At 63.5% G+C, this 57,671-nt stretch carries 39 protein-coding genes, 1 tRNA gene, 2 pseudogenes and 2 riboswitches; of the genes and pseudogenes, 24 read left to right on the top strand and 18 right to left on the bottom strand.

All coding sequences use genetic code 11. The features are described 5' to 3' along the window. Positions 1–209 precede the first annotated feature (209 nt). From ABZ720_RS09135 to ABZ720_RS09115, 5 genes are all read left to right on the top strand, one after another. The gene (locus ABZ720_RS09135) at positions 210–1,145 is read left to right on the top strand and encodes a pirin family protein (RefSeq protein ID WP_366555212.1); all 936 of its coding nucleotides are present in this window, start codon (positions 210–212) and stop codon (positions 1,143–1,145) included. A gap of 98 nt (positions 1,146–1,243) precedes the next feature. Then, the gene (locus tag ABZ720_RS09130) at positions 1,244–2,518 is read left to right on the top strand and encodes a DUF5996 family protein (RefSeq protein ID WP_366555211.1); all 1,275 of its coding nucleotides are present in this window, start codon (positions 1,244–1,246) and stop codon (positions 2,516–2,518) included. A 174-nt stretch (positions 2,519–2,692) separates the two neighbouring features. Beyond that, the gene (locus ABZ720_RS09125) at positions 2,693–4,459 is read left to right on the top strand and encodes a monovalent cation:proton antiporter-2 (CPA2) family protein (RefSeq protein WP_366555210.1); all 1,767 of its coding nucleotides are present in this window, start codon (positions 2,693–2,695) and stop codon (positions 4,457–4,459) included. A 645-nt stretch (positions 4,460–5,104) separates the two neighbouring features. Continuing rightward, positions 5,105–6,364, top strand: a complete 1,260-nt coding sequence (locus tag ABZ720_RS09120) for a tyrosine-type recombinase/integrase (RefSeq protein ID WP_366555209.1) — start codon at positions 5,105–5,107, stop codon at positions 6,362–6,364. Positions 6,365–6,728: 364 nt separating this feature from the next. After that, a complete protein-coding gene (locus ABZ720_RS09115; protein ID WP_366555208.1) occupies positions 6,729–10,739 on the top strand; it encodes an AAA family ATPase in 4,011 nt (1,336 codons plus the stop codon). Between the two features lie 89 nt (positions 10,740–10,828). Here ABZ720_RS09115 and ABZ720_RS09110 read toward each other — a convergent pair. From ABZ720_RS09110 to ABZ720_RS09080, 7 genes and pseudogenes are all read right to left on the bottom strand, one after another. Beyond that, positions 10,829–11,455 (bottom strand): annotated as a pseudogene (locus tag ABZ720_RS09110) (transposase); the annotation flags it as partial. Between the two features lie 1,167 nt (positions 11,456–12,622). Beyond that, positions 12,623–13,341, bottom strand: a pseudogene (locus ABZ720_RS09105) (IS630 family transposase); the annotation flags it as partial. An 86-nt stretch (positions 13,342–13,427) separates the two neighbouring features. Further along, entirely contained in the window at positions 13,428–14,156 is a 729-nt protein-coding gene (locus ABZ720_RS09100; RefSeq protein ID WP_366555207.1) for an HsdR family type I site-specific deoxyribonuclease, read from the bottom strand. Positions 14,157–14,174: 18 nt separating this feature from the next. Then, positions 14,175–16,451: a type I restriction endonuclease subunit R gene (locus ABZ720_RS09095; RefSeq protein ID WP_366555206.1), complete on the bottom strand. Its 2,277-nt coding sequence runs from the start codon at positions 16,449–16,451 to the stop codon at positions 14,175–14,177. Continuing rightward, entirely contained in the window at positions 16,438–18,591 is a 2,154-nt protein-coding gene (locus tag ABZ720_RS09090) for an NADAR family anti-phage protein (RefSeq protein ID WP_366555205.1), read from the bottom strand. The genes ABZ720_RS09095 and ABZ720_RS09090 overlap by 14 nt, the downstream gene beginning before the upstream one ends. Then, positions 18,591–19,622, bottom strand: a complete 1,032-nt coding sequence (locus ABZ720_RS09085) for a phosphoribosyltransferase-like anti-phage protein (protein WP_366555204.1) — start codon at positions 19,620–19,622, stop codon at positions 18,591–18,593. Before ABZ720_RS09085 ends, ABZ720_RS09090 begins: the two co-directional genes overlap by 1 nt. A gap of 84 nt (positions 19,623–19,706) precedes the next feature. Further along, positions 19,707–21,839 carry a type I restriction-modification system subunit M gene (locus ABZ720_RS09080; protein WP_366555203.1) on the bottom strand — a complete coding sequence of 711 codons (2,133 nt, stop codon included), beginning with the start codon at positions 21,837–21,839 and terminating at the stop codon, positions 19,707–19,709. 799 nt (positions 21,840–22,638) lie between these two features. Here ABZ720_RS09080 and ABZ720_RS09075 point away from each other — a divergent pair. Then, positions 22,639–22,983: a plasmid mobilization protein gene (locus tag ABZ720_RS09075; protein WP_366555202.1), complete on the top strand. Its 345-nt coding sequence runs from the start codon at positions 22,639–22,641 to the stop codon at positions 22,981–22,983. Continuing rightward, on the top strand, positions 22,980–24,587 hold the full coding sequence (locus ABZ720_RS09070; RefSeq protein ID WP_366555201.1) for a hypothetical protein: 1,608 nt from the start codon (positions 22,980–22,982) through the stop codon (positions 24,585–24,587). Before ABZ720_RS09075 ends, ABZ720_RS09070 begins: the two co-directional genes overlap by 4 nt. Before the next feature lie 292 nt (positions 24,588–24,879). On the opposite strand, the gene ABZ720_RS09065 is transcribed toward ABZ720_RS09070, so the two are convergent. The 3 genes from ABZ720_RS09065 to ABZ720_RS09055 form a co-directional block, all read right to left on the bottom strand. Next, positions 24,880–24,954: transfer RNA gene (locus tag ABZ720_RS09065), tRNA-Thr, on the bottom strand. Positions 24,955–25,129: 175 nt separating this feature from the next. Next, positions 25,130–25,612, bottom strand: coding sequence for a peroxiredoxin (locus tag ABZ720_RS09060; RefSeq protein WP_366555200.1), 483 nt, complete (start codon positions 25,610–25,612; stop codon positions 25,130–25,132). Positions 25,613–25,697: 85 nt separating this feature from the next. Further along, positions 25,698–27,689, bottom strand: coding sequence for a protein-disulfide reductase DsbD family protein (locus ABZ720_RS09055; RefSeq protein ID WP_366555198.1), 1,992 nt, complete (start codon positions 27,687–27,689; stop codon positions 25,698–25,700). Positions 27,690–27,966: 277 nt separating this feature from the next. Here ABZ720_RS09055 and ABZ720_RS09050 point away from each other — a divergent pair, with 277 nt between their 5' ends. The 12 genes from ABZ720_RS09050 (at position 27,967) to ABZ720_RS08995 (ending at position 40,650) form a co-directional block, all read left to right on the top strand. Further along, positions 27,967–28,545, top strand: coding sequence for a YqgE/AlgH family protein (locus ABZ720_RS09050; protein ID WP_366555196.1), 579 nt, complete (start codon positions 27,967–27,969; stop codon positions 28,543–28,545). A 320-nt stretch (positions 28,546–28,865) separates the two neighbouring features. After that, a complete protein-coding gene (locus ABZ720_RS09045) occupies positions 28,866–29,891 on the top strand; it encodes a linear amide C-N hydrolase (RefSeq protein WP_366555195.1) in 1,026 nt (341 codons plus the stop codon). 117 nt (positions 29,892–30,008) lie between these two features. After that, a riboswitch (glycine riboswitch) is annotated at positions 30,009–30,107 on the top strand. Continuing rightward, a riboswitch (glycine riboswitch) is annotated at positions 30,108–30,223 on the top strand. A 46-nt stretch (positions 30,224–30,269) separates the two neighbouring features. Then, positions 30,270–31,382, top strand: a complete 1,113-nt coding sequence (gene gcvT / locus ABZ720_RS09040) for a glycine cleavage system aminomethyltransferase GcvT (RefSeq protein ID WP_366555194.1) — start codon at positions 30,270–30,272, stop codon at positions 31,380–31,382. Positions 31,383–31,400: 18 nt separating this feature from the next. Then, a complete protein-coding gene (gcvH, locus tag ABZ720_RS09035) occupies positions 31,401–31,781 on the top strand; it encodes a glycine cleavage system protein GcvH (RefSeq protein ID WP_366555193.1) in 381 nt (126 codons plus the stop codon). Between the two features lie 14 nt (positions 31,782–31,795). After that, entirely contained in the window at positions 31,796–34,684 is a 2,889-nt protein-coding gene (gene gcvP, locus ABZ720_RS09030) for an aminomethyl-transferring glycine dehydrogenase (RefSeq protein ID WP_366555192.1), read from the top strand. A gap of 27 nt (positions 34,685–34,711) precedes the next feature. Next, a complete protein-coding gene (locus ABZ720_RS09025; protein ID WP_366555191.1) occupies positions 34,712–35,473 on the top strand; it encodes a sulfite exporter TauE/SafE family protein in 762 nt (253 codons plus the stop codon). Between the two features lie 314 nt (positions 35,474–35,787). Then, positions 35,788–36,801: a TRAP transporter substrate-binding protein gene (locus ABZ720_RS09020; RefSeq protein ID WP_366555190.1), complete on the top strand. Its 1,014-nt coding sequence runs from the start codon at positions 35,788–35,790 to the stop codon at positions 36,799–36,801. 170 nt (positions 36,802–36,971) lie between these two features. Next, the gene (locus ABZ720_RS09015) at positions 36,972–37,493 is read left to right on the top strand and encodes a TRAP transporter small permease (RefSeq protein ID WP_366555189.1); all 522 of its coding nucleotides are present in this window, start codon (positions 36,972–36,974) and stop codon (positions 37,491–37,493) included. Positions 37,494–37,495: 2 nt separating this feature from the next. Continuing rightward, complete coding sequence (locus tag ABZ720_RS09010) at positions 37,496–38,779, top strand: TRAP transporter large permease (RefSeq protein ID WP_366555188.1); 1,284 nt, start codon at positions 37,496–37,498, stop codon at positions 38,777–38,779. A gap of 26 nt (positions 38,780–38,805) precedes the next feature. Continuing rightward, a complete protein-coding gene (locus tag ABZ720_RS09005; RefSeq protein WP_366555187.1) occupies positions 38,806–39,243 on the top strand; it encodes a universal stress protein in 438 nt (145 codons plus the stop codon). Between the two features lie 151 nt (positions 39,244–39,394). Beyond that, positions 39,395–40,225, top strand: a complete 831-nt coding sequence (locus tag ABZ720_RS09000) for an isocitrate lyase/PEP mutase family protein (RefSeq protein WP_366555186.1) — start codon at positions 39,395–39,397, stop codon at positions 40,223–40,225. Continuing rightward, positions 40,222–40,650 (top strand): VOC family protein, encoded by a 429-nt coding sequence (locus ABZ720_RS08995; protein ID WP_366555185.1) that lies wholly within the window; start codon positions 40,222–40,224, stop codon positions 40,648–40,650. The genes ABZ720_RS09000 and ABZ720_RS08995 overlap by 4 nt, the downstream gene beginning before the upstream one ends. A gap of 100 nt (positions 40,651–40,750) precedes the next feature. Here the strand turns inward: ABZ720_RS08995 and proX (ABZ720_RS08990) are convergent, their stop codons facing one another. The 7 genes from proX (ABZ720_RS08990) to aptA form a co-directional block, all read right to left on the bottom strand. Next, positions 40,751–41,791, bottom strand: a complete 1,041-nt coding sequence (proX, locus tag ABZ720_RS08990; RefSeq protein WP_366555184.1) for a glycine betaine/L-proline ABC transporter substrate-binding protein ProX — start codon at positions 41,789–41,791, stop codon at positions 40,751–40,753. 165 nt (positions 41,792–41,956) lie between these two features. Then, positions 41,957–42,997: a glycine betaine/L-proline ABC transporter substrate-binding protein ProX gene (gene proX, locus ABZ720_RS08985; protein ID WP_366555183.1), complete on the bottom strand. Its 1,041-nt coding sequence runs from the start codon at positions 42,995–42,997 to the stop codon at positions 41,957–41,959. A gap of 90 nt (positions 42,998–43,087) precedes the next feature. Beyond that, positions 43,088–44,035, bottom strand: coding sequence for an ABC transporter permease (locus ABZ720_RS08980; RefSeq protein ID WP_366555182.1), 948 nt, complete (start codon positions 44,033–44,035; stop codon positions 43,088–43,090). Next, positions 44,028–45,260: a quaternary amine ABC transporter ATP-binding protein gene (locus ABZ720_RS08975; protein WP_366555181.1), complete on the bottom strand. Its 1,233-nt coding sequence runs from the start codon at positions 45,258–45,260 to the stop codon at positions 44,028–44,030. The genes ABZ720_RS08980 and ABZ720_RS08975 overlap by 8 nt, the downstream gene beginning before the upstream one ends. Positions 45,261–45,512: 252 nt before the next feature. Continuing rightward, on the bottom strand, positions 45,513–46,571 hold the full coding sequence (locus ABZ720_RS08970; protein ID WP_366555180.1) for a phytanoyl-CoA dioxygenase family protein: 1,059 nt from the start codon (positions 46,569–46,571) through the stop codon (positions 45,513–45,515). Between the two features lie 83 nt (positions 46,572–46,654). Further along, positions 46,655–47,773: an alanine dehydrogenase gene (ald, locus tag ABZ720_RS08965; RefSeq protein ID WP_366555179.1), complete on the bottom strand. Its 1,119-nt coding sequence runs from the start codon at positions 47,771–47,773 to the stop codon at positions 46,655–46,657. Positions 47,774–47,813: 40 nt separating this feature from the next. Next, positions 47,814–49,166: an omega-aminotransferase AptA gene (gene aptA / locus ABZ720_RS08960; protein ID WP_366555178.1), complete on the bottom strand. Its 1,353-nt coding sequence runs from the start codon at positions 49,164–49,166 to the stop codon at positions 47,814–47,816. A gap of 143 nt (positions 49,167–49,309) precedes the next feature. On the opposite strand from aptA, the gene ABZ720_RS08955 reads away from it, so the two are divergent. Continuing rightward, the gene (locus tag ABZ720_RS08955; RefSeq protein WP_366555177.1) at positions 49,310–49,879 is read left to right on the top strand and encodes a cupin domain-containing protein; all 570 of its coding nucleotides are present in this window, start codon (positions 49,310–49,312) and stop codon (positions 49,877–49,879) included. Positions 49,880–49,894: 15 nt separating this feature from the next. Here ABZ720_RS08955 and ABZ720_RS08950 read toward each other — a convergent pair whose 3' ends face one another. Continuing rightward, the gene (locus ABZ720_RS08950; protein WP_366555176.1) at positions 49,895–50,749 is read right to left on the bottom strand and encodes a universal stress protein; all 855 of its coding nucleotides are present in this window, start codon (positions 50,747–50,749) and stop codon (positions 49,895–49,897) included. Between the two features lie 194 nt (positions 50,750–50,943). Here ABZ720_RS08950 and ABZ720_RS08945 point away from each other — a divergent pair, with 194 nt between their 5' ends. From ABZ720_RS08945 to ABZ720_RS08930, 4 genes are all read left to right on the top strand, one after another. Further along, positions 50,944–52,803: a potassium/proton antiporter gene (locus ABZ720_RS08945; RefSeq protein WP_366555175.1), complete on the top strand. Its 1,860-nt coding sequence runs from the start codon at positions 50,944–50,946 to the stop codon at positions 52,801–52,803. A 220-nt stretch (positions 52,804–53,023) separates the two neighbouring features. Next, positions 53,024–54,850, top strand: a complete 1,827-nt coding sequence (locus ABZ720_RS08940; RefSeq protein WP_366555174.1) for a potassium/proton antiporter — start codon at positions 53,024–53,026, stop codon at positions 54,848–54,850. A gap of 116 nt (positions 54,851–54,966) precedes the next feature. After that, positions 54,967–56,997 (top strand): acetyl/propionyl/methylcrotonyl-CoA carboxylase subunit alpha, encoded by a 2,031-nt coding sequence (locus ABZ720_RS08935; RefSeq protein WP_366555173.1) that lies wholly within the window; start codon positions 54,967–54,969, stop codon positions 56,995–56,997. 4 nt (positions 56,998–57,001) lie between these two features. Beyond that, complete coding sequence (locus ABZ720_RS08930) at positions 57,002–57,433, top strand: DUF1489 family protein (RefSeq protein WP_366555172.1); 432 nt, start codon at positions 57,002–57,004, stop codon at positions 57,431–57,433. Positions 57,434–57,671 lie beyond the last annotated feature (238 nt).

Here is a 57,671-nt window from a genome sequence, read left to right as displayed (position 1 = left end):
ATGGCCGGCGTTCGAAACGGCTCAGGCGTTCCGCTGCCCGCGACACAGCTTGACGCGCGCCAAGACTAGCCCCCGGGACGACAAGTCTCCAAAGTTGATGTCAGTTCCACCGGCATTGCCCGACTGCTCGGGCCTCAAGATGCGTCGGGATCAAGCGCTCACATCGCCAAGTACACGCCCGACCGCCAGCATTAGACAGGACAACGCACATGAGTTGGAACCCAACACTCGATCCCGGCTGCCCCGATGAGGCGGGCGCCAGCGTGATCGAGACGCTCATCGTACCGAGGTCTCGCGATCTTGGCGGGTTTGAGGTCCGGCGCGCCCTACCGGCGCCAAAGCGGCAAATGGTGGGCCCGTTCATTTTCTTCGACCAGGCCGGGCCGGCCGAACTGCTGACCGGTCAGGGCATCGATGTCCGGCCGCATCCGCATATCGGACTTGCCACCGTGACCTATCTTTTTCGCGGCGACTTCCACCACCGCGACAGCACTGGCGCCGATCAAATAATCAGCCCCGGCGCGCTGAACTGGATGGTCGCCGGACGTGGCGTTACCCATTCCGAGCGCACCTCTGCGGCGGCCCGCAGGGGACCGAACGGCCTGTTCGGCATTCAGACATGGCTGGCGCTGCCCGACATCCATGAAGATGTGGCGCCCAGCTTCGAGCATCACAAGAAGGAGGCCTTGCCGATGATCGAGGATAACGGCGTTTCCGTCCGGTTGATCCTTGGCAGCGCCTATGGCGCGACCGCGCCCGCGACGATGCTGTCGGAAGCGTTCTATGCCGATGTGAAACTCGAGCCGGGAAGTCGCTTGCCGATGCCGGACAATCACGAAGACCGGGGCATCTATATCGTGGAAGGGGCCATCTCGGTCGTGGGGCAGGATTTTGCTGCGAGTCGGATGATGGTCTTCCGCCCGGGCGACAGGATCACCGCCGTCGCTGGAGACCGGGGCGCTCGGCTCATGATCCTTGGCGGTGCGACCTTTCCCGGCCCCCGCTACATCTGGTGGAACTTCGTCGCCTCGTCGCAGGAACGCATCGAAGCGGCCAAGGCCGAATGGCGGGCCGCAAACTGGGGCAAGGGGCGCTTCGATTTACCGCCCGATGACCGCGACGAACACATTCCCTTGCCGGATTGACCGGTGCCGATGGAATGATCGCAGGGACATGCCGCGGCGAGCCACGACCAAATGACCCACACCCGCAAGCAACAGATGCCGGATGGAGAAGACGAGCAATGACCAACCAATGGCCCGCCCTAGACTATCTTGCATGGCGCGAAACCTGTTCCGCCCTGCACCTGTATCTGCAGATCGTCGGAAAGTACCGGCTGGCGCACACGCCATGGCTCAACCATTCCTGGAACGCCACATTCTATGTCACGCCGACCGGCCTGACATCATCACCGATACCGGACGGTCCGGGCATCGAGATCCGGTTCGATTTCCGGGAGCATATGGTCATCGGCACCTGCGGCAACGGCCGCGAGGCGAGGTTCGCGCTGGAGCCGTCCACGGTTGCAGTGTTCCGCGCGAACGTCGTGCAGTTGATTGCCGATCTCGGCGGCACGCCAACATTCAACGACACGCCGAACGAGGTGCCCAACCCCATCCCGTTCAGCGAGGATCATCGCGACCGGCCCTATGACCGGGATGCGGTGCAGCGCTATCACCAAGCACTGGTGACAATTGACAGGGTATTCGGCAGGTTCCGGACATCCTTTACAGGAAAGTCCAGTCCCGTTCACCTGTTCTGGGGGGCTATGGACCTCGCGGTTACCCGCTTCTCGGGGCGGCGCGCGCCACTCCATCCCGCTGGGATCCCTTCGCTGCCGGACGACGTGGCGCAGGAAGCCTACGACCGGGAAGTGTCCTCGGCAGGTTTCTGGCCGGGCGGCAATGGCATCGACTACCCCGCCTTCTATGCCTACGCCTATCCGACACCCGGCGGGTATCGGGGGGCGCCGGTCCGGCCCGATGCGGCATTCTGGCATGAGGGCCTGTCGGAGTTCGTGCTGCCGTACGATGCCGTGCAGACTGCCTCTGATCCCGACGAGGCGCTGATGGCTTTTCTGGTTTCGACCTACGACGCCGCCGCCGACTTCGGGCAGTGGGACCGCGATCTTCTGGAATGTGAGCAGGGGCGACCGCGCCAAGTTCGCCGGCCCAGTGCGGGGCTGGCGAATGCGGAACCGGCAAAGGACGCCCCCAGCCCGACCGACGTCCCGGTGGAACGGGAAGATGGTGCATCGAAGGGGCGCTACCGCATGGTCCTCGATGGCAACGAGGCCGAGATGTCCTACAGCCGCGCCGGAGATGGGCTGATCATCATTGACCACACTGAAGTGCCTGCGGCCTTGCGTGGCCGCAAGGTCGGAGAGCGGCTGGTGCGACAGGCGGTCGAGGATGCGCGTCGTGACAAGGTTGCTATCATGCCGCTTTGCCCGTTTGCCAAGGCACAGTTCGACCGTCATCCGGAATGGCAGGACGTAGTGAGCCAGTCGAGGACCTGACTTCCAATGGACTGGATTTCGCGCTGGGCGGGCCATTCGGGGCCCATGGGCGGCGCGCTGACTGGGGCTGCCGGTCATTGAGCCGGCAGTTGGCAACACAGTGGAAACGACGTCTGGCGCGGCCGCGCACCGACGTTGTGGTTCTTAAGGAGCGAACCGATGGCCGCAGAGGGGTTGGGGCCGACCATCGGCCCGGTGGTCGTGCTGTTGGGAGCGGCGGTGATTGCCGTGCCGCTGTTCCGGCGTCTTGGGTTGGGGTCGGTGCTGGGGTATTTCGCAGCCGGGATGCTGGTCGGGCCATCGGTGCTGGGGTTGTTCACCGACCCTGACACGATCCTGCATTTCGCCGAGCTGGGCGTGGTGATGTTCCTGTTCATCATCGGACTGGAATTGCGCCCACAGAAGCTCTGGGCGCTGCGTGGGCAGATTTTCGGGCTGGGTCTGGCGCAGGTGAGCCTCGCGATTGCCTTGCTGTCGCTGGCGGGCGTAGTGGTTTTCGCGCTTCCGCCGGTCACGGCGTTCATCGCCGGTGCCGGGTTCGTGCTGTCCTCGACCGCCGTCATCATGTCAACCTTGCAGGAACGCGGGCAGATCGCCAGCCATGAGGGGCAGAAATCCGTCTCGATCCTGCTGTTCGAAGATCTGCTGATCGTCCCCTTGCTGGCGGTCGTGGCCTTTCTGTCACCTGTCGGTCAGGGCGATGGCGGGTTGGCCGATGTGGCGCTGGCACTGGCCGGGCTGGTGGCGCTGCTTGTGGCCGGCCGTTGGCTGCTTGATCCGTTCTTCGCCCTTCTGGCGCGGGCCCGTGCCCGCGAGGTGCTGAGCGCCGGGGCGCTCCTGGTCGTGCTGGGGGCCGCTCTCCTGATGGAGGCTGTGGGCCTTTCGATGGCGATGGGCGCGTTTCTGGCGGGGGTTCTGCTCTCTGGCTCCAGCTATCGCCATCAGATTGAAAGCGACATCGAGCCGTTCAAGGGCCTTCTGATGGGGCTGTTCTTTTTGGCGGTCGGCATGTCGCTGGACCTGACCGTCGTGGCCGCGGAATGGCCGCTGCTGCTAGCCATGCTGGTGGTTTATGTGCTGATCAAGGCGGTGGCCATCTATGCCACGGCGCGGGCCTTTGGCGGGGCCAGTTTGTCCGCCTTGCGCCGAACCTTCATGTTCGCCCAGGGCGGCGAGTTTGCTTTTGTGCTCTACACGGCCGCGCTGGCGGGAGAGGTCATTGATGCGCGCGAGAATGCGATCTTCTCGACTGTCGTGATCCTGTCCATGGCGATCACGCCGCTGATCCTGATCGCCGCCGACCGGCTGTTGCGCGCGCCGGGTGCCGCGCTGGACGGAGTAGAGCAAGCGGATGGTCTGCGCGGGCAGGTGCTGGTCATCGGCTTCGGGCGCTTTGGTCAGATCGCTCTGCAGATACTGCTGGCGCGCCGCGCGCAGGTCTCAGTGATCGAGAACAATCCCGACCGCATCCGGGAGGCAGCGCGCTTCGGGTTCAAGGTCCATTACGGCGATGGCACGCGGCTGGACATCCTGCACGCTTCGGGCGCGGCGCAGGCGCAGGTGGTCCTGATCTGTGTCGATGATCGCCGAGCAGTCAGCGCGATTGTCGAACTGATCCAGCACGAATTTCCGAATGCGGCAGTACTGGCGCGCAGCTATGATCGGGGCCATTCGATGGAACTGATCCGCGCGGGCGTGGACTTTGAAGTCCGTGAGACAGTGGAATCGGCCCTACTGATGGGGGCCGAAGGGCTGCGCCGCCTCGGATGGGATGAGGCCGCCGTAACCGAAGCGCTGGACGATATCCGCCGCCGCGATGTGCAGCGCCTGACCGAACAGGTGCAGGGCGATAGTATGTCCGGACGCGACAAGATGCTGACAGCGCCGGTTCCCGAGCCTCTGGCTCCCACCCAAATTCCTACAAAAGCAGGTTCGCGATAAAAGAATGCTTCTTGGCTGTAGATGGACGCTCGGCTGCCTCCTTAGGCTTCGACCTGGTACCCTTGTCTTCGGATTGCAAGGTCATGCTGGAGCTCAGGATTCACGGTTCGGCCTGGGTCTCACTTCGGAGCCCTATCCGAGGTCCCAAGTCGTGCCGACCCCACGCTGTATAATTTGCAGGAAGGAGGCGCTGCGCCAAATCCAACAAGCCGACACCGCCTGACGGCGGCGGGCGGTGCAGGCGCTTGCGCTCACTCGAAGGTGCCACGCCCGCCTCGCTAGACCAACGGCGGCCATGAGCCCTATTTACTGAAGATATTGACCGCTGCTTCTTTTCCTTGGCGCCGGAAGGCAGGAAAGGGCGCTAAGTATTTGAAAAATAATGGTGCCGACGGCAGGATTTGAACCTGCGACCTACTGATTACGAATCAGCGAGTTAATTCATAATTTCCATAATTTTGTTGACAGGGATGGGCGTGCGGAGAGCCATTTTGTCAATATTTTCAAGAAGGTTAAAGACAGTTTAAAGCGATTCCGACCTGTTTCTGCGAATTTCATGCGCGCGAGAATCGCAAGAAAGTGGAGCCTGTTTGGAGCCTGTGCTAGGGTATGCTCCATCAAAAGGAATCAATATGCAGGCTCCACATGCCGGACTATGACTTCAACAGGAAACAGGCGGTGCGCACGTTGTTGCGCAGCGGGCAGAAGGGGGAGTTCAACGACCCCACCACCCCCGGTCTCCACCTGCGCATCGGTGCCGCTGCGCGCTGGAGCCTGAAGGGCAGGCTCCACGGCAGGAAAAGCACCTGGCGCATCGGCGATGCCTCGGTGCCCGTCAAGGAGGCGCGGCTGCGCGCCGAGATGGCGAACAAGCTGCTCAAGCGCGGGGAGGATCCGCGCGGCTGGCTGCAGGAGCAGGAACTTGGCGGCGCGGTGCAGGCGCCGCCGCGCGATGTCGACTGGCCCTGGGAGCGGGTGCGGGACGCCTATATTGAGGCGAAGAGCCAAGCGCTGCGCCCGGCCTCCATCACCAGCCTCAAGCAGTCCCTATACTATCGCACGGTCACCCAGGTGCTCGTAGGCAAGGACATTTCCGAGGTCAGCCGCGAGGAGCTTATCCGCATCCGCGACAGCATTCTGGCTGATGGCAAAGAGGCCCAGGCGCGCAAGTGCGTGCGCGACCTCAACGCGCTCTTCCGCTACATGCACGCCGAGCGCCCGGATATCCCGATTGAGAACATCCGCATCAACCAGTCACCCGGAAATCGCCCGCGGCGGCCTCGGACCGGCGCGGCTTTGCCGACACTCGCACAACTGGGGCAGGCCGAAGCACGGCTGCGCAACGGCGCGATTAACGCACACCAGCGCCTGGCCTCTCTGCTCGTGCTCTTCACTGCCCAGCGCATCAGCTCGGTGGCCAGCGCGAAGCCCGACGACTTCTCCGAGTGGGAGGAGCAGCCCGGCTGGATGATCTGGCGCGTGGGCCATACCAAGCGGCAGCTCCAGCAGGGCCAGCCAGGTCACGTCCTGCCCCTGCCACTCCAGGCGGCCGCTGTGGTGAGGGCCGCGCGCAGCAGCATCGCCAACAGCCAGTGGCTCTTTCCCCAGATCCGAGACGGACGACGGCACAAGGCAGGAGACCACCACTTCACCATCCACCAGATCGACCGCGCTTTTTCCACCGGCCAACTCGGCTTCCCGCCCCATCGCCTCCGCCGCGCTCTCACCTCCTACCTCCGCGATAAAGGCGTGCCACTCAGCAGCTCCGCCAAGATTTTGCACCACTCTGAGGGCAAGACCGGGGTCACCGCCGAGTTCTACGACTTTGCCATGGACCTGGAGGAGAAGAAGGGCGTGCTGGAGAAGTGGGTGGCGTTTCTGGAGGAGGTGAGGAAAACCGACTAGGGGAGACTGGAATGAAGCCACAGCTTGTGGTTCTCCCCTTCCCGAAAACCCTTAGAAACCTTTAACCGCTTCTCGCTTGCGATGGCGAAGATTGCAAAGCCAGCTTCAAACCTTCAGAGGGCAATAGCCCACTCTCACGGGACCCAAACTCGGGCACTCGGTTGACAAACCCTTCTCTTCTTGAGGTAGAATTTAGGCAGCGTAACAATTTACATGAGTTGAGCAAAAGCAGCATGATCTTCCCGATCGGATGAATTGCATGTCACAAGCTAAGTTGCTGCTTTGTTCAACCCGCGAATCTGGTTAGCCGACACGTCCTGCAGCATTGGTATGAATAAAGATACTCTGATGACCGAGTAGAACTATGGATGAAGAGCGCGAACCGATACGCCTTGAAAATTACGGCCTGGATGAAGTGATCCGGCTTATGGCTGCGGGCGTGCCGGTTTGCCGTGCCAAGGAAGGCAACTTCCAGCTCGATACCGACGACAAGCGCAAAGCCTTCGCCTATTACGGCCGCAACCGTGATCTATGGCCACGCAACCGGACCATACAGGCCAGGGAAATCGATGGGCTGCTCTCGGCGCTCCAGGGTGAATTGCCCGCCGCGGCACCCGTCGTGTTGTTAACCGCCGACGATAAGCCCGTATGGCATCTCGCGCGCATTGAGGCGCACAGATTTGGCGGGCTGCATCGCCATCTTGGACCGAACGGCGAAGACCCCGATGATTTTGTCCTGGAACTGGACAAGGAGATCACGCTTGTCAGCGGGTTCAATGGGGCGGGAAAGACTGCGCTCCTGAGTGCCGTCGTCTGGTGTCTGACCGGTAAGGCGCTGCGTTCGCAGCATATGCCGCATGGCATTCATGAACCGATGGCTCTCCAACGCGCGGCCGATGGCGACGAGACGGAGGATGAGGAGGATGAGCGCGCGGAAATCGCGGTGCCGCCGATTGTTCCGATTCCCTCGGCCAACAACCTTGAGAAGCTTGATGACAAGCCAAAGCTCGACAGCTGGGTACGGCTCACGTTCAGGCGCGAAGGCACGCAAGAGATTCAGACGGTCACACGTCGGCTGGAGGTTTCGGGGAAAAAGCTCACGGCGCCTGTAGCCGGGCTGGATGGGCTCGGCCTGTCAGCGCTCGCGCTTGAGGCGGGTACGCTGATGCCCGGCGTCGCTGCACATATGCGCTTTGATGAGAAGACAGACTTCACGCAAGCCGTCTCCCAGTTAACCGGCCTCAAGCCCCTGGAAGAACTTGGTCAGCGCGCCAGCCGCCTGGTCAAGCGCCTGCAGACGACCGAGAAGAAGACAACCGAAGAGGCGCGTGACAAGAAGGCGGACGAGTTTGAAAACCACTTGCGAACCTTCGCGGAACGCTGGGAAGAGCGGCCCGACCTTGGCGAAACGCCTACGATATTGAAGCCCGGCGAAGAAGCAGGCGAAGACGACGACAAAATCGATTGCGCTGCGTCGATCACGGCGGCACGCGCGGGGCTGCAGGAACAGCAGCGCGATATGACCTCGGCCATGGATTCGATCCTGGGCCGGCGCGTCGAACTGAGTGCAAAGCAGGATGTGGAGGCGATTACCAGTGCCCTCGATGCCGCTGCTGATCGCCTCAAGGGTGGCGCTCTGCGGGAATTGGCCCAAGTCGGCCTCATCCTTTCGCTGTCGGAGATTACGCCCGAGGAGGCGAAAGCGGCCCTGCGGGCAATCTCCGAAATCCGTGCGCGGGCGCAGGCACTTGCGAAGCAGCTCGAAGATGAGCGGCAGGCGGCACGCTGGCGTCTCTATGCCCGCGTCGCTGCGTGGCACAAGGATAATCATCCCGACAGCGACGTGGCGAACTGCCCGGTCTGCGGCACCGATCTGGATAAAGTCCCTGCCGATGCGCTGCTGGACATGTCCGTCAAGGATGCGCTTGTGCAATGCCGCAAGACGCATAGTGATATCGCGAAGACGGCAGCGGAGTGGGAGAAAGACGAGGCATCTTCCTTCCTGAGCGGTTTGCCGGAAAGCATACGCGCCCTTGCTGACAAGGTGCTGCCCGACACCCTGCTTGGCCTGTATCGCAGGGCCTACGTCGATGAACTTCTCGCTCAACGGGCCTTTTCGGGTCGTCTGCAGCCATTGCAGAAAAACGCGCAGACGGTCTGGGATGCGGCGGTTGCCGCGCATCCCCTGCCTGATGCACCGGCTCCGGCCGAAAGCGCGCTTCCTCCAATGCTGGCAGAGGGCAAACTACAGGAACGTCTGTCAGCTGTCGCGAAGGCCCTGGCACTGCACGCCCACCGCGAGGAATCGGCAGAACCACTAAAGCAGTTGATGGAGCGCTATATTGGCGCCACGAAGCCTGCCGACGACGCGCCTTCCGGTCAGGCAGAGAGCCGGACTGACGATACCGAACCGCAGATGCGGTCGATCCGTGCGCAGATCGACGCCATAAGGCGCGCGGTCGAGAATGCGATGCCGAACGTCGCGCTTGTGCGCCACCTCGATGACCTTGAGCAGGTGCGCAAAGCGTGGGCCGCGGAAGAACGGCGTCTTGCCTTGCTGAAACGTGCGGCCGATGCTGTGATGCCCTATCTCGAGTTGCCGGCTCTTGTCTATGAGCGGGTTTCGGGGCTGATCAAAACGCTGGACCGGGACACCGGTAGTTGGCTCGAGAAGATATACAGACCGCACTATCCCGGCGGCCCGTCGTATGGCGGATTTGAGCCGGGCGAGGATAGCGGTTTTGGTCTGCGCGCCGGGTTCGATGATATGCGGGTGCCGGCACACCAGGTGATGAACGCCTCCCTGCTGCGCGCCTGCGTATGGGCCTTTCTTTTCAGTCTTTGGGAGCACGTCCGGGCGCGCACCGGCGGCCTTAGCTGCATATTGCTGGACGATCCGCAGACGCATTTCGATCCGATCAACAGCGAGAACTTTGCTGCCGCGGTTCCGCTAATGCCCGCGCACGGCATGCGCCCTCTGATAGCGTCGAACGACGTGCGTTTCGTCGCTTCGGTGCAGGACAAGCTTCCCTCCCGCGCCGCCGATTCGCCGACATGGACAGCATTACGGCTTGATCCTGTCTCCCGGTCGAGGCTGACGGCGCTTGTGAGTCCTGCCATTGAGGAGATCAGGGAAAAGCGTGATCGCTGGCGGGAGGATGAGACCGACACGCCCAAGGCTCAGGCCTTCGTGACAGCGGTGCGGATCGACATAGAGAACCGGCTTTGGAATCTCCTGGCGGGCGATCCGCTCGTGATGCACGAACCCACCCTTGGCGATCTGCTCGGGCAATTGCGGCGAGCGCGCAATACCGGCGAGCGCCCTTTTGAGGAGCCGCCTTTCGAAAAATTGCTGACCCATGAAGGATTGCGGCCCGAAGCACGGTTCTACAAGACCATCAATAAGGCCCATCACCAGCCCTCGATGATCACCCCGCAGGACGCGCACGATACTGATGGGATTTATGAGAGCATCAACAATCTGCTGCGCGGCTGTTCGGCTGCTTACGCCCGTTTCCTTGGCCGTCTGACGGGTGATGAGCGTGATCTGATCCTGCCCGATGCGCCGAGTTTCCCGGCGGCGACAGCACTACCGGCCGTCCCTCTTCCGGTCCTTGGTACGCTGGCGGCACGGAGCGACGCCGATATTCTCGATGCGCGCGCAGAAATCGAGCAGTTCTCGCTGGAGGCGCTCGGGGCAGTTGCGCTTTATGTCGTGCGCGCGCCAACGCTGGGCTCGCTGGCGCTGGCAGGACAGGTTGTCATTGTCTCGCTGGAACGAGAGGCGGCCGAAGGCGAACCGGTGATCGCGCTGCATGGCAGCAAGGTCTATGCGCGGCGTTTTCACCGCGACAGGCAGCATCTCTCCCGCACGGTCCTCGCCTCCGATCGTTCGGGTACGGAGCGCGTGCCGCCTGCGCTCATTGTACCAACGGCGTCAACCAGGGTGATGCCGATCGTCGGCGTGCTTTATGAGGCGCAAAAACCCGCCGGGCGCGACGAGGCCGTCCCGGTTTCATCGAGCGATTTGCTGTCCCGCAGGCTGACAATTGCAAACGTGGCAGAGGACAGCGCCTATCCTGTCATCCGCAACGGCGATGCAGTGCTGATGGAGCAGATCGAGGATCTATCGGAGGCGAAACTGGCGGCGCTGGAAGGACGGATTGTTGCGTTCTCGGCGGGCAGCGGCGGTGAGTCCTTTGGCTATCTCAAACGGCTCGGTCAGCAATTCATGCCGGGCATGCGCGTCTTCGAGAATATCGGTCTGAACGGCCAGGCACTTTGTGTCACCTACGGTGAATGCGCCGCCGCCGGCGATCACGTCCTTGAGCGGCTCTGGCGGGTCCACGGCGTGCTTAGAATCGAGAACAAATGACAGGTCCGCAGCGGTGCCGTTGTCTGAGGAAGCGACAAAGCTGAGTCCAAAGGCCAAGATCTGCCGCATACGCACCTTTGAAATCACGGCAGCGAGCGCGGTTGGTTCGGCAAGGCCAGAACCGGTGCCGGCGCCCGCGCGCCGATTGCACGTCTAGGGTTGCGACGCCGCCTGACGGCAAGACCTTCCTCCCGATAGATCGGCTGGGTCTTCTTCCGGTTGATCATCACGCCCTCCCGGCGCAGCAGGATATGCAGGCGGCGATAGCCGAACCGTCGACGTTGGTTCGCCAACTCGCGCAGCTTCTCTCTCAGTTCGGCATCGTCGGCCCGCGTCGAGCGGTAGCGGACGCTCTTGCGATCGGCACCAACGAAACGGCACGCCCGCCGCTCGCTCATCCCGTGGCAAGCCCGGAGATGAGTCACAGCTTCCCGCTTGGCGGCGGGCGTCACCACTTTTTTTGACAGAAGATCCTTCAGCGCCGCCTGGTCCAGCATCGCATCCGCCAGCAGGCGCTTGAGCTTCGCGTTCTCGTCCTCGAGCGCCTTCAGCCGCCGAGCATCGGACACCTCGAGCTCGCCATACGTCGACTTACAGTTGTAGATCGTTGCTTCGGAAACCCCGTGCCGGCGAGCCAGGTCGACAGGCTTCGCTCCCGCCTCCGCCTCCTTCAGCACGCCTATGATCTGCTCCTCCGAAAACCTCTTACGCTTCATCTCGTCCGTCCTTTCATCAGGGCCGGACTCTAATCAAACGTGGAGGAAAATTAGGGGGTCACGTCAGATCCACAACAGCGAACCTAATCGGCTGGTCAGCGATGCTGAGACCTGGGTCGCGAACGCGCAGCCCATTCACCGTCACTGGAAGAATCCACCCCGAGCTGGTACGTGCGATCAAGAAGCGCGGCAGTCGCTTCAAACGCGTGGGCGTATCGACAAAATCGATGCTCGTGGAGAAGATGATCGTGTTTAGCTATCCAGCGCGGGTGGCGAGCGATTTTAAGGGCTGGTGATCACACTGCATCGCGACGCGGAGGCAAGTTCACGGATGGTAAGCCGCGGCCCAGGCGCAAGGCGGCTTAGGTTGCTTGATCTAGGAATGAAGCTTGGTGTGCAGACCGATGAACGACCCCAGTTTGGCGCCGACTGTGTCCAGAATTTTCTGCTTTGGGTAGTATGGAAGCAGAGTAGATGTTATGTCCGAGGGCGTAAAGCGGAGAGGTTGCTACGCGCCATGTAATCGCTGCGTTCTGCAGAGCGTAGTGCTCTGGCAAGCAAATATGCCGAATGCCATCGGAGAAAGCGGCACGCTAAACAGGAGTGCGCGCAACATTGGTGATTTTGGCAACCCCAGACTCTCTTGAATGGGCTTCAGCCACGGGACTGGCGGACAAGCAGCCCAGCCGCCCAGTCTGGCTGAGCGGCCAGGCTAAATGCTTTACATTGCAAAGAAAGAGAAACTAACCCGATATTTATCAACAGCTGCTCACCAACAAGCTTGCTAGTTATGACTAAGCAGTCGTTGGATAGGTAATGACTGCGCCTTTCCCATACTGAGCTTCCAGCATCAACTTAGCATTATTTGGGTTGTCAGCCTCTACTCTAACTTCCTGCTGACTTCCGTTTGAGAGCCTGACTTTAGCCTTGTAGGTCCGAGTTGGCATTTCCTAGCCTCCATTGTGCAATCGCTCAACCACCCTCATGACGATTGATCGTCACTCCCTATTATAGAGGTTGATAATATACCAGTCAACTCCCGCTGTAGATAGCAACTCCCACTCAGATTACCTTTCCGCGAACTGGAGAATGAGCCGCGTGGAGATCGGCAACACCGCCGACTCCTCAATCATCCAGGATGAACGTAATGCCAACGGCAACTGATCTCTACTGATGTGCCCATCGGCGCAAACCGAACGACATGATGCACCAAGGCTGGTCGATGATCTTGTTCCAAGCATCGCAGCAATGTTCGAGTATCTCGTCGTAGGAGTGGAAGGCGCGGTTGGATAAGCAGTTCTCGCGCAGGAACTGCCAAATATTTTCCACGGGGTTGAGCTCGGGCGCCTTGGGCGGGAGCGGTAGCAGGATGATGTTATCGGGCAGGATGAGCTTGTCGGTCATGTGCCATCCGGCCTGATCGAGCAGAACGAGGGCATGGGCGCCCGGCTCGACCACCAGCGATCTCGTCCAGATGCTGCTGCATCGCCCAGGTGTTGCACTTGGGCAGGACAAGACCTGCTCCATTACCTTTGGCGGGGCAGATGGCGCCGTGGCCACTAGCGGACGGCGAAGGCGGCCAGATGTAGGCGGACTTGGTGCGCTGGTCCTGAGGAGCGCTCAGCCTAGTGCCGTGCTGCGCCCAGCGCCGGGTAATCTTGTTCGTCTGGCCAACGCGTGCCTCGTCCTGCCACCAGATTTCTATTTCGGTGCCCTTTGGCAGGCGCGCCTGGAGCGCCGCCACCTTCTCGGGGAAGTTTTTCTAAAAGCCTCGAGCGCATACTCGTTCGGGTTGTGGTGCCGGGCCGCGGTGTCAGGCGGCGATACCCCATCGCTCTCAGTTCACGCCCCACCGTGGTTTCTCCCACCTCGACACCGAACTCCTCTTAGAGCCAACCCATGAGATCCTTGCGCCGCAAGCTCCGCAGTTGAGCCCCGCTCCCCAGAGAGTCCCGCTCAAATGCCCTTGGTATTACGCGTCCCCGGCTACATGCGCTGCCTTATCAGCATACGTCGCAGAAAATATCGTCTCGGAAAGCCATTTCTTGAAGGACGGATTATCGCTGAACTGCTTGAACAGTTCCGTGTGGTCAGACAGAAGTTCGATCACAGCACGTTCAAGCGCCTTGTCGTGCTCAATGCGGGCGTTCTGCTTGTCCGAATTCTGCATTGCGTTTTGGTAGGCCTTGTCGGCCGCGACCTTCGTGGGCAGCTCCTCAGCGATTACCTTCCCGATCTTGTCGGCGTCCTTCCAGTCGATGTTGCCGAACATCTCGTTGAACGTCTTGAGGATGTTGCTGAGCAGGTCCAGTTCCGGGTCAGGTTTGCGACCGCCTCCGCCCAACGGCACAGGTCCGATCTCCGCGTCGGCATCGGGAAGCGCAATCGCCATCGTCGCCTGCGCCTCGACCCGGTAGCTATCCATGTCGATGGCCTCCAGAATGCCCTTCGACAGGTCCAGCTCCTCCGGAGCAGGCAATTTCGGCGTGAGGAAGTTCAGAAAGATCGAGAGCTTCTCCCACTCCGCATTCGTGTAGGGCAGAATGGTCGCGAGGAATCCATAGGTGCGCGTGAAAGCCTTCGCCTTCCCCTTAAAGTCGACCTGCCCATCTTCATCGAGGTCCGCCTTGTAGACCGCGACGCAGGAATCAAGGATCGGGTCGAGCTTGTCCCGGTCGGCGCCGCCAAGATACAGCGCCACGAGGTCTTCGACCTGCTCTCAGGAATAGACCTGATAGCCGTCGAGAGCCGCCTTCAGGTCGTGCAATTTGTTCGGGTCGGTCTCCTCGCTCAGGATCGTCGTCCGGTAGTAGTCCTCGAACGATGCCTTGATGCCGTCCACATCGTTCATAAAGTCGAGCACGAAGGTGTCGTGTTTCTGCGGATGCGCCCGGTTCAGACGCGATAACGTCTGCACGGCCTTGATGCCGGAAAGTGTCTTGTCCACGTACATCGTGTGCAGCAGCGGCTCGTCGTAGCCGGTCTGGAACTTGTCGGCGACGATGAGGAACCGGTACGGATCCTTCTGGATCAACTCCTCGATCTTGTTGCTGGGAAAGTCATTGAGCGACGCCTCGGTCACCTTATGGCCGCCATATTCATGCTCGCCCGAGAAGGCGACGATGGCCTGGTAGGGGCTCTTGCGCTCCTTCAAATACTCCCCGAAGGCGTGAAAATACTGGATGGCGCGGTGAATCCCGCTGGTCACCACTATGGCGCGCGCAGCGCCTCCGACCTTGCGGTGAGCCATCACCTGGTCGTGGAAATGATCGACCATGATTTCTGCCTTCTTGCGGATGGCATGGTCATGGGATTCCACATATCGCCGGAGTTTCTTCTGCGCCCGCTTGGTATCGAACTGCGGGTCGTCCTCCACCGTCTTCATGAGCCGGTAGTAGCTCTCGACCGGGGTGTAGTGCTTCAGCACGTCGAGGATGAAACCCTCCTCGATCGCCTGCTTCATCGAGTAATTGTGGAAGGGAACGTGCCTGACCTTCCCGCCCTCGGGAACCGCCGTGCCGAAAATCTCCAACGTCTTGTTCTTCGGGGTGGCCGTGAACGCGAAATAGCTCGCGTTCGGCAGCACCTTCCGCGCCTCCATCAGGCGGTTGATGGTGTCCTCAACCGTTTCCTCTTCTTCCTCGCCGCCGTTGGCCGCGAGTGCGATGTTCATCTTTGCAGACGTTCGCCCGCCCTGGCTGGAATGCGCCTCGTCGATGATAATGGCGAAGGTTCGCCCGCGATGGCCGTCTCCGATTTCGTCCAGAATGAACGGGAACTTCTGCACGGTGGTAATGATAATCTTCTTGCCCTGCTGCAGAAACGTCCGCAGCTGCTGCGACCCCTCGGTGACCGCGCCAACAATGGAGGACACCTGCGCGAACTGCTTGATCGTATCGCGGATCTGTTTATCGAGATTGCGCCTGTCAGTGACAACGATGACAGTATCGAAGGTCGGTTTGCCGCCAGTCTCCAGCCCGATCAGCTGATGGCCGAGCCAGGCAACCGAGTTGCTCTTACCGGAACCCGCCGAGTGCTGGATGAGGTAGCGCCGCCCCGCGCCCGATGCCTCAGCATCCGCCAGCAGCTTGCGCACCACATCGAGCTGGTGAAAACGCGGGAAAATTTGCTTTGGCGGCTTCTGCTTTCCGCGCTCGTCCGTTTCCTCGACCACCTGCGCATAGTTTTCCAGGATGTCGGTGAGGTTTCGCTTCGTAAGAACCTGCTTCCAAAGGTAATCGGTCTTCAGGCCATGGGGGTTCGGCGGATTGCCCGCGCCGTCATTCCAGCCCTTGTTGAAGGGCAGGAACCAGGACGCCTTGCCCTTCAGATGCGTGCACATCCGCACTTCGTGATCGTCCACGGCGAAGTGGACGACACAGCGGCCAAACTGAAACAGCAGCTCCTTCGGGTCACGATCCCGCTTGTACTGCTCGATCGCATCCTCGACCGTCTGCTTGGTTAGGCTGTTCTTCAACTCGAAGGTGGCGATGGGCAAGCCGTTGATGAACAGCGCCAAGTCGAGCGACAGCTTGGTCGCGTTCTTGGAATAGTGCAGCTGGCGCGTGACGCTGAAGATATTGGCGGCGAACAGCTCCTCGGCCTTCAGATTGCCGAGGGTCGGCGTGCCAAAGAACATTTCTACCGCCGCGGGGCCGTGCTTCACACCGTTGCGCAGCACGTCGATGACGCCGCGCTTGGCGATCTCACCTTGCAGCCGGTGCAAGAACTGAAGTCGCTTCGTTCCGTCCTCACCGATACCCAGCGCTTCAACGGCCTCCGGCTGCGTGGAGGCCAAGAAGCCGAACAGCTTCGCTTGGTCGACAGCGTGGTCCCGGTCGAAATCCTTTGGATCGCCGAGAACATAGTTGTGCAGGCCCACGAAAGGTACTGGGCCCTCGCCGAGGCTACCGGTTTTCTTCCCGACCGGTAGGCCTGTCAGATGCGAGACGATCAGGGCTTCGAGGCCTTTTTCACTGGTGTCAGTCGTCGGCATCGTCGCCTTCCAGCTCCTCCTCCATCGCGTCGACCTCGTCGGCGACCGGCTCGTCCGCTGGCGCGGCGATCTCGACATGGCGCACGTCCAGCTTGCCGGTGATCACATCGGCAATCAGCCGATCACGGTATTCCCTAACGAGGCTGATTTCTTGGTTTACACGGCCAATGGAAGCGCTGAGCGGTTCGATGGCGGCTGCCATAGCGGCTACCAGTTCACTTTGCTCGCGAAGGGGTGGGACAGGTAGAAGCAGGTTTTTGATCGCCAGCTTGGACAGGCCATATCGCGTGACGCCCGTAGCTTCGACGTAGAGCTGCTGTGCGATTGATGGCGCCGTCAAAGCCCTAAAGAGAAACATCGGGAGCAATGCGTCACGCTCAGCTCGGAGGAGGGCAAGATGATAGCCGCAAAGGACGCCCTCAAGCGCTTCAGTGACGATTGCCGGAACGCCAATATCGTTCCATGATTCGGAGTCCTTGGTGATCATGACGTCACCAATTCCCAGGTGGAAACGCTGTATCTCGGCGGGCGTCGCTGTAGCCGCCATAAAGCCCATGTCTGACGTGATGAAATCATTCTTGTAGACATCGGTGTAGTTGCACAGAAGCACTCGGCCCTCGCCGTCATTCGAGTGCTTATCCACGTTGCTGAACAGGACTTCACAAATCTGCTTGAGCGGCTTGACCTCCCAATGCGCCGGAACCTCGGGCATCCAGTCGATGCCAGTGGGCTTAATCGGGGCATTAGCGTCCAGGCCGTGTGTGACGGCCCGGTTGATGATCGCCTGCTTCTGCTCGTTCAACAGCCCGATCAGCCGCCGCTTGTTGCGGATCAGGCGGCGCACGCGCAGATCATAGGCCCGTATGAACTGCACGATTTTGCGCTGCTCATCCTCCGCTGGTTGCGGGACATGGATAGCCCCGAAACGATCCGAGTAGAGGCGCAGAAAGCCAGACGTACCGGTTCCAAGCCCTTTCGATTCCTGCCGGAATTTTGCGCGGTAGATGGTCGTCTTGAAGAGGTCGACGAAGTAGTCGGGCTCCATGGGACGGAGTGGCTGGAACACCGCATAATCCGGGCTGACCAGACCGTCCTCGCGCGCAACCGCGAACATGCCGTTCGACGCCTGCATGCGGTTCAGCACCATCTGGCCGGTACGGACGCACTTGTATCCCTTGAGCTCTTCCGGCGTGACCGGCTTGGTCGATACCTTCGCATGAGGGATCAGACCATGCGCCTGGCGCATGGACAGTAAGGTTTCCGTGCCAGTGTCGGTCCGGTCGTCGATCTCGCGAAACAGATACTTGCTCCTCAGCACGTCCCACCGGCTTGGCAGATCGCCAAGCCAGTCGTGCACTGAGGGACGGTCATCCGACAGATGCTTCGGTGACTCATCGTCTCTGGGGAGAGTGGGACGCGACGGGACAGACGCAGGCTCGGCGTTTGAAATCATTGGCTGCTCAAATAGGGAGGGCTGGGGGTCGCTGGGCTGCGGCGGGGTGGTTTCGGCCTGGGATAGTCGCCGTGGGGTCCAGCCGGGTATCTCAGCGTTGGGCGCGGCCTGGACCGCCTCGATGGGCTGGCCGAACAGCAGGAATTCGGAGATCGCCAGCGGCTCGATGAACCGCAAGCTCCCCGCCTCGTCGCCCTTCAGCTGCTCGCGCAGTTCCATCAGCAGCCGCCCGAGCACGTTCCTGCCGACGAGCGTGCCGTCCGGCTGTTCGGTGGCGCCCCAGAAATCCTTGCGACGCACCTTCTTCTCGACGATGGGCCGATCCCCGGTGGACAGGAGGAGTCGTCCGAAGGTGGCCCAGTTCTGAGCCAGCTTCACGCGCAGGCACCAGCGCATGATCTTGACCCGTACGCCATCCCAATCCGGTCGAGACGCCCGATGGTAGGGTTTGCTGCGCATCTTGGCTGTCATCGGGCTCCGCTCCCCGATGATCATGCGCTGCACCTCTGGCATGTGGGGGAACCGGCAGGACTGGTAGAGCGCTTCCGACGTCCGGATCTGGACACCGTTCACGACAAGCGGAAAGCCAGGCGCCATGTTCGAAAGCCCGCCAAAGCGCTCGTTCGTCTTCAGGAAGACGGCGCTTTCGGTGGGGACATATGTGCGAACTTGGCTGGGCTGGGACATTAGAAGTCTTCCCGCGCCAGCATGGCCATGAACCTGCGCATCGAGGTGTCGCTGTTCGTGGTGCGAGGGAACAAGGGGACCCAAGGATCGCCTGCCCAAAGCGCGAGGGGCGCATTGTTCGGGCAGTTTCTGAAGGTCACGATCAGCGAGCCAAAGCCGAGCGTTTCGAGGATCATGTTGCCCAGCGGCCGTTGGTACTGATTTAGATGCGGGCACATCTGCCGGATGCGCACGCCCGCCTTCAGGAACTCCGATTCCAGCAGCTGGCGTCCGGCATCACTGGAAAAGATGCCCTTTCCGCCGACGTGTCCCGCGGTCCGCAAATGGGGCGGGTAGCGCATAGCCGCGACATAGGCATTCACGGCCTCATCGTCGGGGATTGCGACCGGTCTAAGGACATCGGACGTGGTGGTATGGGCCTTGCGGTCCTCAAGCTCGACCGCCCGCCACCAGTAAACATCAATTGATTTGCCAGAAGCCTTTATGGCCTGTCCCACTCTGTTGCGGTTGAAATAGGAGCTTTGGTGGGTGGCGATGACGATAACGTGGATCGTCGCCGTTTTCGGAGCGTGTGTCTCGATCCAGCCGGCGAGATCGCTGCTTACGCGTCCTCCAGAGAATATCGCATCGTCGAGATAAATGAACGTGTCCGGATCAGCGCCGCAGTCCTCAATCTTGAAACCACACTTCTTTTCCAGGAGGACTCTGAAAAGCGCCAACATCTCTTTCTGGCTTGCACCGCCGCCTTGAATGTCGAGGAACTTGACGCTCCTCCAGAACGCGCATGGATCTTCGCCCACCAGCTTTTCGGTCTTGAACAGCCCTGCAAGAAACTTTCTTGTGTTCGCGCGGGAAAAGTACGTCTGCTTCAGGACGTGATCCATCTCGCGCAGAATTGGCAGTTGAGCTGCGACCTCAAACTGGTTGACCCAACGCTCGACACGTTCCGGGGTCGGTGCTTCCCCGTCAGCTTCACGATAATCAGCCGTTGTAGTAGCGACGGACGCAAAAAGCTTGTCTCGTTCGGTCATTGTCATCCCCCTTGTTTCTTACCCCCAGTTTCTTACCCCCAGCGAGCCTCAAAGCCGCCTAAAAGTAATATTTAGGTGCCATGCTCAGCGCCCTCCCGCGAGCACGTCCTCAAGCAAGCCCTCGGTCTCTTTCTCCAGCGCGCGGATATCCGCTTCGATTTCATCAAGAGTGCGCAAGGGCTGCGGCTTGTAGAAGTGCCGCGTGAAAGAGATTTCGTAGCCGATGATGGTTTTCGACGGGTCGATCCAGGCATCGACCGCATGAGGCAGAACCTCTCGCCGGAAAAATGCTTCGATACCCCCGTCTTCCAGGAAGGGCACCTGCTCGGTATCCCTCAACTCCGTGTCCGGCTCGTATTCGACGATCACCGGTTGGCCGCCGACGGTCCGATGGTAGTTGCCGTGCAGCGCATCGGTTTCGGCATCGGCGCCCGGCTTGATCTTCGACACCCTCTTGATGACCGGATCCGCTCCAGCATCCTTGATACCCAGTCCCGCTATCAAGAGCTTCTGGCGTTTGGCCGTCATACGAACGCCGCGCTTGCCCGCGACAGCTTTGGATTCTTCAAGGAAGCGGTTGAAATCGAGATGGGGGCCTTCGCCAAGCCGCTCGGTCACCGCTGCCACAACGCCAATAAGTGACTCTTCCCCGGCCTCTGCGCACGCCTTTGCGAAGTGACGCTGTGCGCTCGCCGACAGCTCGACCTTCAAGCGCAAGGGCCGCTCGACCGTCACCTTCCAGTAACCGAACGCCGCGTTGGGGAAGATCTTCGACTGCTCGCTTTCCTCGCTGTTGATGAAGCTGTCGCAGATGCGCTTGATGTCGTCCGGCCCTAGAACGCAGTTCTTCTTGCCGAGGTTTTTCCGCAGCGGTTTGAACCATGCCGTCGCGTCGATCAGCTGGACTTTGCCCTTGCGGGTATCTGCCTTGCGATTGCTCAGCACCCAAATGTAGGTCGCGATGCCGGTGTTGTAGAAGATGTTCAGCGGCAGCGCGATGATGGCCTCAAGCCAATCGTTCTCGATGACCCAGCGCCGCACGTTGCTTTCGCCTGAGCCTGCATCGCCGGTGAACAGCGACGAGCCGTTGTGGACCTCAGCAATCCGGCTGCCGACCTTGGTGGACTTCTTCATCTTGCTCAGCATGTTGGCCAGAAACACCATCTGGCCATCGCTGGAGCGCGTGATCAGGCTGTACTCGGGATCGCCGCCGTGCTCGATGACGAATCGCGGGTCACGGATGTCCTTTTTGCCGCCGAGCCGATCAAGGTCGGATTTCCAGCTCTTGCCGTAGGGAGGGTTCGACAGCATGAAGTCGAACTCACTCGACGGGAAGGCATCACCCGATAGGGTCGAGCCATACTTCATGTTCTCGGCTTCGGCGCCTTCGCCCTTAAGAATGAGGTCCGCCTTGCTGATGGCGAAGGTCTCTGGGTTGACCTCCTGCCCATACAGGTGGACGGACACGTCCTTGCCATGGTCTGTGGCGAGCTTGATCAGCGTCTCTTCCGCCACCGTCAGCATGCCGCCCGTGCCACAGGCACCGTCGTAAACAAGATATGTTGCTGATTCGATATGGTCGGCGACCGGCATGAAGATGAGGTAGGCCATGAGCTCTACCACGTCGCGCGGCGTGAAGTGCTCGCCCGCCTCCTCATTGTTCTCTTCGTTAAAGCGGCGGATGAGCTCCTCGAAGATCGTGCCCATAGAATGGTTGTCGAGGCCGGGAAGCCGGACGCTCCCGTCCTGGTGCAGGACCGGCTTTGGGCTAAGATTTACAGAGGGTTCCAGAAATTTTTCGATCAGGAAGCCGAGGACATCTGCTTCGACGAGCGTGGGAATCTGATTGCGGAACTTAAACTTATCCAGCACTTCCTGAACGTTAGGCGAGAACCCGTCGAGGTAAGCCTCGAAGTCGGCCTTCAGCTGCTGCCGTCGCGCTCTGGACGTCAAATCGCGCAGGCGAAACTGAGAGGTGTTATAAAATGCCTCTCCCGATGCTTTGCACAGAGCGGCATGCTGGTTCGCGACCCCTGCCTTGTCGAGCTGGGTCTTCATGGAGAGCACCGCTTCTTTCGTCGGCTCCAGCACAGCATCGAGGCGACGAATGACGGTCATGGGTAGAATGACGTCTCGGTATTTCCCCCGGACGTACACGTCTCGAAGGACATCGTCGGCGATGTTCCAGATGAAGTTGCTGATATTCAGATCGCTCACGTACTGCCCCTCGCGCCTTTTTCTGCGCCGCTTTTTTTTGCTGATCAGTCCAGCTATCGAGGTCCGACCAATTAAGCGGTCATGCACCGGCCACCTTAAAGCCCGGCAGGCCATCGTGCTTGGCGAATCTAACAGCGGTCCACTCGTTACCCTAGGTAACCTGCCACGCCGCTTTCGGTCATCACTGGCGCAAGGCCATCCTGACGTTCAAGTCGCTCCCATTTCCCGCCAGACTAGCAGTTCAGAACGGGTTAAGACAGTTTAAAGGCTCGCAGAGCTTACTCCGGACGTCTGCCCGCCACTTAGGTTTTGGCACAGGTTTACCAGCTGCAGTTGCCACTCCACCGGCAGAGGTTACAGCACCCGTGCCAGCGTCAACTCTAGACCCTGCTTGCCGCCCAGGATCGCCGCCCTTCACCGTCGATATCAGGCGAGATTGCCCCCTCGGATAATTCTCCCCGTCAGTGGGAAACACCTGCCGCCTGACGGCGGCGGGCGGGGCGCGCGCTTGCGCTGTGTGGGGGCGCCGCGCCCGCCCCGCCCAGGGCAATAATAGAGACCAGCACTCGTCGTGAGACGTTCTTGTAGCTGAGCCACGACCTCCTGCGCTCAGAACCCCTGCGCCCTCCCCCTTTTCCCAAAACGTTAACCCGCTTTTAACCCGGCAGCCTCACTTACCCTCAGGACAGCCGTTGGTAGCCAGCCATGCCCTTTGTTCCACAAAGCGCAGCTGGCCAGGGGGCGGCGCCCCCGTGGACCCCCAACACGGCACACACAAACGGTCAAAGGAGACTGCCTTATGAGACACGACGAGATCATCCGCTTCCGCCTCAACGCCGCCCTCAAGCGCGAGCTTGAGTCCGCCGCCCGGGCGGCCGACGAACCGCTGTCGGCTTATGTCCGCGCGGTCCTGGCCGCCCACGCCGCCTGCCGCGACGCCGACACCGAGCGCCAGCTACTCGCCGAGTTGGTGGCCCTGCGCGGCGCCGTGGGGCGGCTCGGCAACAACGCCAATCAGATTGCCCGCCGTATGAATGCGGGAGAGGCACTTCCGGAGCAGGCGTCCGAGCGCATCGCGCGTGCTGTCGAGAACATGCAGCGACAGGTGACCGCAGCGCTCGACGATCGGCGGGCCGCGCGATGATCATCAAGTCCACGCGCATCCGTGCCGACAGCGGCCACCAAGCGGTCGCCGCGCATGTGCTGCGTGGGAAAGACAACGAGAAGGTGACCCGTCTGCGAGGCGCTGATCCGCTATTGGCTGACGCGGTGGCCGACGCCCGAGCCTGGCAGCGGCGCTATGCCCTGCGCCACTTCTCGGTCAATCCGGACGCACCGCTGGAGCGACGCGAGGCCGTCGGGGTGTTCCAGTCACTGGCTGATGAGTTCGGCTTTGACCTGCAGCGCTGCCTGATCGTCGAGCACCAGAAACCCCGCGCCAGGAATGCGGGCTTCGGACAGCACTGGCACCTGCTTGTGCCAGAAGTCGACCCACTCACCTGGCGCGTGCTGTGCAGTTCGCACAGCTACCTGCGCCAAGAGAAGATTGCGCGGCGCGCCGAACTGCGCTTCGGTCACAAGCTGACGCGCGGGCGACACAACACCGCCGTGGTCGCTGCCCTGGAGGCCGAGGGGCGCACTACCGCAGCACAGAAGCTGGAGCAGGGGGGCCTCACATCCGGCCCTTTGCCCCAGGCCGCTTACACCAGCGACCAGCACCAGGCGGCAAAACGCGACGGCCTATCGCTGCCGCAAGCCCGCGCGGCAGTCAAAGCCGCCTGGGAAGCAAGCGACAGCGCGCAAGCGCTCACAGCCGCCCTGGCGGAGCAGGGACTGGGCATCGCCCCCGGCGACAAGCCCGGCACCTGGATCGTCACCCATTCCGATGGCCGCGTCCTGGGCGCCCTGCACCGTTTCGCAGGCGTCCGCAAAGCTGCCGTGCAACACAGAATGAAAGGAGAAACTCATGAAAATCCACGTACCACCGCAGCAGCCACCCGCCGAGCAACTCGGCCGAGCGACCTACGACCAGACGCGCAAGATCTACAAACACACCGGCGCCATCCTCGACCACCTGAACAACCCGCCGGAGGGAGGGGACGACCCCCTGGAGCAGCTCTACCAGACACTGCTGCAGATCGACCGGCGCCTACACCGGATAGAAGAGCGCTTGCGAATAGACTCGCCGCCGCACGACTGAGGGCAGCCTACAGGCGCAACCCGCGCAGGCTTTATCCTCTGCCTCCTGCTGTTCCGACGCCCAAGCCGCAGACCAGGCCCGCCGCAGGCGCCATCGCCCATCCTCTGGTCGGCGCGGCCATCCAGACTCGTCGCCAGGCCGAGGCCGTCGCCGCGCGCTGGCGTCGTCTCGGCTGCCAGGCAAAAGCCAGGGACACGCACGTTCTGGTAACGGGCAAGGACTGGCGCATCGCCGACTACGGCAACCGCTGCCTCTTCGACAAGGCACACCCCGAGGCCATCGCGCTTGCGATGAGCAAAGCCAAACGCGAATGGGGCGGTGCGGTGCTCTGCTCCGGCAGCCAGGGCTTTCTGGAACTGGCATGGCTGGAGGCACAGCGCCAACGCGTGCATTTCGAGGTCAAGGGTAAGCCGGATTGGCAGCCGCCTGCCCATATCAAGGCGCAGTGGCAGCAAGAGCAGGCGGAAGCCCAGGAGCCTGCGTCCAATCGGTCGGCGCCCCCACAGGACCCCAAAGTTCCGCCAGGCATCCGCGTTCCGGGCGGATGAGTAGCCGCCCGTAGGAACCGCTCCGCTACGCAAACGGGGTCCGCCCCTTAGGCAGCGCAACCGCTCCCCAAACTTCCCACCCTGCATGTTGGTCACCGCCGCTCCTGGAAGGAGGGCGCTGGAGCCTGACTGGAGCCCAGGTGGAATCTGGCTGGAGCCTCAGCGGAATGGTGTGCGGAAAGCGAAAGGTTAAATAGTCGTTAAATGGAGCACAGATGGAGCCCAGCCGACAAAGCGGCGAATCAGCGCTAGGCTCCAAATTGCGGGAAACAATTGATTTGATTGAAAAATATGGTGCCGACGGCAGGATTTGAACCTGCGACCTACTGATTACGAATCAGTTGCTCTACCCCTGAGCTACGTCGGCGTTCTGCGCACCCCGGGGACGGTTTGCAGGGGGTTGCGCGAGGCGCCTCTTCCTAAGGCAGGTGGGCGGGGGCGTCAATTCCCTCTGCAGCGCTTTGCTGCCCGCGGTGAACGGGCGCCCAGGAGCACCGGCGCCAAGCCTTGCAGCCGGCGCCGGTGAGTCCCCGTTTTCTGCTTCAGACGGCCTTGAGCATGGTCTCGGCGGCCGAGACCTCGAAGGCGCCAGAGTCTTCGACGTTGAGCACCTTCACCACGCCGTCGTCGACAAGCATGGAATAGCGCTGCGAGCGCTTGCCCAGGCCCTTGTCGGACAGGTCGAAGGTCAGCCCCATGGCCTCGGTGAGCTGGCCGCTGCCATCGGCGACCATCTGCACCTTGTCGCCCACCTGCTGGTCCTTGCCCCAGGCGCCCATGACAAAGGCGTCATTGACGGACAGGCACACGATGGAATCGACGCCCTTGCCCTTGAACTCTTCGGCCTTTTCCACATAGCCCGGCAGATGCCTGGCAGAGCAGGTGGGGGTGAAGGCGCCCGGCAGGGCGAAGAGCACCACCTTCTTGCCGCCGAAGAGCTCTTCGGTGGTGACGGCCTCGGGGCCGTCCTGGCCCATGACGTGCAGCGTTGCACTGGGAATCTTGTCGCCAACCTTGATGGTCATCTTTGCGCTCTCCCGTTGGTGAAGCGTGAGGGTGATCTATGCCGACAGAGATAGTCGGCCGGGCCGCCGCTGCCAACAGAAGGTTTCAGCCCGCGCTTCCGCCGGCCTCTTCCAGCGCCTGACGCAAGCCCTCCACCGAGAGCAGTTCGGGCAGGAGAATGCCCTGCGGCGCGGCGGGGCCGTAGACGGCGTTGAAGGGGATGCCGTAGCGGCCGTGATCGGCGAGATAGGCGGCAATCTCGGCATCCGGTCGGGTCCAGTCGGCGCGCAAGGCCAGAACCGTCGCCTCGGCGAGCATGGCCTCGATGCGCTCATCGTCGAGCACCCGGGCCTTGTTGACCTGACAGGTGATGCACCAGTCGGCGGTGACGTCCACCAGCACCGTCTGGCCGTCGGCCACGGCCGCAGCAATCTCCTGGCGATCGAAGCTCTGCCAGTGCCGATCCGGCGCACGGTCCGTGGTGCTGCTGTCGGCAGCAGGGCCGTAGGCGGCATAGCCCAGCACCGCGAGAGCGACGAGCAGGGCGCTGCCGCGCAGCAGAGCGCGCCGCGCGGGCAGCAACCGGCCCAGAGCGAAGACGGCCAGCAAGGCGGCCAGCAGCGCGCCGAGCAGCAGGGCACCAGCCAGGCCCAACTGCACTGCCAGCACCGAGAGCAGCCACAACGCGGTTGCGATCAGCGCCAGGCCCAGCAGGCGACGCAGCCAGACCATCCAGGCACCGGGGCGCGGCAGGGCCGTTGCCAGGCGCGGCCAGGCTGAGACCAGAAGGTAGGGCAGGGCCAGGCCCAGCCCCAAAGCCGTGAAGATCAGCAGAATCTCCGGCGCGCCGCGCGACAGGGCGAAACCCACCGCCGTGCCCAGGAAGGGCGCGGAGCAGGGGGTGGCCAGCAGCGTGGCGAAGGCACCGGTGGCGAAGGCGCCGCCCAGGCCTTGTGTCGGTGCGCGCGTGGCCTGATCGGCTACGGTGCCGGGCAGGGGAATTTCGAAGAAGCCGAAAAGATTGGCCGCGAAGAGCGTGACCACCAGCGCCATGCCGGCCAGGAAGACCGGCTGCTGGAATTGAATGCCCCAGCCCACGGCGGCGCCGCCGGCCTTGAGCGCGATGGCCCCGGCCGCCAGCACCAGGAAGGACGCGAGAATGCCCGCGGCCGTGGCCAGGAAGGACAGCCGCACGGCCCGCGGCGCGCCGCCGCCGTGCTTGACCAGCGACAGCAGCTTCAGAGAGAGCACCGGAAGCACGCAGGGCATGAGGTTGAGTATGAGGCCGCCCAGCAGCGCCAGACCCAGGATGAGCGCGAGGCTGCGGCCTTCCGCCGGCAGGGCTCCGGACCCCGTGCCCTCGGTGTGGCGCAGCGTGGTTTCCAACTCGTGCCCACGACTGCCGTCGACCAGAGTGAGGCGCACGGGGGTGCCCTCGGCCTTCGTGTCGCCCTGGAGGCTGACCGGCAGGGTGAAATCGGCGCGCAGGCGGTCCTCGGACAGGCTTACCTCGGGCCGGCCGAAGTGCAGTCCGTCCGGCCCCTCGACCAACAGGTCCGGGCGCTGGTGAAAGGGAAAGAGCGTCTCTGCGCGGGCGGACAGCTGGGTCAGGCCGTCGCGTTCGCTGAATCCCACCTGGGAGAGGGAGAGGCCGCTTTCGGCTTCCGGTTGCGGAAGCTGCGAGCGATAGAGGTCGATGAGGAAAGCTTCGGGACCCGGCGTCGCTGCGCCGGCAGGCAGGGTGAGGCTGACATCCTCTTCATAGGGAATGCAGATCGTTTCGCAGAGCAGGTAGTCCACCCGTGCCGCCAGCCGCATCGGCTCGCCCGGACGTTCGGGCACGAGGGTGAGCGGAAAGACCACCTCCTCGTCATAGCCGAAGGTGTCCAGGCCGAAGAGCTCGAAGCGGTGCGGGACCGGCCAGTTGAAGGTGACGTCGGCCAGATTCTGCGAAGCGCTCCAGTCCACCGTAACCGGGTAGCCGGCATCGCCCGGGGAGCGCCAGTAGGTCTTCCAGCCAGGCGCCATTTCAAACTGCAGGCCGGCGCGCAGCGTGGCAGACTCGCCCGCCGCTTCGCTTTCCGTGATGAGTCGCACCCGGCTGTGCTCGTTCTCGGCCCAGGTACCGGCGGCGGCCAGGGCGCTCCCGGAAGACCCAAGGAGAGCCACAAGCAGGGTGAGCAATAGCAGCGGCAGGCCGGGACGCGTGAGCGGCCGGCCGCCGGGTGCAGGGACTGGTATTCCGCGGCAGAGAGCGTACATGCTGTGCTATGATGTGGTGCCGCGCGCCGGGAAACAATGGTCGGCGCCGCGGCGGCTGGTCGCGGCGCCCACGGGGGGCGCCGGCCGGTGTGGCGAAGGGGAGTTTGGTGTCATGGCAAGACACGACGACGTGCACGAAGGCTACCTCGGCGGCCAGCTGCTGGCGGCCATGCCGACCATGGGCGATCCGCGTTTCGAGCGTACGGTGATCTATATCTGCGCGCACAACGAGGAAGGTGCCATGGGGCTGGTGCTCAACCGTCTGGTGGAGTCTCTCACTTTTCCCGACCTGCTGACCCAGCTCGGCATCGAACCTGCTGCCGGTCAGGACGAAATTCGCATTCACTTTGGCGGGCCGGTGGAAACGGGGCGCGGCTTCGTCCTGCACTCCGCGGAATACCTCCAAGAATCCAGCCTGCAAGTGAGCGAGCAGGTGGCCCTGACTGCCACCGTTGACATCCTGCGCGCCATCGCCGAAGGGCAGGGACCGCGGCAACGTCTGCTGGCGCTGGGCTACGCGGGCTGGGGGCCGGGACAACTCGACCAGGAGATCCAGGACAACGGGTGGCTGACCCTGTCGGCCGACGAGGCGCTGGTTTTCGGAGAGGGCGTGGAAGAGAAGTGGGAACGCGCCCTCGCCAAGATCGGTCTGGACCTGAGCAAACTCAGCGCCGCTTCCGGGCGCGCTTGAGCGATCCGGCCCGTACTCAAGGGGCCGTTGCTGTTTCACGCACCCGTCGGGGTCGCGAAGGCAGTCCGATTGATTGCCGTCAGTCAGACGGCATCAAATTATGATAGTATTGAAAGGGAAGGACCATCGGCCGGGAGTAGGATTTTCTCGGTCTGGCGAAGTGCGGTTTGATTGACACTGCGGTGGCCAAGGGATAGAAAGGATTATCGGAATAGTTGTTTTGAATTTGTTTCTGTTCCCTGGGCGTCGTGGGAACCTCGACTGCACCCGGGAATGCTGGCCATTCCACTCTCTCGCCCACTGACTCTCACGAGGTTCGAATGATTTCTCATAAGCTCGCCGCCACGGGTCTTGCTCTCGCCTTTGCCCTGCCTCTCATGTCGGAAACCGCCATGGCCTGCTCGCGCGTACTCTGGAACAGCAACGACCAAGCCAACGTCGTTGCCAGGACGATGGACCTCTACATGTCGGACGAAGGCGAATTCGTCGTCAGCCCGCGTGGCATTGCGCGCGACGGCATGACCGGCGACGACAACGCGATGACCTGGTCCTCGAAGTACGGCGCCTCCACCATCACGGCCTTCGGTATCGCAGCCACTGACGGACTCAATGAGGCCGGTCTCGCTGCCAACCTGCTCTACCTGACGGGCAGCGAATACGGCGAGCGCGATGAGAGCTTGCCCGGCGTGTCCAACGTCATGCTCGCCCAGTACGCGCTCGACAACTTCGGCACGGTGGATGAGGCCCTGGAAGGCCTTGCGTCGATTCAGGTGGTGGCGACGGAAGTGGCTGGCCGCGCCTGGCCACTCCACCTTTCTCTTGCTGATGCGAGCGGGGACTCCGCCGTCATCGAGTTCATCGACGGCGAGATGGTTGTGCATCACGGCAGGGACGTGACGGTGATGACCAACGAGCCGACCTACGAGGAGCAGCTGGCCAACCTTACGAACTACAAGCCCTTCGGCGGCGAGTTGTCTCTGCCCGGCGACATCGATCCGCTGAGCCGCTTCGTGCGCGCGTCGACTTACCTCGAGACCCTGCCCGAGCCCGAAAACGTCCAGGAAGCGGTGGCCGGGGCCTACAGTGTTGTGCGCAACGTCGCGGTACCCTTCGGTGCCCAGGATTCTTCGGCCGGCGACGCAGAGGATACCTGGTCGACGCTGTGGTTCACCTTGGCCGACACGACCAACCTCACCTACTTCTTCCAATCGACCCAGAGCCCAAATCTTTACTGGGTGGACTTCGAGAATGTGGACCTCAGCGAAGGGGCGCCCGTGCTCAAGGTCGATGCCTATGACTACACTCTGAGCGGCGAGATTTCCGAGCGCCTGGAACCGGCCTCCTGATCTCGCCTTCGGCTCCGCGGTCATCCGCGCTGGCGCGCGAAGACCGCGGAAGTCGCAACGCGGGAAATGTTGACATCGTACGGGCATCGTCTACCGTGACGCCGTTCGCACAGCCGATGACCCTGCTTGGGAGAGACCCGCTGGCCTGAAATGCCGGTGGGCGCCGAAGGAGCAACCGCCCCGGAAACTCTCAGGCAAAAGGACCGGGCAGGGTAGGCACATCTGGAAAGCGGGCGCGGCACCGGACAGGGTTCCCGGCTGCTGTGCCACACCGAAGGAGTAAGCCGCGACGCCGCGGCGAATCTCTCAGGTCCCAGGACAGAGGGGGCGCAGGGCCGCCGGTTGGCGGCGGCCGCCTCTGTCGAAAGGACCTATGGCGTGAGCGATCCGGAAGAAACCCTCCTCAAAACGCCGCTTTACGACCTTCATTGCGAGCTGGGCGGGCGCATGGTGCCCTTTGCTGGCTATGCCATGCCGGTACAGTACCCCGCAGGCATCATGGGCGAGCACAAGCACTGCCGGGCGGCCGCGGCACTGTTCGACGTGTCGCACATGGGTCAGGTGCGGGTGACGGGGGCGCAGGCTGAAGCCGCTCTTGAAGCCCTGATGCCCGTGGATCTGGCCACCCTGGCCCCAGGACAGCAGCGCTACACCTTCTTCACCAATGACAGTGCCGGCATTCTCGACGACCTGATGGTCGCGCGCGAGGACGAGGGCTTCTTCCTCGTGGTCAATGCAGCCTGCAAGGCAGCCGATTTCGCGCATCTACAGCAGGGTCTGGGCAAGCACGGACAGGCGGAAATGCTGGAGGGTCTTGCGCTCCTGGCGCTGCAGGGGCCGCAGGCAGCCGCGGTGCTGTCGCGCTTCGCGCCCGGGGTGGAGACGCTGAAGTTCATGGGCGTGGCCGAGATCACGGTCGAGGGCCTGCGCTGCCGCGTCACCCGCTCCGGTTACACCGGCGAAGATGGCTATGAGATCTCCGTGGCCGCCGGCGAAGCCGAAGCTCTGGCGCGCCGCCTGCTGGCCGAAAGCGAGGTGATGCCGGCCGGATTGGGCGCCCGGGATTCCTTGCGGCTTGAGGCCGGTCTTTGCCTCTACGGCCACGACATCGACGAAACCACCACGCCGGTCGAAGCGGGCCTGATCTGGGCCATCCAGAAGCGCCGCCGGAGCGAAGGGGGCTTCCCGGGGGATGCCGTCATCCAGGCCCAGATCGCCGAGGGGGCCGGCCGCAAGCGCGTGGGCTTGCGCCCGACCGGCCGGGCGCCGGTGCGCGAGGGCGCCGAGATTCTTGACGAGGCAGGCGAAGCTGTCGGTCGTGTGACCAGCGGCGGCTTCGGCCCCTCGGTGGAGGCCCCGGTCGCCATGGGCTACCTGCCCAGCGAACTGACAAAGCCCGGCACAGAGGTCAGCGCCAGGGTGCGGAATCGCACCGTGGACATGGAGGTGGCGAAGATGCCCTTCCAACCGCACAACTATTTCAGAGGCTGAACGTAGGGGAACGGAACAATGGCAAAGATCTATTTCAGCGACGAGCACGAGTGGGTACGCGTCGAGGACGACGGCCAGGCCGTCATCGGTATCACCGACTATGCGCAGCAGCAGCTGGGCGATGTTGTCTTCGTCGAGTTGCCGGACGAGGGCAAGGACCTGGCCAAGGGCGACGAGGCGGCCGTGGTCGAGTCCGTCAAGGCGGCCAGCGAAGTCTATGCCGCCGTGTCGGGCACGGTCTCAGAGGCGAACGAAGCCCTGACCGATACGCCCAATCTGGTGAATGAGTCGCCCCAGGGCGATGGCTGGTTCTTCAAGATGACGCTCTCCGACGAAAGCGAGCTGGAGGCCTTGATGGACGAGGCGGCCTATAACGACTTCGTCAAAGGCTTGGAATAAGGAGCGTCGGGATCATGAGTGATAGGCGTAGCTCCCTCGCGGAGCTGGAGGATCGTGGAGAGTTCACCCGCCGGCACATCGGACCGGATGCGGTCGAAGTGCAGGCCATGCTCAAGGAGCTGGGCCTCAACTCCCTGGACGAACTGGTGGACAGCGCGGTGCCGAAGGCAATTCGCTCGGACGCCCCGCAGCTGCCGGAACCCCTGACCGAGGCACAGGCCCTGGCCGCGTTGGCGGGCTACGCCGAGGAGAACCAGCGCCTGACCTCGCTCATCGGACTGGGCTACTACGACACCTTCACGCCGCCGGTGATCCGTCGCAACGTCCTGGAGAACCCGGGCTGGTACACAGCCTACACGCCCTATCAGGCGGAGATCGCCCAGGGACGACTGGAAGCGCTCTTGAACTTCCAGCAGATGGTCAGTGACCTCACCGGCATGGAACTGGCCAATGCCTCGCTGCTGGACGAGGCCACGGCGGCGGCGGAGGCCATGACGCTCATGCACCGCATGAGCAAGGCCAAGTCCGACACCTGCTTTGTTGCCGATGACCTGCACCCGCAGACCATTGCCGTCCTGAAAACGCGCGCGGAGCCGTTGGGCATCACGCTGAAGATCGGTGCTCCGGAGCGAGAGTTCGTCGCCGAGGAATGCTTCGGCCTGATCCTGCAGTATCCCAACACCTACGGTGAAGCGAAGGACTTGCGCGCGCTGGTCGAGGCCGCGCATGAGTCCAAGGCCCTGGTTACCGTGGCCAGCGACCTGTTGGCGCTGACGCTGCTGACGCCGCCGGGCGAGTGGGGCGCTGACGTGGTGGTCGGCTCTGCGCAGCGCTTCGGTGTGCCGCTGGGCTATGGCGGCCCGCATGCCGCCTTCATGGCGACGCGCGAAGCCTACAAGCGCTCGGTGCCGGGGCGCATCATCGGCGTCTCCGTGGACAGCCACGGCAACCTGGCCTATCGCATGGCGCTGCAGACCCGCGAGCAACACATCCGGCGGGAGAAGGCGACCAGCAACATCTGCACGGCGCAGGTGCTGCTGGCGGTCATGGCGGGCTTCTATGGCGTGTGGCACGGGCCCCAAGGGGTGCGCCGCATCGCAAGCCGGGTGCATCGCCTCACCGCGATCCTGGCCGACGGCCTGCGCCGGCTGGATTGCAAGGTCGAGACCGAGGGTTTCTTCGATACGCTGGTGGTGGCCTGCGATGCGCCTGCGGTACTAAAGTGCGCGCGGGAGGCCGGCATCAACCTGCGGCCGATCGACGAGACGCGTGTCGGTGTGTCGCTGGACGAGACAACGACGCGTGAGGCGGTGGAGAAGCTCTTCGCCGCCTTTGCCGGATCGGCGGATCACGGCCTGTCGGTGGAGACGTTGGATGCGGGCGTGTCAGCCGGCGTGCCGAGCGCCCTTGTGCGCCAGAGCTCCTATATGACGCACCCGGTCTTCAACTCCTATCACAGTGAGACCGAGATGCTGCGCTATCTGCGCCGGCTGCGCGAGAAGGATGTGGCGCTGGATCGCTCCATGATCCCGCTCGGCTCCTGCACCATGAAGCTGAACGCAGCGGCTGAGATGCTCTCGATCACCTTGCCGGGCTTCGCGGGTATCCATCCCTTCGTCCCCGGCGATCAAGCCAAGGGCTACCGCGCTGTGATTGGCGACCTGCAGGACAAGCTGGCCCGCCTGACTGGCTTCTCGGCGATCTCTCTCCAACCCAACGCCGGAAGCCAGGGCGAATACGCAGGCCTGTTGGCGATCCGTGGCTGGCACAAGAGCCGCGGCGAGGGCCACCGCAATGTCTGCCTCATTCCCAGTTCTGCCCATGGCACCAATCCCGCCAGCGCGGTGATGGCCGGCATGAGGGTCGTGGTGGTGAACTGCGATGACGAGGGCAACGTCGACCTGCAGGATCTGGATGCCAAGATCGGCAAGCATGCCGACAATCTGGCGGCCCTGATGATCACCTATCCCTCGACCCACGGGGTTTTCGAGGAGACCATCATCAAGATCTGCGACAAGGTGCATGGGGCCGGGGGGCAGGTCTACATGGACGGCGCCAACCTCAATGCCCTGGTTGGGCTCTGCCAGCCCGGGCGCTTTGGGCCGGACGTGGCGCACCTGAACCTGCACAAGACCTTCTGCATTCCGCATGGCGGCGGCGGGCCGGGCGTCGGGCCGATCGGCGTGGTCGAGCACCTCGAGCCCTTCCTGCCCAACCATCCGCTGGTGCCGGAGGCCGGCCCCGAGGGTGGGCCGGGCCCTGTGGCGGCGGCGCCCTGGGGCTCCGCCTCGATCCTGCCGATCTCCTGGGCCTACATTGCCATGACCGGCACCGAGGGGCAGACCCGGGCGACGCAGGTGGCGATCCTCAACGCCAACTACGTCGCGCACAAGCTCGCGGGGCACTACGACGTGCTCTACAAGGGCCGCAACGGTCGCGTGGCGCACGAGTGCATCATCGATACGCGTCCCTTCAAGGACAGCGTGGGCGTCAGTGTCGACGACATCGCCAAACGCCTGATGGACTACGGCTATCACGCGCCGACCATGTCCTGGCCCGTGTCGGGTACGCTGATGATCGAGCCGACGGAGTCCGAGTGCCGCGAGGAACTGGACCGCTTCTGCAATGCGATGATTGCGATCCGCAAGGAGATCGCGCGTGTCGAGCAGGGCGAGTGGCCGCAGGACGACAACCCCCTGTGCAACGCGCCTCACACTGCCGAGAGCGTTCTGGCGGAGGACTGGTCCCATGCCTACAGCCGGGAGCGCGCGGTCTACCCGCTGACTGCGCTGCGTGAGGCCAAGTATTGGCCGCCGGTCGGGCGCATCGACAATGTGGCCGGCGACCGCAACCTGGTGTGCACCTGTCCGGACATCACGAGCTATCAGGAGGCGGCGGAGTAGCGACAGCCTCGCGCAAAGGGGCGGCCCTTGCCCGATGATCCCTGGTTCTACGTTCTGGCGGTGCCGGCGATCTTCCTGATCGGCATCTCCAAGAGCGGCTTCGGCGGTGGCATGGGACTGCTCGGGGTGCCGCTGATGGCGCTGGCCGTCGATCCGCGCATGGCGGCGGCGATCCTCCTGCCCATCCTTTGCCTGATGGATGCCTTCGCGCTCTGGGCATACCGGGGGCTCTGGCACCGCCGCCATCTGGCGATCCTGGCCGCCGGCGCGGCGGTCGGGATCCTGCTGGGTGCACTGACTTTCGAGTATGTCAGCACCGCGGCCATGCGCCTCTTGGTCGGGGTGATTGCGCTGGGCTTCGTCGCCAACTGGTTGTTCCGACCGGCGGCCGCACGGGCGCCGGACCCCGAGCCTCGCCTGCTCTCCGGCACCTTCTGGGGCGCCATGTCCGGCTTTACCTCATTCACTGCGCATGCCGGTGGACCGCCGGTGGCCATGTATCTGCTGCCGCGCCAACTGGACAAATCGCTCTTCCAGGGCACGACCGTGGTCTTCTTCGCGTTGGTGAACCTGACGAAACTCGTACCCTATGCCTGGCTCGGCCAGTTCACGCCGGGGGTGCTCTGGACCGCGCTGGTGCTGGCACCGTTGGTTCCACCGGCGATCGGGGTGGGCCTGCTGCTGCATCGGACTGTGTCACAGGCGATGTTCTATCGACTGTGCTACCTTTTGTTGACGGTGGTCGGAGCGAAGCTCGTCTGGGATGGACTTGACGGTCTGCTGTTCTGACTTGCTGCGGGCAAGATGCAGCGTGGATTGATTTGGGGGCCATTCAAACTCGCGCAGTCTATCCACTGCATTTTGCATGCAATTCGGTCAAGTAAAGGCGCCACCTTGACACCAGCGATCTATCTTGCAATCGTTTAGGTGGTAAAACACTAAAAATGGACGGGGGCGTCGTCGCTCTTTTGTATAGCTGCCTTTCGGTTCAATCACGGCGGTACCCCCATGCGATCCAGAGCAGGGCGGTATCGACTGTTGCAAACTTCACCTGAAGGTTCGGCCCTTCCCGGGTCGTGCGAACGGAACCAGAGGAGAAATCCATGAAAAAACTCTATCGTCTAGCAGCCACCACTGCGCTGACATTTGCCCTGACGGCAACCGCGGCACAGGCGGACACCTGGCGCTATGCCTTTGAAGAGGCCATGGACGAGGTGCAGGGGATCTTCGCACAGAAGTTCAAGGAAGAGGTCGAGGCCAACTCCGATCACGAGATCCAGCTCTTCCCCTACGGGACTCTGGGCGAGTCTGCCGACATCATGGAGCAGACCCAGGCCGGCATTCTGCAGTTCGTCGATCAGTCGCCGGGTTTCACCGGTTCGCTGATCCCCGAGGCGCAGGTCTTCTTCGTCCCCTACCTGCTACCGGCCGAGACTGACGAGCTTGTGGACTTCTTCCGCAACTCGAAAGCCATCCACGAGATGTTCCCCGAGCTCTATGCCGAGCAGGGGCTGGAACTGCTGACCATGTTCCCCGAGGGTGAGGTCGCCATCTCGACCAAGGAGCCCTTCACCACTCCGGAAGAGCTGGACGAGGTGAAGGTGCGGGTGATGACCAACCCGTTGCTCGTGGAAAGCTACCGGGCCTTCGGCGCAACGCCGACGCCGCTGCCCTGGGGTGAAGTCTATGGCGCCCTGCAGACGAACATCATCCAGGGCCAGGAAAACCCGATGTTCTTCATCGAGTCGACCAAGATGTATGAAGTGACCGATTACGTTACGATGATCGGCCACAACAACTTCACCACTGCGGTGATGGCCAACAAGGACTTCTTCGACGGCCTTCCCGAAGAGGAACAGCAGATGATCAGGGATGCGATCGACGTCGCCTTCGATCACATCATCGAGTACCAGGAAGGCCTCCACGAGGAATCCATCGAGAAGATCAAGGCGGACAAGCCGTCCATCACCTTCACGACGCTGACGGAAGAGCAGCGTGCGCCCTTCCGGGAAGCCGCGGCGGACGTTGAGGCCGCGTTCATCGACATGACCGGCGAGAGCGGCCAGGCCATTCTCGAACAGATGAAGGCTGACCTCGAAGCGGCGCAGTCCAACTGATTTCTGACTGAAGTGGCGGGCGCTCCCGCGCGGGGTGCCCGCCCTTCGCGGCGTTTCGAAGGATCACGGCAGTGTCAGACAAAGACCCTTCCCAGCCCCCGACTGAACCAGTCCGCCCCGGTGAAACGCCCGAACAGGCCTATGTTTCCAGCCTGCCCGGAGTGCTTGGCATGGCGGATGTCGCTATCGCCCGCCTGGAGGCAGTGCTGCTTGCCGCCGGCGTGCTCCTGATGGCGGCAAACACCATTTCGAATGTGGTGGGGCGCTACGTCTTCCAATCGAGCATCTTTTTCTCCGAAGAGCTTAACCGAATTCTCATTATCCTGATCACCTACGCCGGCATCTCCTATGCCGCGCGCCAGGGCCGGCACATCCGCATGTCGGCGATTTACGATGCCCTGCCCGGGCGCGCGCGCAAACTGCTGATGATCGTGATCACTCTCGTGACCGCAGCCTTTATGTTCGGACTGTGCTGGTATTCGCTTCAGTACATTCTGACTCAGGCGGGGCGCGGCCGGGTGCTGCCCTCACTCCAGATTCCCGTCTGGATTCCGCTGATCATCGTGCCTATCGGCTTCTTCATGACCGGGGCCCAGTATCTGCTTACTGCAATCAAGAACATAATTTCCAAGGATATATACCTCTCGACTGCGGTGCTCGAAGGGTATGAAGAGGACGAGATGGAGGTCTGACCATGGGGCTTACAATTTTCTCCATCATGATCGTCCTGCTGCTGCTGGGCTTTCCCATGATGATCCCGCTGCTTGCGGGGGCCTTGGTGGGGTTCCTCTCCATCTTCGGCGACTTCAGCCAGATCGAGACCATGGTGCAGCAGATGATGGCGGGCATTCGCCCGGCATCGCTGATCGCGGTTCCGATGTTCATCTTTGCCGCCGACATCATGACCCGGGGCCAGTCGGCAGGCCGGCTCATCGACATGGTGATGGCCTTTGTCGGCCACCTCCGCGGCGGTCTGGCTATTTCCACCGCTTCGGCCTGCACCATGTTCGGCGCGGTCTCCGGCTCCACCCAGGCGACGGTTGTGGCAGTCGGCACGCCGCTACGCCCGCGCATGCAGAAGGCGGGCTACGGGGACAGCTTCATTCTGGCGCTGATCGTCAACTCCTCGGACATCGCCTTCCTGATCCCGCCGTCGATCGGCATGATCATCTATGGCGTGGTCTCGAACACCTCGATTGCAGAGCTCTTCATCGCCGGTATCGGGCCGGGGCTGCTGATTCTCTTCCTCTTCTCAATCTACGCCTGGTTCTATGCCTGGAAGCACAATGTTCCCACTGAAGAGAAGGCGAGTTGGGGAACGCGATTCAGAGCACTGCGCGCCGCGCTCTGGCCGCTGGGTTTTCCGGCGATCATCATCGGCGGCATCTACGGTGGCATCTTCAGCCCGACCGAGGCGGCGGCGGCCTGTGTGCTCTATGCCATCTTCCTGGAAATGGTCGTCTTCCGTGAACTCACCTTCGACGGCCTGTTCCAGACGGCGAAATCGACCGGACTGATCACAGCCGTCGTCTTCGTGCTGGTGGCGGCCGGTGCGGCCTTCTCCTGGATCATCTCCTTCGCTCAGATCCCACAGGCGATTCTGGCGGGTGTGGGTATCAACGAGATGGGCCAGATCGGGGTGCTGTTCGTCATCTCCATCGCCTTCTTCATCGGCTGCATGTTCGTCGATCCCATCGTGGTGATCCTGGTCATGGTGCCGATCTTCGCCCCGGTGGTTCAGGCTGTTGGGCTCGACCCGGTGCTGGTGGGAACGATCATCACGCTGCAGGTGGCCATCGGTTCGGCCACGCCGCCGTTCGGATGCGATATCTTCACGGCCATCGCCGTCTTCAAGCGGCCCTATATGGAGGTGATCCGCGGGACTCCGCCCTTCATCGTGATCCTGTTGAGTGTGTCGGTGGCGCTGATTTTCTTCCCGCAGATCGCGCTGTTCCTGCGCGATATGGCCTTTAACTGAACGGGGAGAGGGAAAGGAGACACACGATGTTCAAGAACATCCTGGTGCCCTTCGATGGTTCAGCCGGCGCCGAACGCGCCCTGCGCCGGGCGATCGAACTGGCCCGGCTGTGCGACGCCAAACTGTGCATCCTCACCGTCTATCGACACCACTCGATGCTGGAAGCATCCCTGTCGATGGTACGCAAGGATGACCCGGGCAATCTCGACGACATCATGCGGGGTTATGCGCGTGAAGTGGCCGAGCACGCCAAGAGTATCTGCGTCGGCGAAGGCTTCGAGGGCGCCCGCGCCTTCGTCAAGTCGGGCCCGGCGGCGCGCACGATCATCCGCTTCGGTAAGGAGAACAACTGCGATTTGATCGTGATCGGCAGTCGGGGCCTGGGATCGATCGAGAATTACCTGCTGGGCAGCGTGTCCCACAAGGTGACTGGCCTGGCCGAAGGCCCGGTCATGGTGGTTTAGCGCAGCTTTAGCGCCCACCTCTACCTCTCCGTAGAGGCCACGGGCCGCAGGACCTGCTTTGGTCCCACAGCGGTATGTGATTTGGCACTTTTCCAGTGTCTGGCAGCAGGGCTCAATCCGGGGCGGAAACCCACGCTCCGGAGTGAAGCCCATGCGCCCGACCATTGCCCAGAAGCGCGAGGCCTTTCGCCGCCTGCATGAAGGCGGCTGTTTCGTCATGCCCAACCCCTGGGACGTCGGGACGGCGCTGGCGCTGCAGGACATGGGGTTCCAGGCCCTGGCCTCCACCAGTGCGGGGATGGCCTGGGCGTACGGCCGGCCCGATACGGGTGTGGACCTGGAGACGGTCCTCTCGCACCTGCGGGCGCTGGTCGAGGCCGTGGATGTACCAGTGAACGCGGATTTCGAGGGCGGCTACGCGGACGCGCCCGAGGGCGTGGCGGCCAACGTGGCGCGGGCAGTGGATACCGGCGTTGCGGGACTGTCTATCGAGGATTCCACCGGCGACCCGCAGGCGCCGCTCTATGACTTCAACCTTGCGGTGGAACGTGTCGCAGCGGCGCGTGCGGCCATCGATGCGGCCGGTGGTGGGGCAGTGCTCACCGCCCGCAGTGAAGGCTTCATCGCTGGCCGGCCGGATCTCGAGGAGACGCTGCGCCGCCTGACCGCCTTTGCCGGGGCTGGCGCCGACTGCCTCTACGCCCCTGGCCTTCGTGCAGCAGCAGACATCGAAGCGGTCGTCCGTGCCGTGGCGCCCAGGCCGGTGAATGCTCTGACCCTGGGGCAGCCCGTGGCGGAACTGGCCGGACTGGGCGTGCGCCGCATCAGTGTCGGCGGGTCTCTGGCACGCACCGCCTGGGGCGCCTTCCTGAATGCAGCGCGCGAGATTGCCGGGCAGGGCACCTTCGGGGCCTTCAAAGAGGCCGCTCCCTCGAATGAGCTCAATGCTCTCTTCGCGAGTCGAAGCGGAGAGTCGCTGTGAGCGTCCGGCAGCAGCTGTCGGTGATCACGCTTGGCGTGACGGATCTCGCCCGCTCCCGGCTCTTCTACAGCGAAGGCTTCGGCTGGGAGGCCGTGTTCGAGAACGAAGAGATCGCCTTCTATCAGATGAACGGATTCATTCTCGGCACCTGGCTGCAACCTGCTCTGGAAGCGGACCAGCAACGCCAGGGGCTTGCCGGCCCTGGGGCCTTTTCGCTGGCCCACAATGTGCCCGGGAAGGAGGATGTGGAGCCTCTGATGAGGCAACTCCTGTCCGCCGGCGGCCGTCTGTTGCGACCGGCTGACGCCCCACCACACGGCGGCTATCGGGGCTACGTTGCGGACCCGGACGAACATGCCTGGGAAATCGCCTGGAACCCCCTCTGGCCGATAGACGCACAGGGGCGCGTGACCTTCGGCCTGTAGCCGGAGGATAGGAAAAGGGGCTCCCCGCGCTGTGCGGGAAGCCCCCTCTTTATTTGAAACCCGATACCGGCTCAGTGCCGGTCGCGTCAGGCTTCGAGCCTCACTGGGCGGCGCTGCGCGCCTCCTCGAGCCAGGCGTCGAAGGTTTCCTGGTTGTCGGCGATCCAATCGCGGGCGTGGCGCTGCAGATCTTCCTCGGAATCCTCGCCCTCGTTCATCAGCGCGTTCTGCACGAAGATGTCATCCACCGGGATTTCCATGACTTCCAGCAGCTTGTGGGCGGCCGGATTGGCCTCCAGGAAGTCGTTGTTCGCCACGGCACGGATGTCGTTGGCCGGCCAGCCCATGTTGCAGGGATCGGCGACGCAGCCGGTCACGCCGGGGAGCGTCGTGGCGTCCTCGAGTTCCTTCTGCTCCTCAGGCAGGTCGGCGTAATCGACCTCGAGCCAGACCACATCCTCACCCGGCTCCAGAACACCAACGGTCCAGTTCGGGGTCCAGGTGAAGAAGAAGACCGGCTCACCCTGCTGGTAACGTGCCAGGACGTCGGCCATGGAGGCCGAATAACCCGCGGTGATCAAGTTGATGTGATCGCGCAGGTCGTAAGCATCCATGTGGTGGGAAATGGTCACTTCACAGCCCCAGCCCGGCGGGCAGGCCACCATGTCGGCCTTGCCGTCACCGTTGGAATCGAAGAGCTCCTTGATCTCGTCCTTCTTGAAGTCCTCGATCGAGGTGATGTCGTACTCCTCGGCGGTCTTCTTGTCGACGAGGTAGCCCTGAAGCGCGCCGCCCTCGGCGACGTGGCCGACGACTTCAGCCTGTCCCTCGTAGAAGCGCTCATAGGTGTTGTGGAGCGGGAACCAGCCGTTGACCCAGAAATCCACGTCACCGGTGGAGAGCGCCTGGTAGAAGGGCGGATTGTCGAGGGTCACGGGACCGTCGATTTCGTAGCCGAGCTGGCGCAGGGCCTCGGCATAGATTTCCGTGTGGAACCAACCGGTGTCCCAGGTGGCCCGTGCCATGGTCACCGTTTCGCCCTCGCCGGGCATGTCCTGAGAAGCGGCGGTGGCAGCCATGCCAACGGTCGCCAGCAACCCGGCACAGGCGCCTAGCATCATTCGTTTACGCATCTGTCGCATCGCATCGTCTCCTTGTTATCCATTACTGTCGCCCGCGCTTGAAGAACCCGATGACGGCGGCGGACCTCTGGGGCCGACATCGGGATGAGCCAACTGCCGTGTTGCCGCTGCAGCACAAAGAAAGGGCCCGCGGCGCGGGCCCTTTCTCACGTCAGGTGTTGAGCCTCACTGGGCGGCGCTGCGCGCCTCCTCGAGCCAGGCGTCGAAGGTGTCCTGATTGTCGGCAACCCATTCGCGGGCGTGCCGCTGGAGGTCTTCCTCGGAATCCTCACCGTCGTTCATCAGCGCGTTCTGCGCGAAGATGGCGTCCAGGGGGATCTCCATGACTTCCAGAAGCTTGCGGGCGGCCGGGTTGGCCTCCAGGAACTCGCTGTTGGCCACGGCACGGATGTCGTTGGCCGGCCAACCCATGTTGCAGGGGTCGGCCACGCACCCGGTCACACCGGGAAGCGTCGTGGCATCCTCGAGGTCCTTCTGGTCCTCGGGCAGGTCGGCATGATCCACCTCGAGCCAGACCACATCTTCGCCCGGCTCCAGGACACCAACGGTCCAGTTCGGTGTCCAGGTGTAGAAGAAGATCGGCTCACCCTGTTGGTAGCGCGCCAGGGCGTCCGCCATGGAGGCCGCATAGCCCGCGGTGATCAGATTGACGTGATCGCGCAGGTCGTAGGCATCCATGTGATGGTCGATCGTGACCTCGCAGCCCCAGCCCGGCGGGCAGGCCACCATGTCGGCTTTGCCGTCACCGTTGGAATCGAAGAGCTCCTTGATCTCGTCCTTCTTGAAGTCCTCGATCGAGGTGATGTCGTGCTCCTCGGCGGTCTTCTTGTCGACGAGGTAGCCCTGGAGCGCACCGCCTTCGGCAACGTAGCCGACGAGCTCGGCCTGTCCCTCGTAGAAGCGCTCATAGGTGTTGTGGAGCGGGAACCAGCCGTTGACCCAGAGATCCACGTCACCGGTGGAGACCGCCTGGTAGAAGGGCGGATTGTCGAGGGTGACAGGACCGTCGATCTCGTAGCCGAGCTGGCGCAGGGCCTCGGCATAGATTTCCGTGTGGAACCAGCCGGTATCCCAGGTGGCTCGCGCCATGGTTACCGTCTCACCTTCACCGGGCATGTCCTGGGAAGCGGCGGTGGCAGCCATGCCGACGGTCGCCAGAAGACCTGCACAGGCCCCCAGCATCAAACGCTTACGCATCTGTCGCATCGCTTCTCCTCCGTTCTATCACTCGTTTCGATCCGCTCTGCGGTGTCCCGAAGCCGGCGGCGGACCGTTACGCCGGCTTCGGGTGACCGATTAGCGCTGGGCGGGGCCCGGCGGCGACAGGCCAAGCAGACGCTTGGCAGTGCCGCTGAAGGTCCAGTCGCCCTTGCGCAGGGAGGGGTCCCCCAGGGCCTGGGTGATGCGGTCCAGCACGATCGCGATCAGCACGATGCCCACGCCGCCGACGGCCGCGCGGCCCACATCCAGGCGGCCGAGACCGGTGAAGACCGTGAGACCCAGTCCGCCGGCACCGATCAGCGCCGCGATCACGGCCATGGAGAGGGCCAGCATCAGAGTCTGATTGAGCCCAGCCATGATGGTGCGGATGGCCAGTGGTAGCTGCACCTCGAACAGGATCTGCTTCGGGGTCGAGCCGAAGGCCACCGCGGCCTCCACCAGCTCTTCGCGCACCTGGCGGATGCCGAGATTGGTCAGCCGGATGATCGGGGGCAGGGCGAAGATGATTGTGGCAATCACGCCCGGCACCATGCCGACCCCGAACAGCATGACGATCGGCACCAGGTACACGAAGGGCGGGATCGTCTGCATGATGTCAAGTACAGGCCGGATCATCGTGGCGAAACGGTCATTGCGTGCGGCGGTGATGCCCAGTGGAATGCCGGCGATGGCGCAGAAGAACACTGCGGTCAGGATCATCGACAGCGTGGTCATGGTTTCCGACCAGACGCCGATGGCATCGATGAACAGCATGGCCAGCAGCGTGAAGATGGCCACGCCGCCTCCGGCATAGCGCCAAGCCAGCACCACAAGAACCAGCGCGAAGACCGGAAAGGGGATGGCCTGCAGGCCCGCATCGAGGCTTCGCAGGACTTGATCCACCGGCCACTGCATGGCCTGGAACGCGGGCCGGAAGTTCGGCACCAACCAGTCGCGGACCACCCATTCGACCCAGTCGTCGAAGGGCAGCTTGCCGTAGGTCGAGGGGCTGAACCAGTCGAGAAGTTCGGTGTGCTCAGCCATTGCGCGCTCCTGCGGTTACGTTCTTCTCCTGATCGACTGGCTGCTCACTGGCGCGAGTGGCGGCCAGGGCGTTCATCAGATCGCCGGGATCGACCGAGGCGGAAATGCGCCCCTGCTTGTCAACCAGCGCCACTGGTACGCCGGCGGCGCCGGTCTCCAGAATGGTGGCTAGGGATGTATCTGCCTCGGCGGTGATTGCCGGACGCTCCATGACCGACTCGACACGCCCGGCCGGGTCGGCGGCCAGCAGTTGTGCCGCGGACACGGAGCCCAAAGGCTTCTGGGCCGAGTCCTGGACCAGCAGGGCCTGCGCGCCGGAGGCGGAGAGCTTGCGGCAGGCAGCCGCTATCTCTTCCTGCGGTTCGAGCAGCGGCCGATCGTGGCGAGCGATCTGCCCCAATGTCAGGACGCGCGAGCGATCGACCTCGCGGGTGAAGTTGGCGACGTAGTCGTCCGCAGGTGCGCCCACGATTTCCTGTGGCCGTCCCACCTGGACGAAGCTTCCGTCCTTCATGATCGCGATGCGGCTGCCCAGGGTGAGCGCTTCGTTGAGATCGTGCGTGATGAAGACAATCGTTGCGGCGTAACGCTCCTGCAGGCCGAGAAGCTCGTTCTGCATGTCGCGCCGAATGAGAGGGTCGAGCGCCGAGAAGGGCTCGTCCATCAGCAGGATCTCGGGGTCGACCGCCAGGGCGCGGGCCAGGCCGACACGCTGCTGCATGCCGCCCGAGAGATTGGAAGGATAGGCATCTGCCCAGGCATCGAGCCCGACTGCGGCAAGCGCCTCTACCGCCTTTTCCCGCCGCTGCTTCTGGGGCACGCCGCGGATTTTCAGGCCGTAGGCTGCGTTTTCGGCCACGGTGCGGTGTGGGAAGAGGGCGAAGTGCTGAAACACCATCGCCACCTTGGCCAGCCGAAGCTGCCGCAATCCGGTCTCGTCGAGGGCGAGCACATCCTGGCCGTCGATCGCAAGCGACCCGCTGGTCGGCTCGATCAAGCGGTTGATGCAGCGAACCAGGGTCGATTTGCCCGAGCCGGACAGGCCCATGACAACGAAAATTTCGCGGGATTCAACTTCGAGGCTGATGTTGTCGACGGCGACCACCGATTCCGTGCGGCGGTAGATCTCGTCCTTGTCCAGCCCCTCGCGGGCCAGCTTTACGGCTTCTTCCGGTGCGGGCCCAAAAACCTTGTATAGGCCCTCCATGCTGAGCTTGGCAGGCAAACGTTGCTCCTGTGTTAATTGTGTTTTTGCGCTCCTGGGCGATGAGAGCGTGTGGCACGTGGCCACCATCCGGTCGACCGCATGCAGGCGCGATTAGGGGATTGGAGTGATGAAGCCCGGTGCTTGCCTTGGGCCTGCTGCGAGGCGGAGCGCGGTATCCATTGCAAGGATGCTGCAAGCTCCAACTCATCCCCCTGTGCGCTAGGACTAGGCCTCACGCTCCGATGTTTCAACCCCAGTGCAGGCTTCCGGCTAGCCAAAGTCGGCGAGACGCTCGGCACCTACCCGGCGCCATGGTGGCAGTTTTCCGCGGCGTCGGGCCTTGCTGTCCTGATGTTCGAGGTAGGAGCGTACGAGCCGATCGCGAAGGCGGGTGACGGGGCCAACGGCGGGCAGGGAGAGGGGCCAGAACGGGCTTATGCGCGAAAAGGCCCAGATCTCCAGCCGTACCCCCGGATCGCTTGCCTCGCCACGGCAGTGAATGCCGGAGGTGTCCGCGATCACCAGGGTGTTGCGCGGTACGGCAAAGGCCTTGGGCGGCGGCAGCCCCAGCTCTTTCAGGTCCTGCTCGCTCCAGCGGAAGGAGCCGCGGGCCGAATAGCGCAAGGGGTCGTGGCGTGCGGTCAGACTGCGCCGGTACTCGGCCGCCAGCCGCTGACGCGTGAAGCGGTGGGAGCCCGGCACATACGTGAAGGGGCCCTTGCGCTCATCGACATCGTCAAGGAAGAGCCAGGCCTTCACCGTGGGGTGGAAGGTGTCCGTGTGCAGGTGGCGCTGCGGATCGGGCGCGCCTTCGCGCAGATGGTTGAGGATGCGCTGGATGTAGAACACCGGCGCCCCGGCCCGCGCGCCGCTCCAGGCGAGAAGCCGGCGATAGGTCGGGTGCTCGATGAAGGCCTGGGTGGCCGGCAGGTCCGAGAGCGTTTCCTGATCCAGCAGGATGCGGTGCGTGATGGTGTCGCCCTGGTGACACTCCCAGCCCGGCCCCTTGAAGGCGCGCACCTCGCTGTTGAGTCGTTCGAAATGGTCCTGGGGGAGAAAGTTCTCTTTGAGGATGAAGCCGTCGCGGCGAAAGGCCGCCCGTTCCTCGGCGCTGACTTGCAGCATCAGAGGCAGACGACGCAGTTCGCTCATGGCCTGGGCCAGCCGGATTCGCCCGGTGTGCAGCCCCAGGCGGTTGAGCAGGGGGCTGCCGATCACCGGATTGTCGGCGAAGGACTTCGCGCCGGTCAGGACGGTCGGCAGGTAGAGCGGCGCGCTGAGTTGGCGCAGGAGGCCGGCCCGCGCGGGGGAGCGTTCGATGGGCGCCATGGCTCGCTTCTCGCTGTGGCTCTCGTTTGCCGGACTATACGCCCCCAGGCCCCGGACTCAAACGCTGCTGCGCAAAGCGGTCGTTAGAGACCGAGCGCTTCATGCGGCGGCGTGTACTCCAGACCATGTACCTGCGCCACGGCCTTATAGGTTACCTTGCCTTCGCTCACGTTCAGGCCCTGCAGCAGGTGCGGGTCATTGGCCAGCGCCCGGCGCCAGCCCTCGTCGGCCAGGGCGAGCACGAAGGGCAGCGTGGCGTTGTTCAGCGCCTGTGTGGAAGTGCGGCTGACGGCGCCCGGCATGTTGGCGACGCAGTAGTGCACCACCTCGTCCACCAGGAAAGTCGGATTGTCGTGGGTGGTGGGGTGTGATGTTTCGAAGCAGCCGCCCTGGTCGATCGCGATGTCCACCAGGACGGCGCCCGGCTTCATGCGCTTGACCATCTCTGCCGTGACCAGCTTGGGAGCGGAGGCGCCAGGGACCAGCACCGCACCGATCACCAGATCGGCGCCGAGCACATGCTGCTCGATGGCATCCACCGTGGAGTAGATGGTGTTGAGCATGGGGCCGAACTGCAGGTCCAGGTCATTGAGTCGCTGCAGCGACTTGTCGATGACGGTGACATGGGCTTCCAGGCCCATGGCCATGCGGGCCGCGTTGGTGCCGGACACGCCGCCGCCCAGGATGACAACCTTGGCGGCGGCAACCCCCGGAACCCCGCCGAGCAGGATGCCCAGACCTCCCTGCTCCTTCTCAAGGCAGTGGGCGCCGACCTGCACCGCCATGCGGCCGGCGACCTCACTCATGGGGGCGAGCAACGGCAGTCGACCGAAGCGATCCGTTACGGTTTCATAGGCGATGGCAATGCAGCCGGACTCGACCAATCCGCGGGTCTGGGGCAGGTCGGGTGCAAGATGCAGGTAGGTGAAGAGGATCTGGCCGGGCCGCAGCATGGCGCATTCCGCCGGCTGTGGCTCCTTGACCTTAACGATCATCTCGGCGGCGGCGAATACCTCTGCCGCCGTTTCGAGAATCTCAGCGCCCGCAGCGCCATAGGTCTCGTCCGGAAAGCCACTTCCGAGACCGGCTCCGCTTTCCACCAGAACGCGATGGCCATGATGAACGAGTTCGCGCACCGACGCCGGAGTGAGGCCGACGCGAAACTCCTTCGCCTTGATCTCTTTCGGGACACCTACCTGCATTGTCTCTCCCTTTTTCTGCTTGGTTTGGACTCCCGCTTCGTCAGTCCAGGTCGTTCAGGACCGACTGCAGCGTCCCGAACATCTCATCGATCTGCGCCTTCTCCACGATCAGCGGCGGCGACAGGGCGATGATGTCGGCGGTGACCCGAATCAGCAGGCCCTTTTCGAAGCAGCGACGGAAGGCTTCGTAGGCGCGCGCGCCCACCTTGCCCGGCCGGGATTCCAGTTCGATGCCGGCGATGAGTCCGAGGTTGCGCAGGTCGATGACGTGCCGGGTCCCCTTGAGCGAATGCACCGCATCCTCCCAGTAGGGCGCGAGCTCGGCGCAGCGCTCGAACAGGCCCTCTTCCTTGTAGACCTCCATGGTGGCAAGGCCGGCTGCAGCCGCGACGGGATGGCCGCTGTAGGTGTAGCCGTGGAACAACTCGATCGTGTTGCCGGTGTTGTCGGCCCATTCGGTGAAGGCGTCGTAGATCCCTTCACGGGCGATCACGCCGCCCATGGGGATCACACCGTTGGTCAGGCCCTTGGCGCAGGTGATCAGGTCCGGCTTGACCCCGAAGTAGTCGGTGGCGAATGCCTTGCCCAGGCGCCCGAAGCCGGTGATGACCTCGTCGAAAATCAACAGGATGCCGTGCTTGTCGCAGATGTCGCGCAGGCGCTGCAGGTAGCCCTGGGGCGGGATCAGCACGCCGGTGGAGCCGGCCACGGGTTCAACGATCACCGCAGCAATGGTGCTCGGATCATGCAGCGCGCAGATGCGCTCCAACTCGTCGGCAAGTTCGGCGCCGTGCTCCGGCTGGCCGCGGGTGAAAGCATTCCGGGCCAGATCATGGGTGTGCGGCAGGTGGTCGACACCGTTGATCAGCGGGCCGAAGAACATGCGGTTCTTGACGATTCCGCCCACGGAGATGCCGCCGAAGCCGGTGCCGTGGTAGCCGCGCTCGCGCCCGATCAGGCGGGTGCGTTCGGCCTGGCCGCGCACGCGATGATAGGCCAGCGCGATCTTCAGGGCGGAATCGACCGCTTCCGAACCGGAGTTGCAGAAGAACATGTGGTCATAGCCTGGCGGCAGCATCTGCAACACGCGCGAGGCCAATTCGAAGGGCAGGGGATGGCCGAGCTGGAAGGTCGGCGCAAAATCCAAGTGCTCCACGGTCTGCTGCACCGCCTGGACGATCTTTTCGCGCCGGTGACCGGCGTTGCAGCACCAGAGGCCTGCCGTGCCGTCGAGGATGTCCCGTCCGTCCACTGAGCGGTAGTGCATGCCGTTCGCCGAGGCCAGCAGCATGGGATTGCGCTTGAACTCGCGATTCCAGGTAAACGGCATCCAGAAGGATTCGAGATCGTTCGGCTTGGCGTCGAGATTGATCGGAAGTGCGGAACCGTCCATGGGGCCTCTCCTGCATGACGAGGGATGTTTCGGCCACTCTAGCATGCTCATGATAATCGACAAAGCCTCACATAAAGGCTTTCAACGGGTCTCATGAGGCCTTTATACGTTAAAGATAATTAACGTTGTAAACGGCCGGGATCATGATCGAGCCAAGCGTTGACGAGGAAGCGGAACTAGGGCGGCGGCTGCGCGCGCTGCGGCAGCTGCACGGCCTGTCGCAGCGCGAACTGGCCAAGCGCGCCGGCGTTTCCAACGCGGTGATCTCGCTGATCGAGCGCAACGCCACCAGCCCCTCCGTGGGCCTGCTCAAGCGCGTGCTCTCGGGCTTTCCCCTCAGTCTCTCGGACTTCTTCTCCATGGAGCGGAGGCCACGCGAGCAGGTATTCTTCGCGGCCGATGAACTGGTGGAAATCGCTGGCGGCAAGGTGAGCTACCGCCAGGTCGGGGAAGACCTGAGCAACAAGGCCCTGCAGGTCATCCTGGAACGCTATGCGCCGGGCGCCGACACCGGGGACTCGTTATTGCGTCACGACGCCGAGGAAGCCGGCGTCGTGATCGCCGGTGTTCTTGAGGTCACTGTCGGGGATCAGCGGCGTCTGCTGACGCCCGGCGAGGCCTTCTATTTCGACAGCCGCCTGCCACACCGCTTTCGCAATCCAGGTGAGGTGGAGGCGGTGGTGGTGACCGCCTGTACGCCGCCCAGCTTCTGAAGGAGCGGCTTTGCCCTACAGGTCGGCTGGGATTGCCAGCACGTCGCAGTCCACTTCGGCGATCAAGGTCTCGGCAGTGCTGCCGAGCAAGAGGCGCTTGACGCCGGTCGACCCGCGCGTGCCGAGGATCAATAACTCGATATCAAAGTGCTCCACAGACTCTTGGACGAGGTCCAGCGGCTCGGCCTCGCGCACGATCACGCTGGCTTGGGACAGGCCGGCTTCGTGCAGCAGAGTGTCGATCCGCGCAGCCGCGGCCGAACGTTCCCCGGCGCTGCGCTCGGCAATGGCCTCTCCTTCGATGCCCGCATGGGCCATGAGCGGCCGACCGAAGTCGCGCAGCGCATGCACTGCCCAAAGAGACGTTTCTGGACCCAGGAGTGCAAGCCGCTCAGCCTCGGCCAGTGCCTGGCGGCTGCTGGCGGACTCGTCCAGCGCGAGACACAGATTGTGATACGGGCCTTCTGCTGCCTGGCGCGTGATCAGGACAGGATGGGGGCCATAGCGCAACAGCCGCTCGACGGTGGAGCCCAACCACAAGCCGGCAATTGCCCGCCTGCGCGGTGCGCCGACGACGATCATGTCGACATCCTGAAGCGCGGCCGCTTCCAGGAGACGTTCCTCCACTGACCCTTCGCTCACGCGCAAGACAATGCCTTCGTCATCCCGGCGCGCGGGGGGCAGGGCGGCACGCATGGCCTCGAGGGCCTGGCGCTTCTCTTCCTCCTTGAGGCGCTCCGGCTTGCGCTCATCGAGGACATGCAGGCAGGTCAGTTGCCCCGAGTGCTGCTCGGCAAGCTGCAGCCCGCGGGCCAACGCCAGCTGTGATCCCTGGTCCAGGTCGAATGCCACCAGGATGTCTTGCGACATACTCTTGCCTCCCACACTGCCCCTCGCCTCTCACGCTGCGTGCAGCCGGAACGATCTTGCAGCCTTTCCCCGGCCAAAGCCATCATGTCGGTCAATGCCGCACCGTTCCGCGCTTCGATTTCCCTAACGTCACTTTCCTATTAGAAGAGGGGGGAGTGTGCGCGGCGAACGACGAACGGGCAGGAGGTGAAAGTATGATAGACACGATGCTCCTGGCCATACTGATCGGGGCCGGGCTCGTCGTCTTCTCCATTTTCACCAGCCTCGTTGCCTTCCGTTTCGGCGCGCCCTTGCTGCTGATCTTGCTCGGGATCGGCCTCATTTCCGGCGTCGACGGGATCGGCGGCATCGAGTTCGCCAATGTCGAGGCGGCCTACTTCATTGGCAGCATAGCCCTGGCCGTCATTCTCTTCGATAGCGGCCTCGGCACGCGATTGAAGACCTTCCGTCTGGCTGCGGCGCCGGCGCTGATTCTTGCAACCCTTGGCGTTGTCATCACTGCGGCTCTGCTCGCAGTGCCGATCTACTACATCCTGGGTGTCGGATGGTTGGAAGCCTTGCTGCTTGGCGCCATAGTCGGTTCCACGGACGCGGCGGCCGTGTTCTTCCTGCTGCGCGTCGGTGGCATTCGGATCCGCGAACGGGTGCGCGCCACGCTGGAGATCGAATCCGCCTCGAACGACCCCATGGCCATCTTCCTGACCATGACGCTGGTCAGCGTGGTGGCTGCCGGGGAGATCGGGGCCCAGGACGCCATTTGGACTTTCGCCAGCGCATTCCTGCTGCAGATGGGCGTCGGCCTCGCAGCGGGACTCTTCGGTGGCTGGCTCATCGTGCAGACAGTCAATCGCGTGACCCTGGAGACGGGCCTCTATCCCATCGTCGTCATTGGCCTGGCGATGTGCAATTTTGCTGTGGCCTCGATGCTCGGCGGGAGCGGCTTTCTGGCGGTGTTCGTGGCCGGCCTGATCGCGGGCAATGTGCCCATGCGCGGCGCCGTAATGCTTCGCCGCTTCCAGGAGGGCATGACCTGGCTGGCGCAAATCGTCATGTTCCTGGTGCTGGGGCTGCTGGCGACCCCCTCGGAGTTTCCCGAGATTGCCCTTCAGGCCGTGCTGATCGCGCTGGCGCTGACCTTCTTCGCGCGTCCCCTGGCGGTTTGGCTCTGTCTGCTGCCCTTCGGCTTTCGCCGAACGGAAACCACCTTTCTTGCCTGGGTTGGGCTGCGGGGCGCGGTGTCGATCCTGCTTGGCATCCTGCCGATCATCGGTGATCTGCCGAACGGCCAGACGCTGTTCAACGTGGCTTTCATCATCGTGCTCAGCTCACTGCTGATGCAGGGCTGGACTATCCGGCCGCTGGCGCGCTGGTTGGGCCTGATCGTGCCTCCTCGGATCGGCCCGGTGGACCGCGTCGAACTGGAACTGCCGGGCAACGCCCGCCACGAACTGGTGGCCTATCGCATCGCCAAGGAAAGTCCGGTGGCGCGAGGGGAGCGGATTCCCCGCTGGGCGCGCCCGTCCCTGATCGTGCGCAATGGTCGCTCCATGCGCATTCATGAGGCGGGGCGCCTCGGGCCCGGGGACTATGTCTATATCTTCGTGCCGCCCAACTTCATCACCCTGCTGGATCGGCTCTTTGCCAGCCCGGCCGAGATCAGCGACGCGGATGAGGACTATTTCGGCGCCTTCACGCTGGATCCAAAGCGCCCGATCGGCGACGTGGCGCGCAGCTACGGATTCAAGGTGAGTGAGGAAAGCGCCGAGCTCAGCGTCGCTGACTTTCTGCGCAAGCGCCTGGGCGGAGCGGTGGGCCGCGGCGACCGACTCACCCTGCCGCCGGTGGAACTCATCGTGCGCGAGGCTGACGATGACCATCGCGTCCTCGCAGTCGGGCTGGGGCTGGAGCCCGGCGGTGACAGCCCTGGGCGCATACCCTTCTTCTACAGTTCGCGCGAGATTGCCGGGGGCATTCGGGAATGGCTGCGCCGGCGGCGGCAGCGCGCTTCGGCTCCCCCGCAGGAGCCGAAGAAGAAGCCTGGCAAGGACGCCTAGCCACCGCACTTGGCCTGGGGACAGTCGCACCGGTGCCCATTTGTCCCTCTGTGGGCCCGTTGCACGACACGGTCGTATTTTCGCCATGCGGGCATGGCAGTAACGGCGCCGCAACGCTATCTCCTTGACGGACGGCGCGTGTCCAGCCCTCTACCAGCCGGTGGAGTGACGGTCTTCCCGCTTTCAACACAACCGCTGCTCAGGAGCCGTACACCGGTCGATGGAAATCGCAAACCAGTTCATACTGCTGAGCGGCGCCTTGCTGCTCGTTGCCATTCTCGCCGGTGTGCTGTCGTCGCGCATCGGCGCACCGCTGCTGCTGGTGTTCCTCGGCCTGGGCATGGCGTTCGGGGAGGAAGGTCCCGGCGGGATCGTGTTCGACGATTTCAACACCGCCTACGCCATTGGCAGTTTGGCGCTGGCGATCATTCTCTTCGACGGTGGTTTGCGCACCTCCTTTTCTTCCCTGCGGATTTCCTGGGTGCCTGCGTCGCTGCTGGCCACTGTCGGCGTTGCCCTGACCGCGGCGATGACCGGCACCATTGCGTGGCTCGTGCTCGACCTTTCTCCGCTTGCGGCCTTGCTTGTGGGCTCCATCGTGGCCTCCACCGATGCCGCGGCGGTTTTCCTCCTGCTGCATCAGCGCGGCATGGACCTCAAGCGGCGGGTGGGAACCACCCTGGAAGTCGAATCGGGCTGCAACGACCCCATGGCGATCTTCCTCACCATCACGCTGGTGGAACTGCTGCTCCACAGCGACGGCGAAATCGGCTGGACAGTGGCCCGCACCCTGGGCGAGCAGATGGGCTACGGCGCCGTCATCGGACTGGCGGGCGGCTGGCTGCTGGCGCAGGTGGTCAATCGGCTGGAACTGGCGCCGGGCCTCTATCCCGTCTTTGTCGTCGCCGGCGCGCTGGTGATCTTCGGCGGCACCCAGGAACTGGGGGGCAGCGGCTTTCTTGCCGTCTATCTGGCGGGCATCATCGCCGGCAACAGGCGCCTGCGTGCGAACCAGCTCATCCGGCGTTTCCACGACGGCATCGCCTGGGTTTCGCAGATCGCCATGTTCGTGATGCTGGGCCTGCTGGTCACACCGAGCAGTCTGGGACGCGACCTGATGCCGGCGTTGCTGATCGCCGGCGGCCTGATGTTCGTGGCCCGGCCTTTGGCGGTCTTCCTCTGTCTCTGGCCCTTTCGCTTCAAGTCCGAGGAGCGGCTCTTCATCGCCTGGGTCGGTCTGCGCGGGGCTGTGCCCATCTTCCTGGCCATCATCCCCGTGCTGGGGGGGATCGACCACGGCATCGACCTTTTCAACGTGGCCTACATCGTCGTGCTGACCTCGCTGCTGCTGCAGGGCTGGACCGTTCCCTGGCTGGCCCGGCGCCTGGACATCGAGCTGCCGCCGCGCCCGGAGCCGACGGGGCGCTTCGACATGGAGTTGATGCGCGGCTTCGACCGAGAACTGGTGGGTTACCGCATTGCGGACACCAGCCCCATGGCCAATCACCCTATCGAGGATCTGCGTGTGCCCGATCGGGTGCGTATCCTCGCGGTGCTGCGCGACAATGCGGTCGTACAGCGCCAGTTGATGAAGTCCCTGAAGCCGGATGACTATCTTCTGGCTCTGGCGCCGCCGGAGCAGGTGCTGCTGCTCGACCGGCAGCTCCTGCCGTCCCGCAGGCGTTCGGGCCGGCGTAGCGAACCGGTGCTGGGCGATTTTGCCTTCCCGGGCGCATCGCCGGTGGGCGCCCTGGCCGATGTCTACGACCTGCCTGTCACCCGGCGCGAGCGGGAGATGAGCCTCTCGGACTTTCTCCAGGCGCGTCTGGGGAAAGACTGCTCGGTCGGCGACAAGCTCAGCCTCGGCGCAATCGAGTTGGTGGTGCGCAGCGTGGAGGACGGCGCGGTGAAGGAAGTCGGCATCTGGCTGGAGCCGGCCGTTCCTCACCTGCTGCCCAGGGGGCTGGCGCGACGGGTCGCCGGCGCGGGCAGGTTCTTGCGGCGGAGTAGAACTGTGCGCAAGCTGGCCGACGATCCGCCGCTGTGAGACAGCTTGACCCGGCTTGAGCCAGGGGCGGCCAGGCCGCAGACTGGGCGCTGGCGGGCAGGGCCGCCTAGCGGTCAGACCTGTACGCTCCCGAGGTGAAGCAATGAGGCGCGCTCGTGTACCATAAGCTGCTGATCGCCAATCGCGGAGAGATCGCCTGCCGCGTGGGAGCCACTGCGCGGCGCCTGGGCATCGCCACTGTGGCGGTCTATTCCGATGCCGATGCCGGGGCACGCCACGTGGACCTGGCCGACGAGGCTTGGCGCCTGGGCCCGGCACCACCTGCCGAGAGTTACCTCTGCGTGGAGCGTTTGATCGAGGTGGCGCGTGCCTCGGGCGCGCAGGCGGTCCACCCCGGCTATGGCTTCCTGTCGGAGAATGCCGACTTTGCCGAGGCCTGTGCCGCGGCCGACCTGGTCTTCGTCGGGCCGCCGCCGGCGGCCATCCGCGCCATGGGTTCGAAGAGTGCGGCCAAGGCCCTGATGGCGCGCGCCGGGGTTCCCCTGGTTCCGGGCTATCACGGCGAGGACCAGGAGCCCGAGCGTTTGGCGCGGGAAGCCGACGACCTCGGCTATCCTCTGCTGCTGAAGGCCTCGGCCGGCGGCGGCGGCAAGGGCATGCGCGTGGTCGAGCGGTCGGAGGACTTCGCGGAGGCCCTGACAGGGGCTCGGCGCGAGGCCCAGGCGGCTTTCGGCGACGACCGCATGCTGCTCGAGCGCTATCTCACCCGGCCGCGCCACATCGAGATTCAGATCTTCGCCGATGGTCGAGGCCAGGTGGTGCATCTCTTCGAGCGCGACTGTTCCCTGCAGCGGCGCCATCAGAAGGTGGTGGAAGAGGCCCCGGCGCCCGGCCTCGATTCTGCGCTGCGCCAGGCAATGGGCGAGGCCGCGATCGCAGCCGCCCGGGCAATCGGCTATGAGGGCGCGGGCACGGTCGAGTTCATACTCGAGGACGATGCCTTCTATTTCATGGAGATGAACACCCGACTGCAGGTGGAGCATCCGGTCACCGAGATGATCACCGGCCTTGACCTGGTGGAGTGGCAGCTGCGAGTGGCGGCGGGCGAGCCGCTGCCTTTCGGCCAGGAGGCGATCCAGGCGCGCGGGCATGCGATCGAGGCGCGGCTCTATGCCGAGGATCCGGCGCGCGGCTACCTGCCCACCACCGGCCGCCTGGCGCACCTGCGCTTTCCCGAGTCCGATGCGGCGCTGCGCATCGACAGCGGCGTGCGCGAAGGCGACCAGATCACGCCCTACTATGACCCCATGATCGCCAAGCTGGTGGTCTGGGGTGAGGACCGGGCCACGGCCCTGCGTCGCCTGCGTGCGGGTCTGGAAGCCACGGAGGTGGCGGGCCCCACGACCAACCTGGCCTTCCTGGCTGCCATCGCGCGCCACCCGGATTTTGCTTCAGGCGGCGTCGATACCGGCTTTCTTTCGCGCTGTGAGCAGGCGCTTACCGTGCTGCCCGATCTCGATGATCCCGCCATCGCAGCCCTGGCCGTGGCGGCAGAGGCTGAGCGGCGCCGGGCGGAGGTGGCGGCGCAGGCTGCGCGCTCCGGCGATCCCTGGTCGCCCTGGTGGAGCAGCGATGGCTGGCGGCTGAACGCCGAAAGCGAGCGCCGGCTGCACTTCACGCTGGGCGAGGCCGAACTCGTCGCCGGGCTGCGCTACGGCGTGGCGGGCTTGGCGCTGGAGTGGCAGGGCAGGCTGCTGCCCCTGCAGTGGACGCTGGAAGCCAAGGGGCGGCTGCGCGTCGACCTTGCCGGCCGGACACATCGCGCGGCGGTCGCCTGGCAGGGGGAGACCCTGACGCTGATGCGCGCCGGAGAGAGCCTCCGCCTGCAGCTGGAAGACCGCCAGGCCGCTGCAGCCGAGGTGGTGGGGGTGGCGACCGGCGTGGTGGCGCCTATGCCGGGCAAGGTGGTCCAGGTTGCTGTGGCCGCCGGGGAAGAGGTGGTCCGGGGCCAGCTGTTGCTGGTGCTGGAAGCGATGAAGATGGAACACAGCCTGCGCGCACCCGCTGACGGCCGCGTCGGCGCGCTGCACGTGCGTGCCGGGGATCAGGTCGAGGAGGGGGTGGAACTGCTCGCCTTCGATCCGCAGCCGGCCGAGCAATCCGTAGACGGCGGGGCAGTGGCCTAGCGCCATGGCATCCCTGCACCTGATCAAGCTCTCCGTGGGCTCGGAGAGCATCGAGAGCCTGCGCCATTGGCAGGAAAGGCGATTGGCCCGCCACGGCCGCCTGTGGCATGCCACGCGCATGATGCCCCGGCGCAAGGACGAACTGCTCGCTCCCCAGGCGCCGGGATCGATCTACTGGGTGATTCGTGGCGTGATCCAGGCCCGTCAGCAGCTCGTCGGCATCGAAAGTGGCGCCGATGAGGAGGGGCGCAGCATGACGCTGCTGCTCCTGGACCCGACTCTCGTGCCTGTCGAGCCGACGCCCAAGCGCCCCTTTCAGGGCTGGCGATATCTGCTTCCCGAGCAGGCTCCCCAGGATCTGCCTTCCGGCGAGGGGGAGGAAGCCGGCGCACCGCCCGCGCTTTTGGCGGAATTGCGCGCCTTGGGCATTCTCTGAAGAGAAAAGTCTGGGGACCCTGATTTTTTGTCTTGCCTGGTTGGTCTGATGGGCCTAGAAACCGGCTCACCGCAGCGACGGGGTCCTTGAGGGGCTCGGCGGGGCGGCGATACCGGGGCTCCCGGGGGCAATGTTTGAGGCATTGCTTGTTGGGGGCATCATCGCTAGGATGGGGCGTGCCGCAGGACCGGGAGATCGGTCGTGGGGTCGCTTGTGCCCGGTGGGTGAGTTTTGCGGG

This window comes from Aquibaculum sediminis (assembly GCF_040712085.1).
GTDB classification, from domain to species: Bacteria; Pseudomonadota; Alphaproteobacteria; order Kiloniellales; family DSM-21159; genus Aquibaculum; species Aquibaculum sediminis.
The sequence above is the reverse complement of the archived record's forward strand: the minus strand, read 5'-3'. Positions and strand labels throughout refer to the sequence as shown.

What these genes read in the sequence shown, in the direction of transcription:
- ABZ720_RS09060 (WP_366555200.1), bottom strand. Translation starts at nt 25,612, where the DNA reads ATGACCATCAAGGTTGGCGACAAGATTCCCAGTGCAACGCTGCACGTC.
- gcvP (WP_366555192.1), top strand. Translation starts at nt 31,796, where the DNA reads ATGAGTGATAGGCGTAGCTCCCTCGCGGAGCTGGAGGATCGTGGAGAG.
- ald (WP_366555179.1), bottom strand. Translation starts at nt 47,773, where the DNA reads ATGCAGGTAGGTGTCCCGAAAGAGATCAAGGCGAAGGAGTTTCGCGTC.
- ABZ720_RS09130 (WP_366555211.1), top strand. Translation starts at nt 1,244, where the DNA reads ATGACCAACCAATGGCCCGCCCTAGACTATCTTGCATGGCGCGAAACC.
- ABZ720_RS09135 (WP_366555212.1), top strand. Translation starts at nt 210, where the DNA reads ATGAGTTGGAACCCAACACTCGATCCCGGCTGCCCCGATGAGGCGGGC.
- ABZ720_RS09115 (WP_366555208.1), top strand. Translation starts at nt 6,729, where the DNA reads ATGGATGAAGAGCGCGAACCGATACGCCTTGAAAATTACGGCCTGGAT.
- aptA (WP_366555178.1), bottom strand. Translation starts at nt 49,166, where the DNA reads ATGGACGGTTCCGCACTTCCGATCAATCTCGACGCCAAGCCGAACGAT.
- ABZ720_RS09090 (WP_366555205.1), bottom strand. Translation starts at nt 18,591, where the DNA reads ATGTCCCAGCCCAGCCAAGTTCGCACATATGTCCCCACCGAAAGCGCC.
- ABZ720_RS08970 (WP_366555180.1), bottom strand. Translation starts at nt 46,571, where the DNA reads ATGGCGCCCATCGAACGCTCCCCCGCGCGGGCCGGCCTCCTGCGCCAA.
- ABZ720_RS09095 (WP_366555206.1), bottom strand. Translation starts at nt 16,451, where the DNA reads ATGCCGACGACTGACACCAGTGAAAAAGGCCTCGAAGCCCTGATCGTC.
- ABZ720_RS09070 (WP_366555201.1), top strand. Translation starts at nt 22,980, where the DNA reads ATGATCATCAAGTCCACGCGCATCCGTGCCGACAGCGGCCACCAAGCG.
- ABZ720_RS08950 (WP_366555176.1), bottom strand. Translation starts at nt 50,749, where the DNA reads ATGTCGCAAGACATCCTGGTGGCATTCGACCTGGACCAGGGATCACAG.
- ABZ720_RS09085 (WP_366555204.1), bottom strand. Translation starts at nt 19,622, where the DNA reads ATGACCGAACGAGACAAGCTTTTTGCGTCCGTCGCTACTACAACGGCT.
- ABZ720_RS09050 (WP_366555196.1), top strand. Translation starts at nt 27,967, where the DNA reads ATGGCAAGACACGACGACGTGCACGAAGGCTACCTCGGCGGCCAGCTG.
- ABZ720_RS08930 (WP_366555172.1), top strand. Translation starts at nt 57,002, where the DNA reads ATGGCATCCCTGCACCTGATCAAGCTCTCCGTGGGCTCGGAGAGCATC.
- ABZ720_RS09000 (WP_366555186.1), top strand. Translation starts at nt 39,395, where the DNA reads ATGCGCCCGACCATTGCCCAGAAGCGCGAGGCCTTTCGCCGCCTGCAT.
- ABZ720_RS09005 (WP_366555187.1), top strand. Translation starts at nt 38,806, where the DNA reads ATGTTCAAGAACATCCTGGTGCCCTTCGATGGTTCAGCCGGCGCCGAA.
- ABZ720_RS08940 (WP_366555174.1), top strand. Translation starts at nt 53,024, where the DNA reads ATGGAAATCGCAAACCAGTTCATACTGCTGAGCGGCGCCTTGCTGCTC.
- ABZ720_RS08980 (WP_366555182.1), bottom strand. Translation starts at nt 44,035, where the DNA reads ATGGCTGAGCACACCGAACTTCTCGACTGGTTCAGCCCCTCGACCTAC.
- proX (WP_366555184.1), bottom strand. Translation starts at nt 41,791, where the DNA reads ATGCGACAGATGCGTAAACGAATGATGCTAGGCGCCTGTGCCGGGTTG.
- gcvH (WP_366555193.1), top strand. Translation starts at nt 31,401, where the DNA reads ATGGCAAAGATCTATTTCAGCGACGAGCACGAGTGGGTACGCGTCGAG.
- ABZ720_RS09020 (WP_366555190.1), top strand. Translation starts at nt 35,788, where the DNA reads ATGAAAAAACTCTATCGTCTAGCAGCCACCACTGCGCTGACATTTGCC.
- ABZ720_RS08955 (WP_366555177.1), top strand. Translation starts at nt 49,310, where the DNA reads ATGATCGAGCCAAGCGTTGACGAGGAAGCGGAACTAGGGCGGCGGCTG.
- ABZ720_RS09010 (WP_366555188.1), top strand. Translation starts at nt 37,496, where the DNA reads ATGGGGCTTACAATTTTCTCCATCATGATCGTCCTGCTGCTGCTGGGC.
- ABZ720_RS09045 (WP_366555195.1), top strand. Translation starts at nt 28,866, where the DNA reads ATGATTTCTCATAAGCTCGCCGCCACGGGTCTTGCTCTCGCCTTTGCC.
- proX (WP_366555183.1), bottom strand. Translation starts at nt 42,997, where the DNA reads ATGCGACAGATGCGTAAGCGTTTGATGCTGGGGGCCTGTGCAGGTCTT.
- ABZ720_RS09075 (WP_366555202.1), top strand. Translation starts at nt 22,639, where the DNA reads ATGAGACACGACGAGATCATCCGCTTCCGCCTCAACGCCGCCCTCAAG.
- ABZ720_RS09120 (WP_366555209.1), top strand. Translation starts at nt 5,105, where the DNA reads ATGCCGGACTATGACTTCAACAGGAAACAGGCGGTGCGCACGTTGTTG.
- ABZ720_RS08945 (WP_366555175.1), top strand. Translation starts at nt 50,944, where the DNA reads ATGATAGACACGATGCTCCTGGCCATACTGATCGGGGCCGGGCTCGTC.
- ABZ720_RS09015 (WP_366555189.1), top strand. Translation starts at nt 36,972, where the DNA reads ATGGCGGATGTCGCTATCGCCCGCCTGGAGGCAGTGCTGCTTGCCGCC.